Consider the following 45305-nt stretch of genomic DNA (forward strand, 5'->3'; position numbering starts at 1 on the left):
CCAGCGAACGCCCTCCCCCACCCAGAGCCGCACCTCGTCGCGGGACGCCGCCACGCGCTGGGCGGCCACCGCCTCCAGCACCGCGCGCGCCGACTCCCGGTCCTCCGGGTGCACCACGTCCAGGAACGTCCGCCCGTGCCACGCCGCCCCCAGCGTCCCCGTCAGCCGCTCCCAGCCCGGCCCGAGGTAGCAGATGGCGCCACCCCCATCGAGTTGGAACACCACCTCGCTGAGCAGCCCCTCCAGCGCGTCCAGACGGCGCGCCATCGAAGGCCCACCGTCCACGGCGGCAGCGAATGGCAGCGGGCCGGGGATGCCCAGCCCCCCGGCGCTCGCCTCGGGAATCGATGCGGGGACCACCTCGCGCCCCATCTCCCGCCGCTCGTCTGCCACTTCGGCCTCCTGCGCCCTCGGAAAGAGGGGGCGGTGTCCCGACAGCGCACACGGCCGCCAGGAGCCTGACCCACACCTGTTCCCCTCCCAGAGGCGACGTCGCCTCCAGCATAGAACCGGCGAATGTCGGGAAGTCAATGAAGGCGGAGTAGGGTCACTTCGGTTCTTCGGGCTCCCACCCTCCCGGGGCACCCGAGCGCCTGCGCTGGCGACGGTCCCCCAGCACCCGCGCCGGGACGCCGCCGACGATGGCCCACGGCGGCACGTCCCGGGTGACGATGGCGCCCATGCCGACGACGGCGTGGTCCCCCACCGTGACCCCGTCCGTCACCCCGGCGTTGGCACCTATCCACACATCCGCGCCCACGGTGATGCCCCGGGACGTGACGGGCTGTTCGCTCACGGGACGGTCGGGCGACAGGCCATGGTCGAACGCGTAGAGGGTGGCCCCGGTGGCGATGCGGGACCCCTCGCCGATGCGGATGCCCGCCGCGCCGCCGTCCAGGCTGACGCGCGCGTTGAGGCTCACCCCCGCCGCCAGCACCACCGGCCCGTGGACGAAGGCGTCCGCGGCGATGCTGCACCCGGGGCCGATGACGACGGTGCGCCCGGGCTCGGCGAAGATGCGGGCCTCCGGGGCGATGAAGCAGCCCTCGGCAAGCTGGACGGTCTCCAGGTCCCTGAGCCGCTGCTGCACCTCGCGCTGCCAGGCCTCCGCCCACTCGCGGTGGCGGGGCTTGAGCGAGAAGTAGAGCCACGGCATCCAGGAGAGCCGGAGCTTGTGCTGCTCCCGGCGAAGCGCGTCCAGGTCCACGCCTCCTGCCTACCACGCCCCGGCGGCGCGCGAGGCGCCCTTCACGCCCCCAGGCCCCGCGACGCCTCCTCCACCGTGAAGTGGCAGCGCTCCCGCTCCCGGGCGACGGCCTCCACGTCCACGGCCGGGGGGTCCAGCCACAGCACCAGGTCGTCCGGCTCCCAGCGGTAGGGCTCCCCGTCGAGGAGGATGCGCCCGTCGGCCACCAGCCGCGTGGCCTCCACGAGGGGCAGCGCGGCGAGGTCGCGCATCATCGCCTCGAAGCGCCCCTGGCGCGCGGGGTCCACGAAGCGGAAGCGCTCCCGGGCCACCACGGCCAGGTGGTACCACATGGGCCGCGACGCCACGCCCGCCAGCCCCAGCCGGCGGGCCATGAGCACGAACATCTCCGTCGCCTCGCGCGACAGGCCCAGGCCCGGCACGTCCTGGCCGGGCAGGCGCGGGCGGTGCTCGCTGAAGCGCGCGCGCGGGTGGCGCAGGCTCAGCCAGTTGACGAAGAGGAAGGGCGCGCCGGCGAGGGTGCGCCGCTCCACCACGGCGTCGACCAGCAGGTGCTCCTCGCCGCCCGCGCGGCCCAGCACCTTGATGCGGTCCCCCACGCCGGTGGAGCCCACCTCCACGCGGGGCCGGTGGTAGCCCAGCCGCTCGATGTGGCCCAGGAGGCCGTAGCGGAACAGCGCGTACTCCAGCGACTGCGCCGTGTAGTAGCCCAGCACGCGGGGCTGGATGGCGCCGCCGAAGCCGAGCGAGCCCTCCAGGTCCTCCAGCGTCAGCGGCTCCTCGAGCGCCGCGCCCTCCTCCTGGGACAGGAGCCGGGAGACGCGGCGGAAGTGGGCGCTGAGCGGGTCGTACTTCGCCTTGATGGGGCGGCTGCCCATGCCCGCCAGCGCGAGCACCGTGCCCGCGTACACCTTCCACGCGTCCGCGTGGTAGCCGCCGCCCGGGAGCCACACGCTGGGCACGCCGCGCAGCGCCCGCGCGAGCATCAGGTCGCGGCGCCGCGCGCCCTCGAGCGTCAGCCCCACGCGGCCGAAGCGGTCGCCGCCCAGCACGTCGCCGCCCGCGATGACGAAGGCCAGGTCCGGCGTGGGCATGCGCGACAGCAGGCCGTCGAGCAGCGCCAGGTAGCGGGCGTCGTCGACGTCGTGGGGCACGAGCGTCTCGTCCACGCCCTCGGGCAGCACGCCCCAGTCGCTGCCGGACAGCGAGCCGATCCACACGTTGGCGTGGCCCGCGAGGCACGCGGCCGTCCCGTCCGGCGGGTGCGCGTCCAGGTCCAGCACCACGGCGCGGCCCTCGAAGCCGTCGGCGTTCAGGGTGGCGAGCGCCACGGCGATGTCGTTGACGGCGCAGAAGCCGCCGCCCCGGTCCGGGGCCGCGTGGTGGAAGCCGCCCGCCATGTTCACCACGGGGCCCCGGCGACCGAAGGCCAGCCGCGCGGCGCCCAGGGTGCCCCCGCAGACGAGGCGCACGTAGGACAGCAGCGTGTCCACCGGCACCTCGGACGGGTCCACCGCGTAGATGCGGGCCAGCGTCTCCGGACGGCCGAGCGACTCGAGGTACGTGGCGGTGTGGACGCGGGACAGCTCCGCGTAGCTCACCGGGAGCGGGCGGTAGACGTCCTCTGGCCGCACCACGCGCTTCTCCAGCAGATACCAGGTGGTGAAGTCCACGCCGCGCGGCTCGACGCCGACGGTGGACTCGATGCCGGTGAGCGGCAGCCGGTAGGCCTCGTCGTAGAAGATGGGGACCGACTCACTGCCCAGCGTCAGCAGCCACCGCTTCATCCCGCGCCACACGCTCATCCGTGGCCCCTCGCGCGCGCGGAGGAGGTCGGCGGTTTCGAGCGGGCTGGGCGGGGAAGACGACGCACGGGGCGGCGAGCTTCGCCCAGCGCGCGCCCGGTGGGGACACTTTTCGAGCGGGCGCGGGTACCAGGGATTCGCTTCCCTCCCGAACGCTGCCCGCCGGTACGCTGGACAGGGAGGCTTGCGGACACGGTCCTCATTCCACGGGACGCCGCGTCTCCTCCTGGAGCGCGGGGCTGCGACGCCGCAGCGCACGCGCCACGAGCGCGGTGACGAGCGCCCAGGCCAACCCCGCCACCCAGCCCCCCAGCACGTCCGTGGGGTAGTGGACGCCCAGGTACACGCGCGACAGGCCCACCAGGCACGACAGCAGCAGCGACACCGCGAGCAGGTACGCCTTGAGGCGGCGACGTTCGGTGAGCTGCGCCAGCAGCGCGCCCAGCGTCAGGTACACCGTGGCGGACAGCATGGCGTGGCCGCTGGGGAAGCTCGTCGTCATCACCTCCGTCAGGTGCGGCACCACCGACGGCCGGGGCCTCGCGAAGAACCGCTTGAGCAGGCCGTTGAGCAGCGTGCCGCCCACGGTCGCCGCCAGCACCAGCATCAGCGTCCGGTAGCGCCGCGCCAGGAGCAGGAAGCCGCAGACGCAGACCGTCATCAGGACCAGCACCGGCGCGCCCCCCAGCGCCGTCACGTCCTGGGCGGCGACGCGCAGCCAGCGGGGGCCTCGCGGCGTCGACGGGTCGTCGGGGCTGCGCAGCGCGCGCAGGACGCGCTCGTCGAAGTCCTGCGTCTCGCCCTCCGTCACCTCGTCCGACAGGGCGATGAAGCCCAGGCAGCACACGCCCAGGAGCAGCAACAGCCCATAGAGCCGCGTCACCGCCACGTTCTGTCGGGACATCCGCGCCCAGAGACCCCGCCACATAGGAGCGGCACCATGCCACGTCGCGAGGCGGGATGCGCCCGCCACGCCACGCCGTGTCCGCCGCGCTCCAGGGGCGAGTCGCTCAAGGGGCGGGGGTCGCCGCCCCCTGGGGCTTCACCACCGCGAGCGCCACGTGCTTCACGCCCGCCGCCTTCGCCAGCTTCATGACCTGGAGCACGTCCCGGGTGGACAGGGACTGGTCGCCCTTGAGGAGGAAGCGGCGCTCGGGATTCTCGAGGTGTTCCTCGGTCAACCGTCGCTGGAAGCTCACCGTGTCCGGGTAGCGGTCCTTCTCGACGTAGAACACCCGCTCCGGCGTCACCGAGAGGACCACGGGATCGGACTTGTCCCCTTCCTCGACCTGGGTCGCCTTGGGCAGCTCCACCGCCTCGCCGCGCATCAGCTTCGGGGTCACCACCATGAAGATGATGAGGAGGACCAGCACCACATCGACCAGGGGCGTGACGTTGATGTCGCTCTTCACGCCGCCTCGACCACCCGCGGACATCCCCATGAACGGCTGCTCCTTGCAGGAAGGGAACAGCTCCATGGGTACCTGGACGCGCGGGCTTCTTGGCCGACGCGCGTCCCGGGTCGGGTCATCGTTTCGTCATGGGCGGCGGGACACGCGGCGCTATCGCGCCAGGCGCACCCGGTCCTGTCCGCCGCTGCCGAACGCCGCGCCGAGCACGCAGAAGAAGTGCAGCGCCAGGCCCGGGAAGAAGAAGAACCAGTAGCCCACGCCGACGAAGCAGAACCAGAGGATGGCCCGGAAGAGCTGGCCCTTGTAGAGCTGCCCCAGCCCCGGGAAGAAGAACGAGAGGAGCCCCGCGACGATGGGGTTGAAGCGGCGCTCGCGGATGAGGTCGGTGGTCATGGCGTTCTCCCTGGCACGTCCCTCGCACCTAAACGCGGGCCGCGCGACACGATAATCGAGCCGCCCGCTCCTCAGCGGTCCGGCCGGGCAGGCGGTGCGGGCGTCAGCACGAGTCCATCCAGGACACCATACGCATAGGCCGCCGCGAACGCATACGCGCCGATGAGATAGGCCGTGTTGAACGACCGCGCGCGGTCCACGTCGCCCACGTCGTAGCGCCCGTCCGGCCCCCGCAGCGAGAGCGCCGATTGCAGCGAGATTCCCGCCACCGCGAGCCCCACGCCCTGGGTCACCGCCAGCGCCACCCCCTTCCCCGAGCGACCATGCTTGAGGTGCCCCACGCCGAGGGGCGCCAGGTACCACGCGCGGGACACGGTGGGGGCCAGCGGGACCGTCGCCGGGTTCTCCGTGAGGGACGTTGGCGGCGGCAGCAGGCGGGGACGCCGTTCGGCGGCGAGCTCCGCGATGCGCGTCTGGTGCGCGGCGCGCGTGCGGCCCACGAAGGCGATGAAGTCCGGGGGATACAGCAGCGGGTCCAGCGCGGAGTCCTCGCGAGCGGCCAGCGCGCGCACGACCTCGTCCTCCGCGCGGGGCAGCTCCTCCTGTGCGTGGTACGTGGCCGCGAGCAGCAGGTGGGCCTCGGCCTCGAGCGCGTCGCCCTCCAGCCGCAGCGGATAGAGGAGCGACTCCAGCTCGGTGCGGGCCCGGGGCAGCTCGCCGGACTGGTAGGACTCCCTCGCGGGGTCCAGCGGCGAGGCCGCGAGCATCAGCAGAAACCACGTGGCGCTCATCACGGCGTCACCTCCAGCGTCACGTTCATCCGACGACCCGCCACCACGTCCACCTCACGTTGAAGGACCGGCACGCCGGGCGCGCGCGCCGTGAGGGTGTGTCGGCCATGCTCGACGCTCAACGGAGCCGCGAGCGGCGCGACACCGACCTCCCGACCATCCAGGAAGAGTCGAGCCCCCGCCGGAGCGACGACGACCAGCTCCGCCCTCCGGGGCGTCAGCGTCACGTCGCGCGCCACCGTCTCGCCGGGCGCGAGCGTCACGTCCAGCTCGACCGCGTCGCAGAGGGGGTGCGCGAAGCGCAGCCGGTACGTCCCCGCTGGCAGCGACAGGTCGCGGACCCGGGGCGTGTAGCCTCGGCTCGCTCCGTCCACGAACACCTCGGCCCAGGGGCGCGCGGTGACACGCAGCACTCCGGGACGCGCGGGCTCGGAGACGCTGGCGGTGGGGGAAGCGCCGACCCCTGACGTGGCCAGGTTCGCCGCACCAGGTTGCGTTCCCTTCGGTGAATCCGTTCGTGATGGAGTGGCGGAACCGTCCGCGGCCGCGCCCGTCGTCTCCGGACGCGCGCCTCGAACCCGCTCCGTGCCTCGAGCCGCGTCACGAGGTGAAGGGGCCCCTCGAACGGTGCGGAGGTCCGACGTCCCGACGGGCGACACGACCGCACTTGAAGGCCCGACACGCGATGGGTCCTGACCGGCAGCCACACCGAGGTCCGACGTTCCGACGCGTGACGCGCTCGTCCCAGTGACTGCTCCCGAAGCGTCGACACGCGATGGGCTCGGCTCGACGAGTGCTCCAGCGAGCGGCGTACTCGCTGGCTCCTGCTCGGCGACCACACCGACCTCCGGCGTCCCGCCAGACGATGGGCTCGGACCCGTGCCAGTGCGTCCGCGAGCGTCATCGCCAGCGGCACCCTGCCTCGCAAGCCCCTCCGCTGGGCGCTCACCACCTGGAGCGGGCGAACTCCCCATCCCCATCGCGGCGCCCCTCGCTGCTCCGCCAAGCGCCTCTTGCGTCGGACGCCCATCCTCTCCCGACATCGCCGACATGGCGCCGGAACGCACGGGCGCAGTCTCACCGCGCGACGACGCCCCGACTCCAGGCGCCAGGGAATCCGCCTCGCCCCCGGACCGCACCGCCCACACGCCCCACCCCGCCGCGACACAAGCCGCGACTCCCGCCCCGACGGCGAGCCCCTTCCATCTCGGCTGCCTCGGCCGCTCGCGGAGCAGCGCCATCACCTCGGCGGACCCCGGCTCCAACACCAGGGCCGCGTTGAGCACCCGCGCCGCCCGCGCCCCCTCCCCGCGTGACAACAACGCCCGCCCCTCGGCCAGCAGCCGCTCGAAGCGCTCCCGCCGCCACCGCGCGGCGACGGTCGTCGGCTCGCCCAGGAACGCACGCGACACCTCGGCCGGGGGGCCGACGTGCCGCCCCAGCACCTCCGCGAGCGCCCCGTCCAGCGCCGCGCCGTCCTCCGGCCGGTCCCTCGGGTCCCTCGCCAGACAGCGCGCCACCAGGGCCACCAGCGGCTCGGGGAGCGCGGGCAAGAACTCGGACAGGCTCGGCGCGTCCTTCGACATCACCGACGCGGCCAGGTGCGCCGCGCCCCGGCCCTCGTGGGGCGTGCGCCCCACGCACAGCTCGAACAGGATGACCCCCACCGCGTACACATCCGACGCCGGCGAGAACGCCCCGGTGTCGATGCGCTCGGGGGCCATGTACGGCAGCGAGCCCGTCACCGCCCCGGTGCTCGTCAACCGCTCCTGGTCCTCCAGCGCCGCCAACCCGAAGTCCGCCAGCTTCAACGGCCCGCCCGAGGCGACCAGCACGTTCTCCGGCTTCACGTCCCGGTGGACGATGCCCCGCGCATGGGCCGCGGCCAGCGCGCGCGCCAGCTCCCACCCCAGCACCATCGCCGCCTCGGGGGGCACCGGCGCCAGCCGTCCAGCCAACGCGCGCAGGTCCTCGCCCTGGACCCACTCGCAGACGAGGAACGGCCCCTGCGCGCCGTCCTCTCCGAAGTCATGGACCTCCAGGACGTTGGGGTGGCGCAGCGACGCGGCCAGCTCGGCCTCCCGGCGGAAGCGCTCCGCGCGACCCGAGCCCCCTCCAGGGTGCATCCGCTTCAGCGCCACCGGGCGCGACAATCGCAGGTCCGTGGCCAGGAACACCGTGGCCATCCCCCCACGCCCCAACTCCCGCTCGAGTCGGTAGCGGCCTGCGAGCACTTCACCCGTCATCACCCGGGCATTCTCCGGGAGCCGCCGCCCGCGAGCAACCCGCCCCCCGGCTACAGCCGGCAGGCCCGGGCGCGTCCGACCACCTCGCAGGCCCCCGCCGCCCCTCCCGGACAGTCACTGTCCCGAGCGCAGAGCTGGCGGCAACGCAACCCCTGGTCCGACGGCAGACACTCGCCGCACCGGGCGCAATCCAGCGAATTCTCGCAAGTCCGTCCCACCGTCGTCGGCGCGTCCGAACAGGCCTCCACGCACACCGAATCCGACGCGCAGCGGTAGCCCTCCGACAGGCAGATTCCCCCTCCCGCCTGGGGATTGCACGACTCCTCGCATCGCCGACGCGTCGGATGGCAGTTCGCGACGGTCGTGCACTCCAGGGAGCTGGTGCACCCCTCTCCCAACCGGGGTCCCACCTCGCACTGGGACTGCCTGCAGCGCCGGCCCACCGGGCACTGGAAGTCCGTCGAGCACGTCAGCGTGCAGACCCTGCCGTCACAGCCCGCCCCGGGCGTCTTGCACTCACAGGCGCGCGAACAGGACCCGCCCAGCTCGACGGTCCCCCCACACACCTCCGTGCCGCCATCCTGGCAGCCCGTCCCCGAACAACCTCCGTCGGAGCCGCCCCCGTCGGAGCCTCCGTCCTGGCAGCCCGCCCCCGAGCACCCCCCGTCGGAGCCTCCGTCCTGGCAGGCCCCTCCGGTACAGCCACCGTCCACGCCCCCGTCACCGCAGGACGCCCCCGTGCAACCGCCGTCCGTACCGCCGTCCATTCCAGCGTCCGCACCGGCATCCGGACAGGCCGACCCCTCGCACTCCCAGGTCGGCATGCAGGCCCGGAGCGGCACGGACTCGCCGGGAATCTGCATGCACTCCTGGTTCAGGCGATCACAGCCCAGGTCGCAGGACTTGAAACACACCCCCAGGTTCACCGCGCAGACGCTGCCTCCCGGACACGGCACCGACTGGGAGCACTCCAGCGTGCAGTACCCGCCGAGCCAGGAGCGGTTGCACACGTAACCCGGCCCGCAGTCGTCGGCGAAGATGCACCCGGAGCCGACCCACATCCCGTCGATGGGGACACACGCCCCCTCGTCGCAGGCCTGCCCCTGGGCGCAGACGTTCACCTCGTCGCAGCGGGCGCGGATGTCGAGCGGACACCCCGACGTGAGCAACCACAGGAAGGCGCCCACGGCGGGCAACAGGAACGGACGGAGGCGGCGGTTCACCAAGGCCCGGGCGACTCTAGACGGAGAGCCCCCCTCGCCTCCAACCCGCGAGACGAGGGGGGCAGGTGAGTCGCCCAACCCACCACTACATGCAGGTGCCCATGAAGCCGGGCGCCGCGAAGCACTGACCGCTGACACAGTGCGCGTTCTCCGTGCAGGGGAAGCCGAAGGCGCCCGGGCTGCAGAAGCCGAGGACCGCGTTGGTGAAGGGCTTCACGCAGCTCCACGACGAGGGGCAGTTGCTGTTCTCGCGGCAGAGGCCCTGCATGCAGAAGCGGGCCTTGTTCGCCAGGTAGCCGTCGTTGCACACCGCGCCGCCCAGGCCCACCGGGCACATGCCGTCCACCGAGCAGGGCGCGAAGTTCGCGCAGTACGGCTGCTGGGCCTTCGACTCGTCGCCCTCGAGGCAGACGGAGTAGGCGTCACAGCCGTCCTTGCCGTCCGTCGCGTCCGCGTCGCACGAGGGCGGGTTGGAGGGCGGACGCAGGCTGCACAGGCCCTCCACGCACATCTGGTTGCTCAGGCACTGGCTGTCGCCGGTGCAGGTCGGCACCGTCCGGCTCTTGCAATAGGAGACCGCGGTCCCGGTGTCCTTGGTGTCGCAGTACTGGTCCTTGGAACAGTTGTCGTCGGACTGGCAGCCGATGGCACACAGGCCGTTGAAGCAGAACTGCCCGGAGGGGCAGGGCTTGTTCGCGCTGCACAGGAAGCTCTCGGCCTGGGGGCCGGGCTCGTCGTCGTCCTTCGTCTCGCCACAACCCACCACCGCCAGCGCCATCAAGAAGGCCATCGCCACGTGCTTCATGTTCGTCGTCTCCATCCGTCCGGTTCAGGTTCGGGAATCAGCGCGGCGGCCAGGCCACCGCGGCGTGTCCCTCCCCCTTCGCAACCGGCGTGCCCGGCCACGTCGGAGCCCTGAACCGCCGCGATTCCACGGGGTTGCGTGACACCAGGGCCCCCGGGGGGCGCGACGACGGAGGGAAACGTGCCAGGACTGGCACGCTCCCGGAGCCTCCAGAGGAGGCGGCCTGTCAGTCCCCCTCGCCCAGGTACCGGAACAAGGAGCGCAGCCCGATGCCGAGCGCCGCCGCCGCGTCCTTCTTGCTGCCGCCGCACCGGGCGATGGCCTCGCGCACGTAGCGCTGGACGAAGGCGTCGCGGGCCTCCTCCAGCGGCACCATGACGGCGGTGTCGCCGCCCAGCTCCAGGTCGTCGCCCCCCAGCAGCTCGCCCTTGGCGAGGATGGCCGCGCGGCGCACGCGGGAGACGAGTTCGCGCACGTTGCCCGGGAAGGGGTGGCCGCGCAGGGCCTCGGCGGCCTTCTGGGTGAAGCCGTGCGCGCGGCGGCCCTCCTGCGCCAGCACGTGGTGGGCGATGAGCAGCACGTCGTCCTCGCGCTCGCGCAGGGCGGGCACGTCCACGCGCACCTCCTCCAACCGGAAGCGCAGGTCGGCGCGGAAGGCGCCCCGCTCCACCGCGTCCACCAGCGAGACGTGCGTCGCGGACACCACGCGCACGTCCACCTTGCGCGGCACGTGCTCCCCCAGCCGCGTCACCTCGCGCTCCTGCACCACGCGCAGCAGCCGCGTCTGGAGCGACAGCGGCATGTCGCCAATCTCGTCCAGGAAGAGCGTGCCGCCGTCCGCCGCCTCCACCAGCCCCGCCCGCTCCGCGCCCGCGCCGGTGAAGGCGCCGCGCGCGTGGCCGAACAGCTCGCGCTCGATGAGGCTCTCCGGCAGCGCCGCGCAGTGGACGGTGACCAGCCGCCCGCGCCGGCCGCTGCGCCGGTGGAGCGCCCGCGCCACCAGCTCCTTGCCCGTGCCCGTCTCGCCCTGGATGAGCACGTTGAGCGGCGTGGGCCCCAGCCGCTCCACCTGCCGGTACAGGGCGCGCATGGGCGGCGATTCTCCGATGAGCCCCTCGAAGGTCGCCGCCTCGATGCGCCGGGTGAAGCCCTCCAGCTGCGCGCGCAGCTCCGTCAGCTCCCGCCGCGTGGACAGCAGCAGCGCCGCCAGCGAGGAGAGCGCCATGGCCTCCTCGAGCGCCTGCGCGCAGAAGGGCCGCGCTCCCAGCCGCCGCCCCAGGTACACCACGGACAGGGGCACCTGCTCCACGCGCAGCGGCACCACGAGCGCGGAGGACAGCCGCAGCGCCTCCACGCTGGGCGCCCGCGCCAGCACCGCGTCCGCCAGCACGTCCTCCACGCGCACCGGCGCGCCGGACGTCAGCACCCGCTCCACCAGGCTGTCCGCCACCGCCGCGTCCGGCACCGGCCCCGTGGCGCACAGCACGCGCCGCGGCCCCTCCCGCGAGTCCGCCGTGACGAGGAACCCCACGTCCGCGCCCACGGCGTCCGCCATGCCCCGCATCACCAGCTCCAGCAGCTCCAGCGGCGGGCGCTGCACGAGCAGCCGCGACGCCAGCTCCGACAGCACCGAGCCCAGGCGCCCCCCACCCGGGGGGACCTCCGGGGCGAGGGGCGCGGACGGGAGGGACTCCACCAGCTCCAGCTCCACGGGGCCCACGCGGAAGCGCTCGCCCGGCTCCAGCGGCGCGGACTCCACGCGCCGGCCGCGCACCTTCACGTCGCAGCCCTTGCCGGAGGCGGACACGCTCCACCCGCGCCCATCGCGGAACAGCAGGGCGTGGCTCGGGCGGATGCCCGGGACGGCGAGGACCGCGTCGCAGGTGGCGTCCGCGCCGATGGAGACCACCGGCTTGTCCAGGGGGAGACGTCTGCCGTCGGGGAGCACGAGGAAGAGGGGCATGGCGGCGACGCGGGAGGCGCGGGTGTCCCGCGTCGCATATCAGGAATGCGCCGGCGGCGACCCGGGACGTACGGGGCCGGACGCTCGCGAAAGGCGGGGATTGTCTCCACGCGGGCGGCTGCTATCACCAGGGCCCTCTCGAGGAGCCGGAGCCGCCATGGCCATCGCCACCATCGACCCGACGACGGGCAAGACGCTGCGCACCTTCACCGCCCTCACGCCGGTGGAGCTGGACCTGAAGCTCCAGCTGGCGGCGGACACGTTCCGCGCGTACCGCCAGACGTCCTTCGCCGAACGGGCCCGGTGGATGCGGCGCGCGGCGGAGCTGCTGGACGCGGAGGCGGACCGCTACGGCCGCGTCATGACGGAGGAGATGGGCAAGCCCTTGGAGGCCGCCAAGGCGGAGGCGCGCAAGTGCGCCACGGCCTGCCGCTACTACGTGCAGAAGGCGGAGGGGCTGCTCAAGGACCGGCCGGTGGAGGTGGGCGGGGACACGGCCTTCGTGCGCTACCAGCCGCTGGGCCCGGTGCTGGCCGTCATGCCGTGGAACTTCCCCTTCTGGCAGGTGGTGCGCTTCGCCGCGCCCGCGCTGATGGCCGGCAACGTGGGCCTGCTCAAGCACGCGCACAACGTGCCCCAGTGCGCGCTGGCGCTGGAGGAGCTGTTCCTCCAGGCGGGCTTCCCGGCCGGCGCCTTCCAGGCGCTGCTCATCGAGACGGCGGACGTGGACCGCGTCATCGAGGACCCGCGCGTGCGCGCGGTGACGCTCACCGGCAGCGAGGCCGCGGGCCGCGCCGTGGGCGCCGCGGCGGGCAAGGCCATCAAGAAGGTGGTGCTGGAGCTGGGCGGCAGCGACCCGTTCGTCGTCATGCCCAGCGCGGACCTGGACAAGGCGGTGGAGACGGCGGTGGCCGCGCGCCTCATCAACAACGGCCAGTCCTGCATCGCCGCCAAGCGCTTCATCGTCGCCGAGCCCATCGCCGCGGAGTTCGAGCGGCGCTTCGTGGAGCGCATGAAGCGCGTCACCGTGGGCGACCCCGCGGACCCGAAGACGGACGTGGGCCCGCTGGCCACCGAGGGCATCCTGAAGGGCCTGCACGCGCAGGTGGAGGCGAGCGTGAAGGCCGGCGCGCGGCTGCTGCTCGGCGGCAAGCCGCTGGAGCGCCCCGGGAACTTCTACCCGCCCACCGTGCTCGCGGACCCGCCGCCCCAGGCGCCCGCGTTCCACGACGAGCTGTTCGGCCCGGTGGCCACGCTGCTGCGCGCGCGGGACGTGGAGCACGCGGTGGAGCTGGCCAACGCGACGCCCTTCGGCCTGGGCGCCAGCGTCTGGACGCGCGACGCGGCCGAGCAGCGCCGCTTCATCGACGGCATCGACGCGGGCATGGTGTTCGTCAACGAGATGGTGGTGTCCGACGCGCGGCTGCCCTTCGGCGGCGTGAAGCACTCGGGCCACGGCCGCGAGCTGGCGGACCTGGGCCTCTTCGAGTTCCTCAACGCGAAGACGGTGCGCGTCGCCACCGGGACGGGCGCCGCGCCCAAGGGGCCCCTCAGCGAGTAGCCCCCCCGCCCCCAGTGGCCGTCAGCGGGTGCGCTGGCGGCCCTCCACCGGCGGGCGGTGGACCTCCTCCAGCGCCTCGGCCACCGCGTCCACCTCCGCGCCCAGCTGCGCCACGCTCTGGCGCAGGCCCAGGCCCGCCACGTCCTCGCCGGACGCCTCCGCCGAGCGCACCCGCAGCACCTGCGCGTGCAGCCCCTCCAGCGTGTAGTACAGGCGCGTGAACTCGGCCTCCAGCCGGTCCGCCGCCGTCGCCAGCTCCGCGCGCTGGCGCCGCTGCTCGTCGAGCGCCACCAGCGCCGCCTCCAGCCGCTCGCGCACCACCGCGTCCCGCTCCGCCTCCACGCGCCGGGCCAGCGTGTCGCGCTCGGCGTCCAGCTCGCGCCCCTCCTCCAGCTTCGCCAGGCTCCGCAGCTCGCGCTCCCGCCGCGACAGCTCGTGGCAGCCCTTGCGCAGGGCCTCCACCGTCCGCTCGGGGGCGTGCACCACGTCGCGCAGCACGGAGGGGCCCTGGCCCAGCTCCGCCAGCAGCCGGGCGCACACCGCGTCCACCTTCGCCGTCCTCGGGTCCTCGGAGGCCGGGGGGACCTGGGGGGCGGGGGTCGCCACCGGCGGGGCCGTGTCACGATCCCGTGACGACGCCTTCTCCCCCGCGCCCTCGGGGCGCCTGGCGTGCTTCACCCCGGACAGGAAGAAGGCCAGGGCGACGAAGGCGAGCCACCACATCCGGCGGTTCTGCATGGCCATGACCAGGAAGGTGGTCGCCATGACGAAGTAGACGGCGGCGCGCGCCGGGTCCCTCGAGCGCCGCGAGCGCCGACGGGCGCGCGCCGCGGCCCGCCGGGCGTCGCGCTTCGCCTCGTGGTCCCACTCCCGCTCCCACTTGCGCCGCACCTTCCTGGGGGGCAGGCGGCCGGTACGGCGCACCCAGGCCTCCACGGCGGCGGCCTCGCGGGCCTTGCCCTCGGCGAGCGCCTCCTCCAGACGGCGCAGCCGCTCGTCCTGGAGCGAGGCGGAGGGGAGAGACGAAGGCGGTTCGGTCGGTCCTCGGGTCACGCGGTACGATAACGACATCCCTCCGTCCGGAGGGAGTGCATGATTCCGCTGCGGAGTCCGGTGCGGGGAAGCAGCTTTCTCCCGCGTTATCCGGGGAAATGCCCATTCGTTTGCATTCTCCCTGGAAAAGGCCCATGAAATTGCGTCGTCGGGGGGGCCAAGGGGTGCGGTGTCGTGGAGAGCTTGGAGGAGAAGGGGGACCGTGGGGCCCTGGGTCCTGACGCCATCCGCGCCCTGCGCGGTGGGCAGAGCCGTGCCGCCTTCGCCCGCCTGCTGGGTGTCACGCCCCTGACCGTCTACCGGTGGGAGCTCCCGGAGGACGCCCCCCAGGCCCGCCGTCCCCGAGGCCGGGTGGCCCAGGCGCTGCGGCGGCTGGCGGAAGGCGGGCTGGTGGAGTCCCGTGCGCCGGCCACGCACCGCCAGGAGCTGCGCCCGGAGGAGACGTCCCGACTGAGGCCCTGCCTGGAGCGACTGAAGCGGGCGGAGTGGCGCGCGGCGGAGGAGGAGCTGCTGACGCTGCTGGCCTCGGGCGTGCTGCGCACCCCGGGGGCCCGGGCGATGGCCGCGCTGGGGCTCGCGCAGCTGCAGCGCTGGGGACGGGAGGACAGCCGGGGCGCGCTCGCGACGCTGCTGCCCCACCTGGGCGAGGCGGAGGCGGGGGTGCTGCCGGAGGACGTGGAGGTGCGCGTCCACGCGCTCGCGGCCAACCTCTACGCGTCGCCGGACGGGAAGCTCTTCGACGTGGAGAAGTCGGAGGCGCACATCGCCCAGGCGGAGGCGCTCCTGGGCGACCACGACGACGCGGAGACGCGCTGCCTCCTGCGCATGGCGGAGATGGCGAGCGCCTTCCACCTGGGGGAGACGGAGCGCATCGCGCGCCACGCCGGCCGGGTGGCGGAGCTGCTGCCCCAGGTACGCGACCCGGCGATGCGGCTGCTCGCGGAGGACGTGTGCGCGCACGAGTCCTCCATCCGGGGCGAGGCCACGCACGCCACGCGGCGCTTCCGCGACGTGGCGCAGGGCGCGGCGCGGCTGGGCTACGCCTTCCTGGAGGCGCGCAACCTGGCCTTCCTCGCGCAGCGCCGGCTGGAGGAGGCGTGCGAGCCGGAGGAGGCGCTGCGGCTGGTGCGGCGCGCGCGGGAGGCCGCGTACGGCGGGCGCATGGCGCGCGGCTTCTCCTTCATCTTCGCGGCGCGCGCGGAGGCGGAGGCCCTGCTGCGCCTGGCGCGCTTCACGGAGGCGGAGGCCGTGCTGGACGAGGCCGACGCGGTGGTGGAGGAGCTGAGCTGGACGCCGCTGTACCTGGCGGTGACGCGCGCGCGGCTGTGGCTGTCGCTGCGGCGGATGACGGAGCTGCGGCGGCTGGCGGCGAAGCTGGGCGCCTACACGGGCACCATCCAGCGCGGCCTCACCGGCGCCTACGGGATGCTCGTGGAGGCCATGGCGGACCTGGCCGACGGCGAGACGCTGCGCGCGGCCAACGGCTTCGCGGCCGCGTGCGCGCGGGGCATGGAGATGGGCGACTGGCCCTACCTGCGGCGCGAGTGCCTCCTGTACGAGACGGCCTCGCGCGCGTACGCGGGCAAGGCGGCCGAGGGGCGGGTGGCGCTGCGGCGCGCGCGGGCCTTCCTGGAGCAGATGCCGTCCGCGTGGCACGCGGCGATGCTCAACCGCTTCGAGGGCATGCTGCGCGTGCTGGAGGGCCGGCCTCGCGAGGCGCGGGAGCTGCTGGAGGCGTCGCTCGGCACGTTCAGCCTCTCCGGCGACGTGTGCATGGCGGCCTACACGCGCAACCTGCTGGCGTGGCTGGCGCGGCACGAGGGCGACCCGGCCGCCAACGAGCTGTTGTCCGCCAGCGAGACGGAGCTGCGGCGGCTGGGCATGGCGCCGCCCCCGGACTTCGTGCCGCCCGCGCTGCGGCCCCTGGGCGAGCGGGCGCAGGAGGTGGCGGCGGCGCGGCTGGGCGCGGAGGCGCTGGTGGTGCCCTTCGAGCGGCTGTCCGTGCGCGGCATGGGCGCGCCCCTCATCCAGCGCGAGCTCATCGACGTGGTGGAGGGACTCTTCCCGCGCAGCGCGCCGAGGCTGGAGGAGGTGGACTCGCAGGGCCGCGTCACGCTGCTGGTGGGCGCCAACGAGCTGCCGGCGACGACGGAGGTGGAGTTCGGCGACGGCTGCGGGCGGCGGCTGCGGCTGGGCGTCACCGGCCCCCTGCCCTCGGACGGGCGCGCGCTGCTCACCGCGCTGTCGCGGCTGGGCGGGTTCGCGCTGGAGGTGGCCACGCTGCGCGGCTTCGCCACCGTGGAGCTGGGCCTGCCCGGCGCGGCGGAGTCCGGCGAGGAGGCGCCTCGCGACGTGGAGCTGCCGGGCTTCATCGCCGCCTCGCCCGCGATGAAGCGCCTGCGCGCGGAGCTGGCGCGCCTGTCCGCCAGCCGCTCCACCGTCATCGTCACCGGCGAGTCCGGCGCGGGCAAGGAGGTGGTGGCGCGGGCGCTGCACACGCTGTCCACGCGCTCCCAGCGGCCCTACGTGGCGTTCAACTGCGCGGCCGTGCCGAAGGAGCTCTTCGAGGGACAGCTGTTCGGCTACCGCCGGGGCGCCTTCACCGGCGCGGCGACGGACCACCCGGGCGTGCTGCGCGCGGCCCACGGCGGCACGCTGTTCCTGGACGAGATCGGCGAGCTGCCGCTGGACGTGCAGCCCAAGCTGCTGCGCGTGCTGGAGAACGGCGAGGTCTTCCCCCTGGGCGAGACGCGGCCGGTGGCGGTGGACGTGCGCGTCGTCGCCGCCACGCACCGCGACCTGGGCCAGCTGGTGCGCGAGGGCCGCTTCCGCGAGGACCTGTACTACCGGCTCCAGGTGGTGCCCATCCGCGTGCCCCCGCTGCGCGAGCGGCGCGAGGACGTCGCCGCGCTGGCCCGGCACTTCGTGCGTCAGCTCACGCCCGAGGGCATGGAGCCGCCCCGGCTGGGACAGGACGCGCTCGGGACGCTGATGGCCCACGCCTGGCCCGGCAACGTGCGCGAGCTGCGCAACGTCATCGAACGGTCCATGGCGTACGGCCCGCTGCCGGCGGTGCTGGGGGCGGAGCAGATGCGCATCGCGGGCTGAGGGCAGAGGAGACGTCCCCAGCCCGCGATGCGCCCCGCCCTGTTTCCCCACACCCCTGTGGGAAATCCACGAGGCGACCAGAGGTCACGCTCCGGGCCGAGGAGGGGGGGAACCTCGGCCCGAAGCGCAGTACTGCTTCGACTGGTGCCTCTCAAAGAACACACCCGGGGGTCGAAGAGGGGGGGAGCTTCGACCCAGGGTGCCGGGGCCGCCGGAGCGGCCACCTGGTTCAAGTGGTGTGTCGCCAGCCTCCTCTCGGAGGTCCGTCGCTCACTGACCATTCGTTAAGCACTGGACGTGCCAACTCTCGCGGCATTGAAAAGCTTCATCGGAAATCATCCAGGCAGGTGGGTAGATGGAGCAGGTGTATCCAATGAGGCCGGGCCCATATCCGATCGACCCTCTCCGGAAATGCCGTGGTGGAGGGCGGGCAGGGAGGCGAGCAGGTCCGCTCATGGCCGGCGTGAAACTGGATGAGGGGGGCCGGGCAGCGATGGGGCTGGAAGTGGGTTAAGGGGGGCGCCATGAACCCTGCCCCCTCCTCCCGCCGGTTCCAGCTCTTCAGTATCGGAGTGCTCGTCTACTCGCTGGGGGTGATTCTGTGGGGCGCGTTCGTCCGGGCGACGGGGTCCGGGGCGGGCTGTGGGGACCACTGGCCCCACTGCAACGGCATGGTGGTGCCGCGCGAGCCCTCGGTGGCGACGCTCATCGAGTACACCCACCGGGTGACGAGCGGCCTGGCCATGGTGGCGGCGGTGGCCCTGTGCGTGTGGGGATTGCGCGCCCACGCCAAGGGCCACCCGGTGCGCAAGGCGGCGGTGTGGTCGCTGGTCTTCATGGTGACGGAGGCGCTGGTGGGCGCGGGCATCGTCCTGCTCCAGTACGTGGCGCAGAACACGTCCGTCGCCCGGGGCTGGTGGATGGGCATCCACCTGGTGAACACGTTCCTCCTGGTGGGGGCGCAGACGCTGGTCGTGTGGTTCTCCCGGGGGCGGGCGCCGCTGGCGTGGCGGGGCCAGGGCTGGGTGGCGGCGATGGTGGGGACGAGCATCGGCGGGCTGCTGCTGCTGGGCGTGAGCGGCGCCATCGCGGCGCTGGGCGACACGCTGTTCCCCGCGACGACGCTGGCGGAGGGCCTGCGCCAGGACGTCAGCGAGGCGGCGCACATCTTCCTCCAGCTGCGCGTGCTGCACCCGGTGCTGGCGGTGGGCGTGGGCGCGGTGGTGGTGGCGGTGGCCCGGGGCCTGGCGCGGCTGCGGCCCTCGCGGGACGTGCAGCGGGCGGCGACGGCCATCTCCCTCATCTATGCCCTGCAGTTGGGGGCGGGGCTGGTGAACCTGGTGTTGCTGGCGCCGGTGTGGATGCAGGTGGTCCACCTGCTCCTGGCGGACCTGGTGTGGATGTCGGTGGTGCGGCTCGGGGCGGCGGGGCTGTCGTCGGACGCGCCGCGCGCGGTGCCGGCGGGCGCGCCGGTGTCGAGCGCGTCGGCCGTCTAGCCCGTCCACCTCAACGCGACTCGCTCTCCGCGCGCAGCCGCAGCCCGGTGGGGACGAGGGCGCGGCCCGCGGCCTCGAACAGCCCGCTGACGAGCAGGGCCAGCGCGGCGGCGGGGAGCGCGCCCTCGAGGATGAGGCCCACGTCGTCGAGCCGGATGCCGGTGAGGATGGGCTGCCCGTAGCCTCCCGCGCCGACGAGCGCGCCCAGCGTGGCGGTGCCCACGTTGATGACGGCGGCCGTCTGGACGCCCGCGAGGATGGACGGCGAGGCCATGGGCAGGTCGATGCGCCACAGCCGCGCGTTGGGCGGCAGGCCGAGCGCGTCCGCGGACTCGCGCACCTCCAGGGGGATGCCCGTGAGGCCCGCGGCCGTGTTCCGGACGATGGGCAGCAGGCTGTAGAGGAACAGCGCGGCGATGGCCGGCTTCGAGCCGATGCCCAGCAGCGGAATCATCACCACCAGCAGCGCGAGCGAGGGGATGGTCTGGATGACGCCCGCGAGCCCCAGCACGCCCTGCCCCAGCCGGGGCCTGCGCGCGGCGAGCACACCCAGCGGCACGGCGAGCGCGAGCGCGGCCGAGAGCGAGACGCAGACGAGGAACAGGTGCTCGCGCGTCCGCAGCCACACGCGCGCGGCCAGCCCGTCTCCGCGCACGTCCGGGGGCGTGACGCCCAGCGTGCTGGAGAGGAAGTCCGCGGAGACGCGGGCCTCGGGGACGCGCTCCAGGCGCGCGCGGGCGTTGAGCTTCACCATCTCCGCCTCGGACAGCCGGCCCTCCAGCCGTCGCATGGCGGCGAGCGCCCCGGGGGCGCGCGACTCCAGGTCCGCGCGGTAGAGCAGCACCGCGTCGTAGGTGGGGAAGTGGTGCAGGTCGTCCTCGAGCACGCGCAGGTGGTACGCGGCGATCTCCGCGTCCGTGGAGTACAGGTCCGTCACCTGGATGGAGCCGGCCTCCAGGCCCCGGTAGGCCAGGTCGTGGTCGAGCCCTCGCACGTCGCGCTGCGGGAGCCGGTACGCATCGCGCAGGGCGGGCCAGCCGTCGCCCCGGTCCATGAACTCGTTGCTGAAGCCGAAGCGCAGCTCCGGATGGTCGCGCAGGTCGGAGATGCGACGGATGCCCAGGCGCTCCGCGTCCGCGGCCTTCATGCCCAGCGCATAGGTGTTGTTGAAGCCCAGGGGCTGGCTCATGCGCAGCCCCTCGCGCGCCAGGGCCTGCCTCAGCGCCGCGTCGTCGGGCAGCTTCAGCGACGACAGCAGCTCCTGGCGGAGCGTGCCGGTGTACTCGGGATAGACGTCCAGCTCCCCCCGGCGCAGCGCCTCCCAGAGCACCGTGGTGCCGCCCAGCTCGCGCCGGTGCTGGACCTGCGCGCCGGTGCTCCGCGCCAGCTCCGCGGCCATGTCCCCGAGGATGACCGACTCCGTGAACTTCTTGGAGCCCACGCGCACGGTGGGCTCGCCGCCGCCCGCGTCCCGGTTGCGACAGGCACCGAGCGCCAGCATCACCAGGACGAGCACGAAGAGGGCCGGCACGGACCGACGGTCTCGCCCGCGCGACCATGCACGAACGGACCGCCACCGCTCCGCGCGGAGGGAGGCGCTGGGAGCGGGCACGCCGTCGGGCCTCATGCCGCCGCGCCTCCACCCGGTGGCGGGCGTTGGGCCTGGATGAAGTGGGTGACGAACGGGTCGGCGGGGCGCGCCTCCAGTTCGGAGAGCGGGCCCTGCTGCACGACGCGGCCGTCGCGCATGAGCAGGATGGAGTCCCCCAGGAACCCGGCCTCCGCCAGGTCGTGTGTCACCAGCACCACCGTCTTGCGCAGCCGCGCGAAGATGGCGCGCAGGTCCGCTTGCAGCTCGTGCCGCACGAGCGGGTCCAACGCGCCCAGCGGCTCGTCGAGCAGCAACACGTCCGGGTCCAACATCAACGCGCGCATCAGGGCCACGCGCTGTCGCTGCCCTCCCGACAACTGCGCCGGGTAGCGGGACAGCGCCTCGACGGGGAAGCGCGTCAGCTCCACCAGCGTGTCCCGCCGCTGCCTCGTGCGCTCCGCGGACCAGCGCAGGTGGTGGGCCATGAGGGTGACGTTCTCCTCGCCCGTCAGGTGCGGGAAGAGGCCACCGCCCTGGAGCGCGTAGCCCACGCGATGCCGCAGCGCCAGCAAGGCCTTGCCCTCCGGAGGCAGCGGCTGTCCGTCGAAGAGGACGCGCCCCGTGTCCGGTCGGAGCAGCCCATTCAACAGGCGCACCAGCGTGGACTTCCCGCAGCCGCTCGGCCCCAGCAGGACGGTGGTGCGTCCGGTGGGCAGGCGCAGGGACAGCGGATGCAGCGCCAGGGTCTCGCCGAAGCGCTTGGACACCTCCTGGAGTTCGTACACGCGACGTGTCCTCCGTGAGCCGGGCCCTCTTCAGGGCCGGGAGAAGGCTCCGTTGCAGACGGAGGGGAACGCGGGCTCCAGCGCGGGAGGGAAGGCGCACGCGGCGAACAGGGCCCGGTCCACCCACTCCACGGCGCCCGCCCACACCACCAGGGGGCCCTTCTCCGACGGCACCGTGAAGCGCGCGCAGCGCGTGAAGAGCTGCTCCAGCCGGCAGGACACCTCCTCCACCGGCCCGGCGCCGGGCAACGACTCGCGCAGCTCCGCGAGGCTCTGCGCCAACCAGCGCTCCGTCACGGCGGTCCGCGCGGGGCGATACACGCTCCAGGTCAGCGACGCGTCCGCGCACTCGATGCGGCCCAGGCGGCTGGTGGACGCCGTGGGGTGACACCCGGGCGGCACCGCGAGCGCGCGCCACGGGAGCCTCGGCGGCAGCAGCAGCGTGGCCGCGTCCAGCGGCTCCCCCTCCGGGTCCCCATGCGTCGCGAGATACTCGAACAACTCCAGACACCGCGCGAGCAGCGGGCGCGCGTTCTCCCGCGCCACGCACCCCAGCTCCCGCTGCCGGCCGAGCCGCCCCGCCACCGACGTGACGTACCCACCCGCGCGACAAGGGCCCGCGGACGCCATGTCGCCCGGCGCCTGGCATTGGGCGAAGCGCGCCGAGGGCCACGGGCGCCCCGCCAGGGGCAGCTCCCCCTCCACGAAGGCGACGCCCTCCCCCAGCCGCCGCTCGACGCGGGCGCGCGCGCGCGCGAGCACCGGCCCGACGGGCGCCTCCGCGTGCTCGGATATCCAGAGCGTCAGGTCGCCGCAGCGATAGGTGCGCGAGGCCACGCCGTCCGGGAAGGGCGTGCACCCCTCGAAGAGCGCGCGGGCCTGGGGCACCAGCGGCCCCGCGGGCGTCGAGCCCTCCGGCGCGACGGGCGGGACCTGGGGCGCGGGTGCCGCGCACGCGCCCAGCACGGCGAGCCACCACGCGGCCACCAGCCTGGACGGGGTCCCCATGCGACGGGGATAGGCACCCGCCACCTGCTCCGTCAACCCACGCGTCCGCGACACGACCAGCGCCGTACACACGCCAGACGCGGCGCGGGAGCACGACCCGCCCGGGCCGCGCTCCCGCCTCCGGCGCCAGGCCCACGAGGGGCTCAGCGGAGGCTCTTCTCGAGCGCCTTGGCCGCCCCCTCGTTCGCGGTGAGCGACTGGCGCGTCTTGCTCAGCAGCGCGCTGAAGGTGGCGTCGTTCTTGTACTTGTCCATGCCGTCCTTCACGATCTCCCGCCCCTGCTTGTCGCTCTCGACGACCTGCGACATGAAGGCCTTGTCGAACGCGGCGCCGTTCTTGGTGCGCAGCTTGTCCAGGTCCTTGCGCGCCTCCTTGATGGCCTTGTCGAGGTGCTTGTCCGTGCCCTTCATCTCCTGGTCGTAGCCCTCCTGCATGCCGCCGGAGCCGCCCGTGCCCTGCGTCGACGGGCTGGCGAGGTCCACCGAGGACACCTCGATGGACTTGCTGTCCGCCCACGAGCGCAGGTCGCTCAGGTGCTGCTTGCGGTCATCCACCAACTGCTGCGCGAACTGGCGGACCTCCGGGTTCTGGGTGCGCTCGAGCGCGATGTTGCCCATCTCGATCTGCTTGGCGTCGAAGAGGGCGAGCTTGCCCACGTACTTCTGGCGCTCGGCCGCCGCCGCGCCGATGCGCTTGCCCTCCTCGTGTGTCTCCTTGTCGTTGGCGAGCGCATCGCCCCCCATCATCGGACCGAACATCAGCGCCGCCGCCAGGGCAGCGATACCCCCACCGCGATTCATTCGAGCCATGCCTTGCCTCCCAGGCCAGTGAATGCCCGAAGGTGGGACACACCCCGTCACGCGACAACCGACGCACGCTCGACCGCCCCTCCTCCGAGGGCCACGCCCGCCCGCGCCCACCATCCGACACCCACCACCCCCTTCCGGCCCGGCTCGTCCCTCCGGGGTCCGAATGCCACACATCGTAAATCATTTTTACGCACACACCGGACGAATGGACCACTCATGTCTCACATTTCTCGGTCGAGCCAGGGGGTGTCGACAAAATATATCGACACACACGGTCATCCATTGACTCTCTCTGATTCGGTCGGGTATCCATTGAATCTCCACCTTCCGAGGAGTTGACAATGATTGGCAACGTCGCGCGCAGGACGGGTCGTCTCGCTGTGTTTGCGGGTGCACTGATGGCGTTCGCTGGCTGTCAGGGTCCGGCGTCCGAGGCTCCCGCGGAGCCCGTGGCCGAGCAGCCCGAGGCGTCCGAGCAGGTCAGCGCGCACCGTGGCTGCGCGGCCGTCGAGCCGTCCGCGCAGGAGCGGGCCGACATCGATGCCCTCCTGGCCAACAACAAGCGCGCCTTCCGCGCGGTGGGCTCGGTGACGGTGCCGACCTACTTCCACGTCATCAACAAGGGCACGGGCATCGCGAACGGCGACATCCCCGACTCGCAGATCACCGCCCAGATGAACGTGCTGAACGCCGCCTACGCGAACACGCCGTTCAAGTTCGTGCTCCAGGGCACCGACCGCACCACCAACTCCAAGTGGTACGCCCTCTCGGACGGCAGCGCGAACGAGAAGGCCATGAAGAAGGCCCTGCGCAAGGGCGGCAAGGAGTCGCTCAACATCTACTCCGCGAACCTGAGCGGCGGCCTCCTGGGCTGGGCGACCTTCCCCTCCAGCTACGCCAGCAACCCCACCTACGACGGCGTGGTCATCCTCTTCAGCAGCGTGCCGGGCGGCACCGCGTCCCCGTACAACCTGGGCGACACGGGCACGCACGAGGTCGGCCACTGGCTGGGCCTGTACCACACGTTCCAGGGCGGCTGCTCCGGCTCGGGTGACTCCGTCAGCGACACCCCGGCCGAGGCCTCGCCCGCGTACGGCTGCCCCACGGGCCGCGACACCTGCTCCAGCACGGGCGCCGACCCCATCACCAACTTCATGGACTACACGGACGACTCCTGCATGAACTCGTTCACCGCCGGCCAGTCCACGCGCATGGACTCGCTGACGGCGCAGTACCGCTAGTCCGCACCTCGACATCCCGAAGATGTCGGCCCGGCGCCGGAGTCTCCCCACGGAGGCTCCGGCGTCGTCGTTTGATGCCTCCTCCCACGCACGTTCCCCCACGCATTGCCCCCTCCCCGCCGCGCCCCTAGTCTCCAGGTCTTCACCGCTTTAAAAGGAAAAGCCGTGCGACCTATCCCTGGAGCCTTCGTCGCGGCAGTCCTCGTGTTCGGAGCGGCGGCGCCCGCGCTGGCCGTCGAGCCTCCCCCGGAGTTCGGCACCGACTGGGACGACCCGCGCACCGCCGTCCCCGCGGTGACGCGCCCCGCGACGGCGTCCTGCACCGTGCGCATCGTCGACGAGGAGTTCGACGACTTCACGCCCTTCACCGGCACCTTCACGCCCCCCGCCGAGTGCCCGGGCCCCTGGAACAAGGTGGTGCTGCGCCTGGAGGGCAAGGTGCAGGGCGTGCAGTACGACCGGCTCGGGCACCTGGAGGTGGGCGGCGTCACCGTCTTCAAGACGTCCACGCCGGAGCCCTCGCGTGACGGCATCACCTGGTCGGTGGAGAAGGACGTCACCGCGTACGCGCCGCTCTTGAGCAAGCCCCAGCCGGTGTGGATGCTCATCGGCAACGTGGTGAACGAGACATACACCGGCGTGCTCGACGTGCAGGTGTACCTGACGTTCTACCCGGCCGGGGGCCCCCACGCGCCCGCGGCCCGGACGGCGAGCGACGTGCTCCCGCTCACGAACCCGCGTCGGGAGGGCAGCGCCCAGGTGGGCGAGGTGACGGTGCCGGCGAACACCACGCGGCTCGTCGCGGAGGTGTACGCGACGGGCTCGGGTGGAGGGTGCGAGGAGTTCTGGTACATCACCGCGCCCACCGTGGTGCCGTACTCGTGCCCGGCCGATGACGGCCCTTACCGCGAGGTGCTCATCGAGGTGGACGGCCGCGCGGCGGGCATCGCCATGCCCTTCCCCCACGTCTACACGGGAGGGTGGTCCAATCCCTTCCTCTGGTACGTGCTCCCGGCGCCGCGTGCGTTCAACGTCCGCCCCATCCTCTTCGACCTCACGCCCTTCGTCGGGCTGCTCACGGACGGGCAGCCGCACCACCTCAAGGTGAACGTGCTCGGGGTCCCCGAGGGCCGGCCCGGCTGGGACCTGCCCACCAACCTCCTGGTGTGGCGCGACGCGAGGGCCACACGCGTGACGGGCGGGCTGCTCCAACACGCGCTGGGGACGCTGACGAACGACTCGACACACGCGGAGGTGGAGGGCTGGCACCAGGTGGACACGCGGGGCGGTCACCACCTGAAGGTGTCCGGCTACGCGCGCACCTCGCGCGGCTGGGAGCTGACGACCGTCGAGCAGACGGTGTCCAACGACAGCCTGCACCGCTGGGTGGGCGACATGGAGAACCCGGACGAGCTGACCGCGACGTGGGACGACACCAGCACCGTCACCGTGGTGGGGCGCGACGTGTTCCCCACCGTGAGCCGCTCCGAGAAGCGCTTCGTGCTCGACGGGCTCATCCGCGTGACGCCGGAGAACCGCCTCACCACCACCATCACCGTGAGCGACGCGGAGAAGGCGCTCGAGCTGCGCGGACTCCAGCCGCTGACGCACCAGACGTTCAGCGACGTCTACACGGGCGAGGCCTCGTGGACGCTCGGTGTCCCGCGCGCCCAGCGCAACGCGGTGGGGACGTCCACGCACCGCTACCAGCGCGACGGCGTCCCGGGCGGCTGCTACGACCGGAGCCTCTCCACGCGCAACGGCACCGTCGTCTCGGACGTCCAGGGCTGCGAGTAGGGGACCGACGCGGCGAGGGCCCCCGGGGTCGAGGCGTCCCTCCTCCCGGGGGACGTCACTCCACGCCCGTGGGCGTCTGGACGCGTGTCCGCCGGGCCCAGGCCCTGGCCATCTCCAGGTTCTGCTCGAACCACCAGTCGGCGTTGGCCTCCTCCACCTCCTCTTCCGTGAAGCCGGCCTCCAGGGAGGGGAGCGGCGGGCGCCGGCGGGCCCAGCGCGAGGCCACGGCCCTCGCCCACTCGGACTGGCTGCGCGCCAGCGCGAGCTGGAGGAACTTCTGGCCCTCGAGGTCCTCGCAGGCCGGGTCCCCCAACGCGGAGATCAACTCCCGCTGACACCACGGCGCGTCGAGGACACTCAACGCGGCCGCCATCTGCTGGCGCGCGAGGGGCGTCGAGGAACGCAACGCTCCGCGCACCAGCCCCAGTGAATGGTCCGGCATCTGTTCGAGGGCCAGGAGCGCGAACTCGGCGTCGAAGGGGTTGCCGTTGAAGCCCGGCACCACCTCCGCCCGCGCGAAGTCGAGCGTCGTCGCGACCACGCGCTCCCGCTCCACGCCCCGCCGCAGCAGGTATCGCGCGGCGACAATCAACGGATACGGGTGGTGCTCGAGCGGAGACATGCGCCCGGTCAGCCGGAGCACGGCGTCGGCGCCGTCCGCCCCGGGCTGCTGCTCGAGCTGCTCGATGGCCGCCGTGGTCGCCGCGGAGAGGGGCCCCTCGATGGCACGCACGCAGGTGTCGAGGAACACCTCGGGGGAGAGCAGCGGGCGGAGCGCATCGAAGGCCTCGGAGGAGGCCCTCGAGCCCAACGCCCGTTCGAGCAGCCACTCCTGTCGTGCCTCCCGATTCGCCCACGCGCGGTCCGCGAACCGATGCCCCTCGAGGAGTTCGTAGTCTCCCAACAGGAGCGCCACCCGCTCGCGCGCCGCGCCCTCGTCGACCGTCAGCGCATCCGCCGCGTCCGCGAGGGCCTCCAGCTCCGGAGGGAGCCTGAAGACGTGGTCACTCTCCGGGTGGGTCAGGAGGCCATCGACCTGGAGCTCGCGGATGACCTGGACGACCAGCTCCCTGCCGGGGAGCAGCGCCTCGAGGCGCGCCTCGGGAAACCCGGGGGAGGCGAGCGAGAAGAGCCGCGCCGTGAAGAAGTAGGGGTCGATGGTGGCGCCCGCATCGCCGTAGGCGTCCACGTCAACCAGCTCCCCCGGGCCCTTCAGGCAACACCCACGCCCGTGGAAGTTGAACCGCCACCCCGCGAGCCCCGGAACGTCTCCGGAGTCCTCGTCGTCCTCCAGCCCGTCGACGAGGTCCCGCCCCTCACCGAAGCGGCACCGGAGGACCCGCTCCTCGAGGACCCGGACGAGCCAGCGCTGGCGCACGAGCTGACGCATGAGACAGACGAGGAGCCAGGCGGCCTCGGGGCGCAGCGACGCACCGTCCTCCCCGTGCGCCGGGACGGCCTGACCGGACAGCAGGGCTCGAATCCCCCGCAGGCGCTCCAATCCCGGCGACGCCACCGCCACCTCCACGGGGACCACCGCGCCCGCGCGCTCGTCGACCGACACCAGCCGGAGCCCCTCATGTGTGGGTTTCATTCCGCTCCATCCACGTCGCGAGGCACCGGGCGCTCCCGCCCGTACGCGCGCTCGAGAATCAGCTCACTGCCCTGCCCGCTCGCCTTCGCGGCCTCGACGTCCAACCCCTCGCCGTGCCCGCGCCCGCGCCCCTCGAAGACCAGCACGCCCCCGTCGAACGACGCCACGCGCGGACACGCCGGCAGCTTCAAGCCGGAGCGCAGCACCTCGCACGGCAGCGAGCGCCCGTCCTGGAACGTCGCCTCACCCTCTCGCGTCGTGAGCAGGTAGTTCACCCTTCCCGACTCGAACCGCAGCGACACCAGCCCCTTCCCCAGCAGGCGCTCGACCTCGCCCCGAGGACGGGTTTCCTTCCACGGCTCCTGACCGCCCTGCGAGAACAACAACCACTCGCGCCACTTCAGCGCCGGCAGCCCCAGGGCCCTCGCCTCCTCGCGCTGCACCCGCACGGTGCCCTGGAAGGCCTGGCAATGCGTCGTGTCACAGACGGCGCGCCCCGGGTGTCGGCTGTGTTGCTCGTTGTGCGCCACCACGCGCGCCAGCGCCACGCGCGCCTCGCCCTTCAACGTCACGTCCTCCGCGGCCACGACGCCCGCCGTGTATTGCAGCCGCGTGGTGCGGAACACGAAGTCGGAGCCACGCCGCGCCTTCATCGCGCTCGGGGACGTGGGCACTCCGGGCGGGGGGCGATACGCGGGCGGCGGCGACCACGTGAAGACGCCCGCGTAGTCCCGGCCGCCCTCCGGCCCCTTCGGGAAGCGCACGCGCCAGGGCGCGCCCAGGCACACCGCCGCGCCGCGCGCCGTCGTCGACTCCAGCCGGGCCCAGTCCGGGGGGACCACGTGGGGCACCCCCTCCTCCACGGAGAACCCCGCGCCCGCGCACCGCGCCTCCACGTCCTTCGGGGCCAACAGCCCGAGCACCTGCACCCGCGCCGCCTCCAGCCCCGCCTGCTTGCGCGCGCGCGCCAGGGCCTTCGGGACCTCCTCCGCGAACGAGCGGGGCATCAGCCCCGGACGCACCGCCACCACCACCAGGTCCGCGTCCACCGCGGCGATCCACCCGAACTGCGGCCGGCTCGCCGCGTCGCGCACCGTGCCCGTCTTCGTCGCCACGCCCACCAGCGCCTTCGACGCCGGCAGCTCCGCCAGCGTCCCGCGCGCCGCGTTGTCGGAGAGCAGCGCCACCACGTCCGGCCGCGCCTCCGCCAGCAACCGGTAGGCCTGTGCCATGCCCCACGGCGACAACGACAGCGTGGAGCGCAGGCCAATCGCATCCGCCATGCCCTCGGGCGTCCCCGTCAGCCCCACCGCCGACAGCACCGGGCCCCACGTCCCGAAGGCCCTCGGCGCCGAGCCGCGCGCCTCCCAGTCCAGGAAGTACCCGTTGCACGAGCGCAGCAGCGCCGTGCGCGCGTCCACCTTCTCCGGGAGCCTGGGCCCACACGCCCACTCCTGCGTCTCCGCGCGCGGCGAGAGCACCGGGTGCGCCACGCCCGCCGCGTACACGAAGGGCTTGAGCGCCGACCCGTACGGCAGCGCCCGCCGCACGTCTCCCTCCGCCAGCAGCACCTCGCCCGAGTGCCGGCTCACCACCACCGTCGCCGGCCCCGCCTCGCGCACCTGCACGTCCGCCAGCTCGTCGATGGACAGCGGCACCACCCAGCGCGCCCCGTCCTGGCACTGGCGCAGCCGCCGCGCCAGCGCGCGCGGAAAGCCCACCGTCTCGCTCAAGAGCCGCGCGAGCGCCCGCCGCGCCCGGGGCGAGTCCACCGCCGGCGACGACGCCACGTCCGCCGCCGCGCGCGACAGCGACTGGTAGGGCGCGTCCCGCCACTCGGGCAGCTCGCCGCTCACCGCCAGCGCGAACGCCTCGTGGAACAGCCGGTCCTCGCTGGACTGGGGACAGGCCCACCACAGCAGCTGGTGCGCCAGCTCGTGCCGCAGCGCCAGCCGCAGCCGCGCGTCCAGCACCCCGGGCGTGTTCTGCCGCAGCTCCACCAGCCCCGGCCGGCCCTGCGCGTTGCGCGTGGGCGACAGGGCCAGGCTCCGCTGGAGGACGATGGCCCCGGGGGCCTTCGCGGGGGCGCCGCCCGCCTCCGCGACATACACCGCCTCCAGGGCCGCCCACCCGGCCTCCGCCTCTCGGCGGAGCTCCGGCTCGGGCGTGACGTCCCCCCGGGTGACGAAGGTGGGGGTGGCCGCCAACAACGCGGCCACCATGGCGGCCCACCCCATCGACTACAGGTCTCCCGTGCCCTTCTTCGACGGCACCACCTTCAACGAGGCACCCGTCGTCCGCCCGTTGATGCGGGCGGCGTACATGTCCTCGATGCGCGCGGGGGGCGCGGAGAAGGTGCCGGGGAACTGCGCGCGCAGCACGTAGCCCACCGTGCGCGGGCTGTCGCTCCACCACGCGGGCTCCTCGAAGAAGAACGTCGCGCGCTCCGGGTCGAGCACCCGACGCTTGAGCGCCTCGGGCACCAGCGGCAGCGAGTGCGGCGGTCCACGGAACACCTTGTCCTCCTGGAGCGGCACGAAGCCCGCGGGCACCGCGTCCTCCACCACGTAGTACGCCGAGCGGACCGCGTTGTTGCCACGCGCGTCCATCGTCAGCTCCACGTAGACCTCCTCGCCCTGCGTCACCGTGTCCCCGTCCTCGAGCTTCACCTTCCCGCCCTCGCGCAGCACGTAGTAGGCGCGCTGCAGGGACATGCCCTCGCTCCGGGCCTGCACGGCCGGCAGCGGCGTGAGCGCCGTGGCCTGCAGCGTGGCCACGCCGTCGAAGCCGCCCACGTCCACGGAGCGCGTCCCCGGGGCCAGCGTGGCCACGAGGCCCATGCCGCGCGGCACGAACTTCAGGCCCGCCTGCGCGCCCTTCACCTCCGGCGGCGCCATGCCCTTGAACGCCTTCGCGTCCCGCTCCAGCAGCCACAGCGAGTGCAACAGCGCCGTGCTCCGGTCGAACGTGGACAGGTCCGGCTCGGACAGCATCTCCAGGATGCGCTTGCGCGCGCGCGTCACGTCCAGCGTGCCGAACGACGCGGCGTGCGCGGCGATGGCCGTCATGCCCACCCGGCGCAGCGGGAAGCGGAAGAACGCCTCCGACAGCTCCATCTCCTGGCCCGGCTTGTACGCGGCCAGCGTGGCGAAGCCCTCGGAGCTGCGCTTCACCAGGCCGTTGATGCGCGCCTGGAGCGCCGGCTCCTTGATGACGCCCGCCTTCTCCGCCGCGAGCACCGTCAGCGCCAGCGAGTACAGGTCCGCGCCGTCGGAGCTCTCCACCAGCGCGCGCACCCGCGCCGCCTGCTTGGCGCCGTCCAGCCGCGCCAGCACGTAGGCCCGCGTGGCCTCGTACTCGGGCGGCAGGCCCGACTGGCCCTCCAGCCAGCGCAGGCTCTCCGCGATGCGCGCGTCGTTGCGGTCCACCAGCCCCGCCTCCACCGCGTACGCCAGGCCGTCCAGCGCGATGAGCGTCAGGGGCAGGCTGGGCGTGTCGTAGCCGCCGAACCAGGTGAAGCCGCCGCCCTTCACGGACAGGTTGAGGATGCGCGCGGTGCCCTGCACGGAGCGGCTGCGCGCCTCCGACAGCAGCGCCTGCGTGTCCGTGTCCAGCTTCGCCAGCGCGCCCGCCTGCTGCAGCACCTGGTACACCGCCACGTTGGGCACGGTGGTGGACACCAGCTGCTCCAGGCAGCCGTACGGGTACGTGAGCAGCTCGCGCACGTTGGACAGCGCCGCGTCGACGATGGACGGCTGGAGCACCAGCTCCACGCGCGTCAACCTCGCCTCCTTCGCCGCCGGCACCTCCAGCGCGCCTCCGCCCCACGCGCTCACCTTCACCACGTCCTCCACCGCGGCCGGCTCCACCTGGAACAGCTTGCGGTCCCTGAGCGGGTCCTTGCCGCCCGTCACGTCCACCGCCAGCTGCGCGTCGCCCGTCGCCGTGGCCTTCAGCGTCAGGGGCAGCACCTTCTCGCCGCCCTTGGCCAGCTCCACCTTGTGCTGCGCCTGGTCCGCCTTCAGCGAGCCCGTCGACGCCAGCTTCACGTCCAGCACCTGGCTCGCCGGCGACTTCTCGCCCGCGGACAGGCGCACCGACGCGAGCGCCTCGTCACCCTCGCGCAGGAACTGGGGCAGCGACGCGTAGAGGTTCAGCCCGCCGCGCGTGGCGAACTCGGAGGTGCCCTCGCCGAAGCGGCCGGACGTGTCCGCCGCCACCGCCGTCACCACCCACAGCGTCTGGTTGGACGGCAGCGTGAAGCGCACCGTCGCGCGGCCGTCGCGGTCCGTCACCACCGTCGGGTCCCAGTGCGCCGTGTCCTTCTCCAGGTCCTTCGCCTGCCGCGTGGGCGGCTTGATGGACGCGAAGGCGTGGTCCGGCAGCCCCGCCATCTTCCGCGCCAGCGCCTCGCCGTAGCCGTAGCCCTGGAACTCCGCCGAGTAGAAGTTGGACACGTTGTTGCGCGCCGGCGGGTAGAAGAAGTCGAGCACCTTGGGGCGGAACTCGCCCTGGATGGCGTAGACGGCCTTGTCCACCACGCCCACGGAGAGCTGCGCGGACACGCCCTTGCCGTCCGAGTCCGTCACGCGCACGTCGAGCACCTGCTCCGTCAGCGGCGTGGCCTCCGCGCGGCGGGGCTGGACCTCCACGGTGAGGGTGCGCTCCTTCGGAATCACCCGGAACGCCACCGTGCGCTCCTCCCAGCGGCCCAGGGCCGTGGGGTACGCCACGGACGCGTACACCGCGCCGCCGAAGCGCTTCTCCACGTTGAAGGAGTGCACCAGCGTGCGGCCCTTCAGCTCCACCACCTGCGTGTCGTACAGCGTGGCGCCCGTCAGCGTCACCCACACCGGGCCGGCGTCACGGCCACCCGTGCCCCAGCCGTCCGGCATCAGCGCGACCAGCCGCGCCGTGTCCCCCGGCTCCAGCGTCCCGGACAGCGACGCCAGCGTCAGGTTGGGCACCTGCGCCACCGGCTCGTCCTCCGCGCCGATGACGAGCAGCGACTCCTCGCCGTGCCACGCCTCGCCCTTCTTGTCCTTCACCGTCACCCGCGACACCACCGCGCCCACGTCCGACGTGGGGACCTTCTCCCGGTGCACGCCGTCCGCCGACGTGGTGAAGGAGCGCTTGCCCAGGCTCTTCTCCTCGCCGTTCGCCTTGCGCAGCACGAACTCCACCTCGCCCTGGGTGACGCCGTACGCCTTGCCCGACAGCGTGGTGGCGCGCACCGACAGCGTCGCCTCGCCGCCCTTGGACACCACCGCGTCCGAGTAGCGCGCCAGGCCCAGCACCTCCACCTTCGACAGGAAGAACGACGTGGAGGCGTTGGCGAACGTCTCCTGGTCGTCCCGCGCGCGCACGGTGAGCGAGTAGCGGTACGGCAGCCGCTCCTCCCCCGCCTTCAGCTCCGGCACCGCGACCTCGATCTGCGCCTCGCCGTTGGCGTCGAAGCCGGACGCGCTGGACCACGGGTCCTCCGTCACGCCGCGCGCCTCCACGGAGGAGTAGAGCCGCTCCGGCACGCTCAGCTTGCCCTCGCTGGAGGAAGGCGTGCCGTACGTCACGTCGCTGCCCTGCCCGCCCTTGCCGGCGTCATCCACCCACGCGGGCGCGTCCAGCAGGGTGCGGTAGAGGAACACCTCGTACTTCGCGCCGTCCGGCACGCCGCCCGCGTAGCGCCGGGCGCGCACCTTCACGCGCAGCGACTGGCCGGGCACCACCGTCTCCGACTCCGGCTCCGTCTCCAGGTAGAACGTCGGCTTCACGTAGTCCTGCACGCGCGCCTCGCCCTGGTGGGGCTGGCCGTCCACGTCCGCCTCCACGCGCAGCACGCCCGTGCCCAGGTCGCCCGGAATCTTCAGCGAGCCGTGGAAGGCGCCGAACTCGTCCACCGCCACGCGCGTGGTGAGGGGCCGGCCCTCCTGCGAGACGAGCTTCACCGTCACCTCGCGCTTCTTCGGCGTGAACAGGCGGGCGAGGAACGTGTCCGGCTGGCGCAGCACGCCGCGGAACTTCACCTCGTGCCCCGGCTTGTAGATGGGCCGGTCGCTGTAGATGAACACGTCCGGCGCCACCGCCAGCGTGGAGTAGAAGTCCGTGTCGACGATGGCCGTGTCGCCGCCCGCCGTCGCGGTCGCGATGACGCGCGGCTCGTCCACCTCCAGCCGCACCTCGCCCTTCGCGTCCGTCGTGCCCGCCGGGCCCTTGCCCCTGGGCAGGTACACCTGCACCTTCGCGCCCACCGCCGGCTTCTGGTCCCGGCCCGCCACGCGCACCAGCACCTCGCCGTCCGTCTGCTTCAGCTGCACCGTCAGGTCGCTGACGACGAGCACCACCTGCCCCTCCACCAGGCCCTGCACCAGCTGGAGCACGTAGGTGCCCGCGGGCAGCGGCGCCAGCACCACGCGGCGCTCCTGGAAGCCGTAGCCCCCGCTGGTGTCGAAGCCGGGGACGTTGAAGTCGCGCTCGGCGCCGCCCAGGTCCAGGTTGAGCCACTGGCTGCGCGCCACCGTGAAGCCCTTGGGCACGCCCACCAGCTTCTTGGGCCCCTCCGACACCTTGGCCAGCGGCTCGCTCGAGCCCGGCACGTCCGGCGCCGCGGGCAGCACGTCGCCCACGGTGTCGCGGAAGGTCGGGTTGAGCGCGTGCAGGAGCCAGCCGCCCGGCCCGTGCGCCGCGTTGAGGCCGCGGCTGAGCGCGCGGCCCGGGTTGTTCATCGTCGGCGGCGTCTCGTACGCGCGCCGCAGGTCACCCTGCGCGCGGATGAAGGCGTCCACGTCGTCCGGCTTGAGGACGCGCAGCTCCACCGGCCCCTTGTCCTCGAAGGCCACGTCCACCGCCACCGGCTCCTGCGTGCCGTAGGCGCGCGGCACGGTGATGTAGATCGGCTTGGCCAGGGCCACGCCGGACACCACCAACGCCGTCAATACCGCGAGTCGTCCCACCGTCCTCATGACCCGAAACCTCCAGGAACCAGCGATTCGTCCTGCACGGTGCCGCGCAGGCCCAGGTACGGCAGCGACTCCAGCTCGCGCCGCGCCGCTTCGATTTCAGGGGGCGCCGCCTTCGGCATCGGCGCGTTGCGCCCCACGCGGGACTCGGACAGGAAGCCGTCCATGGTGAGGCCGCTGAGCAGCCGTCCCGTGTTCACCCCGAACGTCACGCTGCCCGGCGCGCGCCAGCCCGCCACCACCGGCCCCGCCGCGTTGAGCAGGTTGGGCACCTTGCCCGCGCAGGCCCCGCGCATCCGCTCCAGCTCCGCGGCGCTCGACGCCAGCACCACGTGGTTGCACGCCGTGTCCTGCGTCACCGTGTGGGAGCCCCCGGAGAACAGCTCCTGGAGCGCCGGCGCGTCCTCCACGCGGCCCCACAGCACCGCCAGCTCCGGCGCCAGCGCCGGGTCCCCGCGCGGCGTCCACGCCACGGCGATCTGCCGCGTGCGCGTGGCGGCCTTCTCCCCGCCCGGCTGCCAGTACGCCTTCAGCGTCTCCGTGTTCAACGTCTCCGGCAGCTTCAACTGGAGCGCCAGCACCACCGGCGTGTCCTCCGGCACCAGCTTGAGCAGGTCGTCGGACAGGGGCGCCGTGTCCAGCCGCGCCACGCCCTCCTGCAGCTGACCGGCGATGCCGCGGCCCACCAGCTTGTCGCCCTCCACGCCGAACTGCAGGCGCGCGCCGGGCTCCAGGCCCAGCACGTACGAGAACAGCTGCGCCTCGCGGCCGTTGGCGTCGGGCTGGAACGTCAGCTCCACGTCCACCGTGTCGCTCTGGGGCTTCAGCCCGGTCAGCTCCGTGCACAGGCCCTGGAGCACCGCCAGCGGGTGGCGCGCCAGCACCAGCCGGTCCGCCGTCCGCCCCGCCCACAGCGTCTGCTCCGCCACCAGCCAGCGCTTGAGCGCGAAGCCATCCTCGGGCGGCGTCGCGCCGGCCGTGCCGGTGGACGGGCAGCTCTTGGCCTTCAGCGTGCTGCGGCTGGCCACCGCGTCCAGCGCGTCGTACGCGGAGGTGGCGGCGCCCGGGGGCGCGGGGACGATGACGGCGGGCGTGCTCGCGCGCGCGTCACCCGCGAACCACACCACGCGGAACGGCGTGTCGAGCAGCTGGCCCGCCACCAGGTCCAGCACCGCGCCCTTGAAGTTGCCCTTGAGGTCCTCGCCGGTGGAGCCGAGGAAGGCGGCCCAGCCCCCCACGAAGCCCTTGCCCAGCGGCTGGTCGAGCTGCGCCTTCAGCCACGCGTTGCTGGCCAGCGCGCCGCGCACCTTGCGCGGACGCAGCACGTCCACCCAGAAGGCCGGCGGCGCGCTGCTGCCCGGCACCTCCATCTCCGACTCCGTGGGCTCCGGCAGGCCCTCGACGGAGGCGCCCGCCTCCGAGGCGCCCTTGCCGGAGGACAGGGGGCCGGTGGGGCCGCTGTCGCCCACGGTCGACGTGGAGCGGCGGCCCAGGAAGAAGCCGCCCGCGACGAGGGCACCCACGAGCACGGTGCCCAGGCCGATGAAGAGCGCCTTCGGAGGCCCCTTGCGGGGCGGTGGCGCCGCGGGAGGCGGCGTGCCCGCGGACGGGCTCGACGGTGTGGTCATGGCATCCACTCCTTGAAGCGGAAGAAGCCGAGGAAGGCCGTGTTGGACGGCACCGGACGCCACTCGCGTGGCGCCTCGTCGGCGAGGTTGAGGAGGAGCCCGGTGCGCACGGCGGCGCCCTTCTCCCCCGGGTGGTAGACGATTCGCGCCGGCGCGTGGGCCCGGTCCTCCGGGCGCACCACCAACATGAGGTGGAAGATGGGGCCCGCGTCCTGCTCCTGGCGGAAGGCGAGCACGTCCCCGGTGCGCACCGCGGCGCGCGCGGACTCGTCGCGGCCGAGCGGCACCAGGCTGTGATGCAACAGCGTCTCCGCGTCCGCGAAGTCCGTGGGCCGGCCGCGCGCGTCCGTCCACAGCGGCGTGGCCAGCCGCTCCGGCGCCACGCGCTTGTACGCGGCGCGGAACACGTAGCGGATGAGCCCCGCGCAGTCGCGCTGGTCCGGGTGCCACGCGGCGTCCTGCCGCTTCACCTGCGACAGCGCGAGCTGCGCCACCTCGCGCCGCAACAGCACGTCGCGCGACTCGGGCGCGGGCGCGGCGGGCGCGGTGGCCTCCAGCACGAGCAGCAGGGAGAGGGCGAGCATGGCCATGGGACCTGGGCGCGCGGGTGGACGCGCGTCAGTACTCGCCCTCGCCGCCGCTCGTCTGCAGCTCCTTCAGGGCCGCGTCCAGGTTGGTGGGCCAGCCGGCGGCCTTGGGCTTGGGGTCCTGCGACGGGACGTACACCTCCGCCTGGCCGTCCCCGAGCATGTTCACCCACGCCAGCACGCGCGTGGTGCCGGGCGTGGCCAGGGGGATGCGCACCATGCGGCGCACCTCGTTGGGCGTGCCCTCGAAGAGGGAGAGGTTGAGCGTGGCCACCGTGTGCGCCTTGTCGCCGCTGGGCCAGTAGTTGGTGGCCACCAGGTACACGCCCTTGGGCGGCGCGCGGTGGATGTAGAGGTACGGGCCGTACGCGGGCTGGTCGAAGTCACCGCCCTGCGAGTTGAGGAAGAAGGTGCCGCCGGACGGGCTGGACGTGTCCGCCCAGTACACGTGGGCCATGTCCTGGATCTTCAGCTCCGTGCCCGCCTCGCTCGTGTCCGTGGGCTCGTAGACGTGCAGGTCGGTGTACACGCCGTCCGTGTCGCTGGTGAGGATGACCTTGAAGGGCACGGGCGGAATCTGCGCGTAGCTGGTGGCCTGCGTGCGCGCGGTGCCCGCCTGGTTCGTCGCCATCACCGTGACGACGTTCTTCCCGCTGGCCGCGGGGAACTTGCGGCTGAAGCGCCCGTTGAACGTGCGCATCAGGTAGCGGTCGCCGTTGAGCGACACGACGATGGGGTCGATGGAGTTGTCGCTGACGCTGCCCTCGATGAGCAGCATGCGGTCCACCGTCCAGCCGCCCGAGGGCGCCGTGAGCTTCACGGTGGGGAGCGTCTTGCCCTTGCCGATGGGAACCCCCTGCTGGCGCGGATTCGCGGCGGGGGACTGCGACAGGAGCAGGGCGAGGATGACGGGAAGCATCGCGCGTCCTTGAAGGGAAATGCCCGACGGCAATGTCGGAAGGTGCGGCCAGACTGCGCCGGCACGTCCCTCCTTTTCAAGTCGCCTGCCAATCGTCAATAGGGGTGGAACCCCTCGGAACATGTCTGCCCGCGTCACCTCCCGTGGACGTGGGACCACACTCGCGTGACGCCCGCGAGGCCTTCCTGCCGCACCTGAAGTCCAGGCAGACTCGCTCACCCGGACAGGGGGAGCGGCGGACCATGATTCAGGGGATTGATCACATCCAGCTCGCCATGCCTCGCGGCGAGGAGCCCCGGGCCCGCGCCTTCTACGCCGACCTGCTCGGCCTGCGAGAGATTCCCAAACCACCAGAACTCGCGAAACGCGGGGGCCTGTGGTTCGAGCTGCCGGACGGCCGGGGGCTCCACCTGGGCGTGGAGGAGCCCTTCCATCCCGCGAGGAAGGCGCACCCCGCCTTCCGGGTGTCGACGCTCGACGCGCTCGGGATGCGGCTGGAGGTCGCGGGCCACGCGCCGCGCTGGTCCAACGAGGTGCCCGACGTGCGCCGGTTCCACGCGGACGACCCGTTCGGCAACCGGCTGGAGTTCCAGGAGCAGCCGGGCGGGCAGCGGCTGACGGAGGACGAGGTGCTGGCGGTGCTCGAGGCGCTGGAGCGCGGCGACGTCACCATCCCGGACGCGCAGCGGCGGGCCGTCGAGGAGGCGCCGCGCGTGCTCATGCCGTACCTCTGCTCGAACGGCTGGTGCTTCCTCATCTTCAACGACGACTTCGAGTGGGACTACATCGAGCGCGTGACGGCGCCGGATGGACGCTGGCTCGTGTTCGAGGACATGGTCGGCCCGCCCGGCGGCCCCAGCCCCATGCCCCGGCTGTACGAGTACCGGCCCCCGCCCCAGGTCGCGCTCGACGTGTGGGGGCTGTCGACGTGAAGGGCCCCAGCCGGCGGGCGCGTTGCGGTAACGTCCCGGGCGGAGAAACGACCCCGCAGTCCGTCGAGGGCCTCCGATGCCAACCCTGATTCCCGCTCCCATGCGCGTCACGGCCGTGGGCAACAAGCCGAAGCTCATCCACGAGTTCGTGGGCCGCGCCACGACGAAGACGTCCGACGTCAGCGTCGCGCACATGAACAGCCCGGGGGGCTGGGAGGAGCCGGGCCAGACGCCCGAGTTCAAGGAGCTGACCCTGGTGCTCGCCGGCGTCCTGCGCGTGGAGCACAAGGGCGGGTTCATCGACGTGCGCGGCGGCCAGGCCGTCATCTGCGAGCCCGGCGAGTGGGTGCGCTACAGCACCCCCGAGCCCGACGGCGCCGAGTACGTCGCCATCTGCCTGCCCGCCTTCTCCCCGGGCACCGTCCACCGCGACGCCTGACGCGCCCGCCTCAGCGCGCGTTCACCATCGTCACGAAGAACTCGCGCAGCGCGCGGAAGAGCTGCTGCGTCACGCGCTCGTACCAGGCCTGGTCGTCGTCGGTCTCGAAGAACTCGTCGTTCCACGAGCCCATCCCGCCGAAGACGTCCGCCACCGAGCACGCCAGCAGCCCCCGCAGCCGCTCCTCCGACGAGGGGAACACCTGGAACAGCGTGACGAGCGACGCGCGACGCTCGAACACCTCCCACGCCCGCTCGCTGAAGCCCTCGCTCCGCAGCGCCTCGCGCACCGCGCCCACCCGCGAGGGCCCGTAGTCCTGGAGCCGGAACCCCGTGTTCTCCAGGCAGAAGCGCGCCAGCCGGAACGCCTCCGCGAAGGGGGAGCCCTTGCGCTCGGCGAAGTCCGCCACGTCCCCCAGGCTCGCGAGGAACTCCACGCGCGCGTCCGTGGTGGGGCGCGGCAGCGCGGGGGAGCGCGCCATCGTCAGGGCGCTGAACAGGTAGAGCTGGTAGCGCGCGTCGTTGGGCACCAGCCGCATCCACTCGCGCTCCGGGAGGAGCCCCGGGTCCTTCTCCCGCGCCTCCCGGGTGGGCCCCAGCGCGCGCACGCGCTCGCGCAGCGCCGCCGGGATGACGGGCTCCACGCCATGCGCCTTGCAGCACATCTGGAGCTCCTCCATCAGGTTGCCGCTCGGCACCGCGTGCATCGCCTCCGCGCCGGCGGTCGACAGCAGCGCCTTCAGGGACTCGGGGGTGTGCGGCGCGCCGCCGTCCGGGATGAAGCGGTTGAGGTTCTCCACCGCGCGGCGCCAGATGTCGTCGGCGAAGGGCTGCGCCTCCACCAGCGCCACGAAGTCCCGCCCGAAGTCGTCGCCGGACAGGTACAGCCGCTCGTCGGAGGGCACGAACTCCGCCAGCCGGTCCGGCGGCAGCAGGCTCCGCTCGAAGTCGTCCGGGTCCAGCGTCCGGAAGAAGGCGCGGTGGTCCTCGGGGACGAGCACCTGCGCGCCCTGGCGCAGCACGGTGACCTGCAGCTCCCGCAGGAGGTCCCCGCCCAGGAGGTCGAAGAGGCCCGCGCCCTCGCGCGAGCGCAGGTAGTCCGCCACCTGCGAGGGCGCCACGGCGGGGCGCTGGTTGAGCTGGTTGGACTCGGTGATGGCGCGGGCGAGCGCCTCCATCACCTTGGGCGCGTGGGGCTGCAGGCGCGCGAACTCGGCGAACTGGCGCGGCGACATCAGCGACGCGCTGCTGAGCACCGTCTCCAGCTGGTAGAGCGAGGAGCCGTTCCGGGTGCGCACGTCCAGCACCAGCGCCTCCGAGTTGATGAACGCCGCGGCCACGTGCTCCGGCATCTCCGCCGGCCCCAGGCTGCCCAGGTCGATGGCGCGCACCCCCTGCAGCCCCTCCGCGTCCAGCAGCTCCCGCCACGCCTCCAGCGACAGCTCCTGTCCCTTGGGCGTGCGCGCGCCCACCGAATAGGTCCCGGGGATCTCCAGCAGCCGCAGCGTCCAGCCGGAGCCCAGCTCCACCTCCACCTGGGACAGGACCTCCAGCCACCGCTCGCGCTCCACCCTCAGCAGCGAGACGGTCAACGCCAGCACCAGGTCATCCAGCTTCATGCACGTCCTCTCACGTGGCCCGCGAACCCCGACCCGGCCGGCGCCCTTCCCGGCGCGCGGCCCCGCCCCAGCCTTATCCCAAACACGGGCCCGGAGGGGCCCCGTCTCGCCAGGACCGTCCGCGCCCCCACCTTGACACGCGCGCGCGGGCTAGCCTTCGCGGCGGCGCGACAGCCGCGTGTGCACGGCCGGGTCCTCGCGACCCTCCGGCCAGATGTTGAAGGACTCCACCACCAGCGTGTCCGCGTCCGGCTGGTGGATCACCGTGCGCCAGCCCCAGCGCTGCTTCTGGGTGACGCCCTGGTCGTCGCACATGCTGGCCGCGTAGCTCCCCAGGACGCAGACGCGGCCGTCCTCGCGGGGCGCGCCGGTGGAGTGCATCATCGACGCGCTCATGTGGAAGCTGTCCACCCACGCGGCGGTGTACTGCCCCTCGCCCGTGTCGAAGCCGACGAGGAGCTGCCCCGCGTGGGGCTTGCCCATGGCGGTGGACTGGTAGTCGATGCGCACGAAGCGCCCGCCGAGCAGCGCCTCGACGCGCGCGTGCGTGTGCGACTCCTCCGGGGCTCCGGCCGGGTCGAACCACGTGCGCGTGGGTCCCTCCCAGCGTCCCACCCATTGCTTCAGCGCGCGGTGCTCGTCCCCCGCGTCGAAGGTCGTCGTCGGCGCGGTCGTCGCGTCCAGCTCGTTGCTCATCTCGGGGGCTCCTCGGAAAAACGCGCCCGCATCGTCGCTCATCCAGGCGGACGCCGCACGCCGCATGTCATCATCGCGCCGAACCGAAGGACCTCCGCGCATGAGCACCCCCGCCACCACCCTCGCCGCCCTGACGGCCGGCCTCGTCGACCAGCTCGCCGCCGCGGGCCACGTCGTCCCCGAGCCCCCCGCCGCGCCCACCACCCCGGACGAGGCCGCGAAAGCGCTCGTCTCCCTCGCCGGCCAGACGCGCGTGTCCCTCTTCTCCGTCTGGTGCGCGGAGGACGAGGAGGGCGTCAACGCGGGCGTCTCGTTCTTCTTCCTCCGCCCGGACGCCCCGGGAGACACCTCCCTGCTGGGGCAGGACCGCGCCGCCGTGCGGGTGGCCTACGCCCCGGACCTCCACGCGCCGCTGGGCGAGGCCCTGGCGCGCCTGGGCGGACGGGGCCACGACGAGGACCGGCCCCAGCGCGGCACGGTGGCCTTCCCCTTCGGCGCTGGAGACGACGCGGAGCGCCTCTTCTGGATGACGTTCCAGGACGGCCCGCTCGGCCCCTGGGTGACGGCGGTGGCGCGCGACCGCCGGCTTCGCGCGGACCAGCCTCCCTTCTCCTCGCTGCCGCTGTCGCCGGACGACGCCGCGTTCCTCGAGGCGCGCTTCCGCACGCTCGACGCGCTGTTCCACGGACAGCCCGTGCTCTTCACCGGCGCGCGCGGGACGGGCCGGAGCACCACGCTCCACGCGGCGATGGGCACGCTCCCGGACGGCGTGAACGCGCTGGCCGCGCTGGAGCAGCCGCGGAGCGTGGACGTGCGCGTCGGCACCGTGCGCGTCGGTCCCTCCGCCCCGCTGTCCCAGCTGCTGCGCGCCTTCCTCCGCCAGGACCCGGACGTGGTGTTCGCGGACGAGGCCCGCACGCCCGAGGACCTCCGAATGCTCATCCAGAGCGCGTTCACCGGCCACGCGGTGGCGTTCGCGCTCGAGGCCGCCACCCCGGAGGAGGTGCTCGCGCGGCTGGGCGAGGCCTTCCCCGGCGTGCCCCTCACCCCGCTCATCGTCCACCACGCCGTGGACGCGACGACCGGGGCCCGCGCGCTCACCGTGCACACCGTCACGCGGGACGGCGCCGGACACGCCCGGCTCACGCGCGCGGCGGGCGACACGCCGAGTGAGTAGCGGCTTCACGTCCAGCCACGTCAGCGTCCCCGCCTGACGCCAACGCGTCTCGACGGAACGCACGCCCCCCGCCCCGGGCCCCGCCGTCGTCGCGGGTGGGCTGGTATGGCCCTTGCTCGACGGGCGGCCATGCAAATCACGTTCGACGGCAACACCTACGAGACCGACATCCCCCTCCAGAAGGATGCGCTCGCCCTGGCCATCGACGGATGCAAGGACGCGTGGAAGCTGGAGCACGCCATCTCCGCGCTGCGCTTCAAGGTCTTCGGCAGTGACGGCATCGCGTCCCAGGTCCTGCAGTACATGGAGAAGCGGCACAAGGTGCTGACGGCGCCGCAGGTCCAGTTCCAGCAGGGCTTCGTCTTCCGCGACGACCGGAAGAAGTGTGGCCTGTGCGCCCGGCCGTTGGACCTGGACAAGTACGGGACGGGACACGACTGGTTCAGCGACTCCACGTTCAGCCAGTTCATCTGTGGCCAGTGCGCCATGGGCCAGCAGCCCCACATCAAGTCCTGCTCGGAGACGGGCTGCTCGCGGCTGTACTGGGCCTGTACGTCCTACACGCGCTGCGCGGACTGTCACCTCACGAAGCGCTACCAGGGGCTCGCCACCAACACGGCCTACACGCTGGAGCAGGTGCCGCTGAACGTGCCCAGCTTCCACGCGGGCGTGCAGGCGGAGGTGCTCTTCCGCAACTTCATCAAGGCCCAGACGAACCTCGACTCCATCTGCGTGAGCAGCAACACCGGCATCGACATCGTCTTCATCACCTACGGCGACGACGACTACAACGCCCTGATGACGCTGCTGGTGGGGCCCCCCTCCTCGTCCGCCCCCCCGACCACCACGCGCTTCCCGAGCCGCGCCCGCAAGCAGGTCCAACAGGCCGAGCGCGGCGCCGTCATCCACTACGCGGAAGTGAAGGTGAACGAAGCCCAGTGCTCGCCGGCCCAGCGCAACGCGCAGTCCTTCGTGGACAGCCGCATCAAGAAGGCGCTCGAGGGGGGCTACGGCGAAGAGGCCTTGAAGGGCGCCAAGACGGTCGAGTCCGCCATGAACCGGGGCGCGGACTACGAGCTGCACCTCATCCGCGTGAACATGCCCCGCTATGGCACGCACGAGTACACCCAGGGGGCTCCCATCACCGCGGTGCGCCGCCCCTGGGGCGAGTCCGGTGGCGGCTCGGGCCCCTCGATGACGCTGCTGGCCCAGTGCAATTCCATCACGTACATGGACAGCAGTTGGATTGGCGACACGGGTGAGCGCATCGCGACGCAGTTCATCCGGGAGCTCGGCTTCGCCGTGCGCGGCGCGGTGCAGAACAACACGGGCAACGGCGTGGACCTGGCGGCGAAGCTCGACCACACGCCCTCCAGTCCCCGCTGGGCCTTCTTCGAGGTGAAGGCCAGCACCGCGAAGTTCCAGACGTCGCTGGAGCACGCGGAGGAGGAGCAGTGGATGTTCGTCATGGACCGCTGCACCAAGGCCCTGCTGTGCATCGACAAGTACACGGGGCTGACCCAGGGCACGTCCGTCCACCCCACCACGTGGACCGTGAGCGAGCTGGCCTGGGACTTCCAGAGCCCGGAGCACTGGGCGCAGCGCGCGCTGTACTTCCAGGTGGCGGTGCGGCTGCCGAACCCCGGCTCGAACGACAAGGTGCAGGTGAAGCTCCTCGCCTGGCCGGGTCCTCGCAGTCAGGGCGCGAAGCCGCTGAAGAAGGACCCCATCCCCCAGCCCCTCTTCGTGGGCTACGGCGGCTCGTCCATGCCTCCGCCCACCAGCAACGTGTCGAAGGTCTCCATGCAGACGCTCTCGCCCCACCCCTTCGGCGGGCGCTACGACAACCTGCACTCCTGCTTCTACATGGGCTGCGACTGCAGCCTGTTCAGCCCCTCCCTGCTCAACCCGAAGATGTGCTCCTCCTGCCAGCACCCCCACGGCTGACCCCGCCCCGGGAGAACCACCCTCCCAGGCCGACGCGACTGCGCCCCCCGCGACACTCCGCCCCCGCCCGGGCCGGGCCACGCACACACCCCGCGCCATGCCCCTTCACGGGCGTGGGGGGCATCACTAACAGGGGTGTCAGGTGGACGGGGCCTCCCGCTAGACTGGTGGTCGAGCAGGAGGGAAGGGGGCGTGCACATGCCGGACGGGAGTCCGAAGGCCGGTGAGAGTGGAGCGGGGCTCTTCGCCTCCATCACCCAGGCCCGCGTCCGGCGGGCCGGGGACACCTGGCGCACGCTCTGGGTGACGCCGCTCGCCCTGGCGCTCCACGGCCTGGTGCTCGGTGGGTTGGTGACGCTGTGGCAGGGCGCGGCGCGGCCCATCCGCGCCAGCGCGGCGGACGACACGGCCCTGGTCCTGCGGCTGATGGCCTCGCCTCCGCCGCCCGCGCCGGCGCGCGCCGCCGAACCCGCGCGGTCCACGACGGCGCGCCGGCCGCGCCCCTTCACCCCGGCCGT

General features: G+C 73.1%; 33 protein-coding genes and 1 pseudogene (1 of these 34 only partly in view). 10 read left to right on the forward strand and 24 right to left on the reverse strand.

Going from position 1 to position 45305, the window contains the following annotated elements:
- From LZ198_RS19310 to LZ198_RS19360, 11 genes are all read right to left on the reverse strand, one after another.
- Positions 1-267, reverse strand: the 5' end (the start) of a protein-coding gene (locus LZ198_RS19310) for an ATP-binding protein (protein ID WP_456094075.1). Its footprint begins 1770 nt before the window's first position; the window shows 267 of its 2037 coding nt (coding positions 1-267); it begins with the start codon at positions 265-267; its stop codon lies off the left edge, out of view.
- A 280-nt stretch (positions 268-547) separates the two neighbouring features.
- Positions 548-1207, reverse strand: coding sequence for an acyltransferase (locus LZ198_RS19315; protein WP_253973479.1), 660 nt, complete (start codon positions 1205-1207; stop codon positions 548-550).
- Positions 1208-1248: 41 nt separating this feature from the next.
- Complete coding sequence (locus tag LZ198_RS19320; protein WP_253973480.1) at positions 1249-3012, reverse strand: histone deacetylase family protein; 1764 nt, start codon at positions 3010-3012, stop codon at positions 1249-1251.
- Positions 3013-3211: 199 nt separating this feature from the next.
- Entirely contained in the window at positions 3212-3916 is a 705-nt protein-coding gene (locus tag LZ198_RS19325) for a phosphatase PAP2 family protein (RefSeq protein ID WP_253973481.1), read from the reverse strand.
- Between the two features lie 106 nt (positions 3917-4022).
- Positions 4023-4454 (reverse strand): ExbD/TolR family protein, encoded by a 432-nt coding sequence (locus LZ198_RS19330; RefSeq protein WP_253973510.1) that lies wholly within the window; start codon positions 4452-4454, stop codon positions 4023-4025.
- Between the two features lie 120 nt (positions 4455-4574).
- Positions 4575-4817 (reverse strand): hypothetical protein, encoded by a 243-nt coding sequence (locus tag LZ198_RS19335; protein WP_253973482.1) that lies wholly within the window; start codon positions 4815-4817, stop codon positions 4575-4577.
- A 71-nt stretch (positions 4818-4888) separates the two neighbouring features.
- Positions 4889-5608 carry a hypothetical protein gene (locus LZ198_RS19340; protein WP_253973483.1) on the reverse strand — a complete coding sequence of 240 codons (720 nt, stop codon included), beginning with the start codon at positions 5606-5608 and terminating at the stop codon, positions 4889-4891.
- Positions 5608-7854, reverse strand: coding sequence for a serine/threonine-protein kinase (locus LZ198_RS19345; RefSeq protein WP_253973511.1), 2247 nt, complete (start codon positions 7852-7854; stop codon positions 5608-5610). Before LZ198_RS19345 ends, LZ198_RS19340 begins: the two co-directional genes overlap by 1 nt.
- A 50-nt stretch (positions 7855-7904) precedes the next feature.
- A complete protein-coding gene (locus LZ198_RS19350; protein WP_253973513.1) occupies positions 7905-9077 on the reverse strand; it encodes a hypothetical protein in 1173 nt (390 codons plus the stop codon).
- An 85-nt stretch (positions 9078-9162) separates the two neighbouring features.
- A complete protein-coding gene (locus LZ198_RS19355; protein WP_253973484.1) occupies positions 9163-9882 on the reverse strand; it encodes a Dickkopf N-terminal cysteine-rich domain-containing protein in 720 nt (239 codons plus the stop codon).
- A 226-nt stretch (positions 9883-10108) separates the two neighbouring features.
- Entirely contained in the window at positions 10109-11845 is a 1737-nt protein-coding gene (locus LZ198_RS19360; protein WP_253973485.1) for a sigma 54-interacting transcriptional regulator, read from the reverse strand.
- Positions 11846-12002: 157 nt separating this feature from the next.
- On the opposite strand from LZ198_RS19360, the gene LZ198_RS19365 reads away from it, so the two are divergent.
- Positions 12003-13406 (forward strand): NAD-dependent succinate-semialdehyde dehydrogenase, encoded by a 1404-nt coding sequence (locus LZ198_RS19365; RefSeq protein WP_253973486.1) that lies wholly within the window; start codon positions 12003-12005, stop codon positions 13404-13406.
- A gap of 21 nt (positions 13407-13427) precedes the next feature.
- Here the strand turns inward: LZ198_RS19365 and LZ198_RS19370 are convergent, their stop codons facing one another.
- Entirely contained in the window at positions 13428-14477 is a 1050-nt protein-coding gene (locus tag LZ198_RS19370) for a hypothetical protein (RefSeq protein ID WP_253973487.1), read from the reverse strand.
- Positions 14478-14633: 156 nt separating this feature from the next.
- Here LZ198_RS19370 and LZ198_RS19375 point away from each other — a divergent pair, with 156 nt between their 5' ends.
- Positions 14634-17567, forward strand: a complete 2934-nt coding sequence (locus LZ198_RS19375; protein ID WP_253973488.1) for a sigma 54-interacting transcriptional regulator — start codon at positions 14634-14636, stop codon at positions 17565-17567.
- Positions 17568-18091: 524 nt separating this feature from the next.
- Complete coding sequence (locus LZ198_RS19380; protein ID WP_253973489.1) at positions 18092-19063, forward strand: COX15/CtaA family protein; 972 nt, start codon at positions 18092-18094, stop codon at positions 19061-19063.
- 10 nt (positions 19064-19073) lie between these two features.
- Here the strand turns inward: LZ198_RS19380 and LZ198_RS19385 are convergent, their stop codons facing one another.
- From LZ198_RS19385 to LZ198_RS19400, 4 genes are all read right to left on the reverse strand, one after another.
- Positions 19074-20564 (reverse strand): ABC transporter permease/substrate-binding protein, encoded by a 1491-nt coding sequence (locus LZ198_RS19385; RefSeq protein ID WP_253973512.1) that lies wholly within the window; start codon positions 20562-20564, stop codon positions 19074-19076.
- Positions 20565-20686: 122 nt separating this feature from the next.
- Positions 20687-21439, reverse strand: a complete 753-nt coding sequence (locus LZ198_RS19390; protein WP_253973490.1) for an ATP-binding cassette domain-containing protein — start codon at positions 21437-21439, stop codon at positions 20687-20689.
- Positions 21440-21469: 30 nt separating this feature from the next.
- Positions 21470-22501, reverse strand: coding sequence for a hypothetical protein (locus LZ198_RS19395; RefSeq protein ID WP_253973491.1), 1032 nt, complete (start codon positions 22499-22501; stop codon positions 21470-21472).
- 89 nt (positions 22502-22590) lie between these two features.
- Positions 22591-23256 (reverse strand): DUF4142 domain-containing protein, encoded by a 666-nt coding sequence (locus LZ198_RS19400; protein ID WP_253973492.1) that lies wholly within the window; start codon positions 23254-23256, stop codon positions 22591-22593.
- Between the two features lie 449 nt (positions 23257-23705).
- Between LZ198_RS19400 and LZ198_RS19405 the strand changes: the two genes are divergently transcribed.
- The gene (locus tag LZ198_RS19405; protein ID WP_323382835.1) at positions 23706-24497 is read left to right on the forward strand and encodes a zinc metalloprotease; all 792 of its coding nucleotides are present in this window, start codon (positions 23706-23708) and stop codon (positions 24495-24497) included.
- Between the two features lie 165 nt (positions 24498-24662).
- Positions 24663-26294: a peptide-N4-asparagine amidase gene (locus LZ198_RS19410; RefSeq protein ID WP_253973494.1), complete on the forward strand. Its 1632-nt coding sequence runs from the start codon at positions 24663-24665 to the stop codon at positions 26292-26294.
- A 55-nt stretch (positions 26295-26349) separates the two neighbouring features.
- Here the strand turns inward: LZ198_RS19410 and LZ198_RS19415 are convergent, their stop codons facing one another.
- Genes LZ198_RS19415 through LZ198_RS19440 form a run of 6 tightly spaced genes read right to left on the reverse strand, consistent with a single transcriptional unit; the run spans position 26350 to position 37978 of the window.
- A complete protein-coding gene (locus LZ198_RS19415) occupies positions 26350-27888 on the reverse strand; it encodes a DUF6896 domain-containing protein (protein ID WP_253973495.1) in 1539 nt (512 codons plus the stop codon).
- A complete protein-coding gene (locus LZ198_RS19420) occupies positions 27885-30125 on the reverse strand; it encodes a SpoIID/LytB domain-containing protein (protein ID WP_253973496.1) in 2241 nt (746 codons plus the stop codon). Before LZ198_RS19420 ends, LZ198_RS19415 begins: the two co-directional genes overlap by 4 nt.
- 3 nt (positions 30126-30128) lie before the next feature.
- Positions 30129-34847, reverse strand: coding sequence for an alpha-2-macroglobulin family protein (locus LZ198_RS19425; protein WP_253973497.1), 4719 nt, complete (start codon positions 34845-34847; stop codon positions 30129-30131).
- Positions 34844-36472 carry a hypothetical protein gene (locus LZ198_RS19430; RefSeq protein ID WP_253973498.1) on the reverse strand — a complete coding sequence of 543 codons (1629 nt, stop codon included), beginning with the start codon at positions 36470-36472 and terminating at the stop codon, positions 34844-34846. The genes LZ198_RS19425 and LZ198_RS19430 overlap by 4 nt, the downstream gene beginning before the upstream one ends.
- Positions 36469-37056 (reverse strand): DUF1175 family protein, encoded by a 588-nt coding sequence (locus LZ198_RS19435; RefSeq protein ID WP_253973499.1) that lies wholly within the window; start codon positions 37054-37056, stop codon positions 36469-36471. The genes LZ198_RS19430 and LZ198_RS19435 overlap by 4 nt, the downstream gene beginning before the upstream one ends.
- Positions 37057-37090: 34 nt before the next feature.
- Entirely contained in the window at positions 37091-37978 is an 888-nt protein-coding gene (locus tag LZ198_RS19440) for a DUF2135 domain-containing protein (RefSeq protein ID WP_253973500.1), read from the reverse strand.
- 242 nt (positions 37979-38220) lie between these two features.
- Between LZ198_RS19440 and LZ198_RS19445 the strand changes: the two genes are divergently transcribed.
- Entirely contained in the window at positions 38221-38910 is a 690-nt protein-coding gene (locus tag LZ198_RS19445; protein ID WP_253973501.1) for a VOC family protein, read from the forward strand.
- 76 nt (positions 38911-38986) lie between these two features.
- The gene (locus LZ198_RS19450) at positions 38987-39349 is read left to right on the forward strand and encodes a cupin domain-containing protein (RefSeq protein ID WP_253973502.1); all 363 of its coding nucleotides are present in this window, start codon (positions 38987-38989) and stop codon (positions 39347-39349) included.
- A 10-nt stretch (positions 39350-39359) separates the two neighbouring features.
- Here LZ198_RS19450 and LZ198_RS19455 read toward each other — a convergent pair whose 3' ends face one another.
- On the reverse strand, positions 39360-40967 hold the full coding sequence (locus LZ198_RS19455; RefSeq protein WP_253973503.1) for a hypothetical protein: 1608 nt from the start codon (positions 40965-40967) through the stop codon (positions 39360-39362).
- A 150-nt stretch (positions 40968-41117) separates the two neighbouring features.
- Positions 41118-41663, reverse strand: a complete 546-nt coding sequence (locus LZ198_RS19460) for a DUF1579 domain-containing protein (RefSeq protein WP_253973504.1) — start codon at positions 41661-41663, stop codon at positions 41118-41120.
- A gap of 100 nt (positions 41664-41763) precedes the next feature.
- Here LZ198_RS19460 and LZ198_RS19465 point away from each other — a divergent pair, with 100 nt between their 5' ends.
- The 3 genes and pseudogenes from LZ198_RS19465 to LZ198_RS19475 form a co-directional block, all read left to right on the forward strand.
- Positions 41764-42840 (forward strand): ATPase, T2SS/T4P/T4SS family, encoded by a 1077-nt coding sequence (locus LZ198_RS19465; RefSeq protein WP_253973505.1) that lies wholly within the window; start codon positions 41764-41766, stop codon positions 42838-42840.
- Positions 42841-42969: 129 nt separating this feature from the next.
- Positions 42970-44787, forward strand: coding sequence for a hypothetical protein (locus LZ198_RS19470; protein ID WP_253973506.1), 1818 nt, complete (start codon positions 42970-42972; stop codon positions 44785-44787).
- A 192-nt stretch (positions 44788-44979) separates the two neighbouring features.
- Positions 44980-45305, forward strand: a pseudogene (locus LZ198_RS19475) (hypothetical protein); the annotation flags it as partial.

The sequence above is a fragment of the Myxococcus dinghuensis genome (assembly GCF_024198235.1).
GTDB lineage: Bacteria > Myxococcota > Myxococcia > Myxococcales > Myxococcaceae > Myxococcus > Myxococcus dinghuensis.

Excerpts from the sequence above, each read along its gene's own strand:
- LZ198_RS19380 (WP_253973489.1), top strand. The coding sequence starts at position 18,092 with ATGAACCCTGCCCCCTCCTCCCGCCGGTTCCAGCTCTTCAGTATCGGA.
- LZ198_RS19340 (WP_253973483.1), bottom strand. The coding sequence starts at position 5,608 with ATGAGCGCCACGTGGTTTCTGCTGATGCTCGCGGCCTCGCCGCTGGAC.
- LZ198_RS19455 (WP_253973503.1), bottom strand. The coding sequence starts at position 40,967 with ATGAAGCTGGATGACCTGGTGCTGGCGTTGACCGTCTCGCTGCTGAGG.
- LZ198_RS19450 (WP_253973502.1), top strand. The coding sequence starts at position 38,987 with ATGCCAACCCTGATTCCCGCTCCCATGCGCGTCACGGCCGTGGGCAAC.
- LZ198_RS19370 (WP_253973487.1), bottom strand. The coding sequence starts at position 14,477 with ATGTCGTTATCGTACCGCGTGACCCGAGGACCGACCGAACCGCCTTCG.
- LZ198_RS19385 (WP_253973512.1), bottom strand. The coding sequence starts at position 20,564 with ATGCTGGCGCTCGGTGCCTGTCGCAACCGGGACGCGGGCGGCGGCGAG.
- LZ198_RS19420 (WP_253973496.1), bottom strand. The coding sequence starts at position 30,125 with ATGGGGTGGGCCGCCATGGTGGCCGCGTTGTTGGCGGCCACCCCCACC.
- LZ198_RS19335 (WP_253973482.1), bottom strand. The coding sequence starts at position 4,817 with ATGACCACCGACCTCATCCGCGAGCGCCGCTTCAACCCCATCGTCGCG.
- LZ198_RS19430 (WP_253973498.1), bottom strand. The coding sequence starts at position 36,472 with ATGACCACACCGTCGAGCCCGTCCGCGGGCACGCCGCCTCCCGCGGCG.
- LZ198_RS19360 (WP_253973485.1), bottom strand. The coding sequence starts at position 11,845 with ATGCCCCTCTTCCTCGTGCTCCCCGACGGCAGACGTCTCCCCCTGGAC.
- LZ198_RS19400 (WP_253973492.1), bottom strand. The coding sequence starts at position 23,256 with ATGGCTCGAATGAATCGCGGTGGGGGTATCGCTGCCCTGGCGGCGGCG.
- LZ198_RS19415 (WP_253973495.1), bottom strand. The coding sequence starts at position 27,888 with ATGAAACCCACACATGAGGGGCTCCGGCTGGTGTCGGTCGACGAGCGC.
- LZ198_RS19365 (WP_253973486.1), top strand. The coding sequence starts at position 12,003 with ATGGCCATCGCCACCATCGACCCGACGACGGGCAAGACGCTGCGCACC.
- LZ198_RS19435 (WP_253973499.1), bottom strand. The coding sequence starts at position 37,056 with ATGCTCGCCCTCTCCCTGCTGCTCGTGCTGGAGGCCACCGCGCCCGCC.
- LZ198_RS19425 (WP_253973497.1), bottom strand. The coding sequence starts at position 34,847 with ATGAGGACGGTGGGACGACTCGCGGTATTGACGGCGTTGGTGGTGTCC.
- LZ198_RS19470 (WP_253973506.1), top strand. The coding sequence starts at position 42,970 with ATGCAAATCACGTTCGACGGCAACACCTACGAGACCGACATCCCCCTC.
- LZ198_RS19445 (WP_253973501.1), top strand. The coding sequence starts at position 38,221 with ATGATTCAGGGGATTGATCACATCCAGCTCGCCATGCCTCGCGGCGAG.
- LZ198_RS19345 (WP_253973511.1), bottom strand. The coding sequence starts at position 7,854 with ATGACGGGTGAAGTGCTCGCAGGCCGCTACCGACTCGAGCGGGAGTTG.
- LZ198_RS19320 (WP_253973480.1), bottom strand. The coding sequence starts at position 3,012 with ATGAGCGTGTGGCGCGGGATGAAGCGGTGGCTGCTGACGCTGGGCAGT.
- LZ198_RS19465 (WP_253973505.1), top strand. The coding sequence starts at position 41,764 with ATGAGCACCCCCGCCACCACCCTCGCCGCCCTGACGGCCGGCCTCGTC.
- LZ198_RS19355 (WP_253973484.1), bottom strand. The coding sequence starts at position 9,882 with ATGAAGCACGTGGCGATGGCCTTCTTGATGGCGCTGGCGGTGGTGGGT.
- LZ198_RS19460 (WP_253973504.1), bottom strand. The coding sequence starts at position 41,663 with ATGAGCAACGAGCTGGACGCGACGACCGCGCCGACGACGACCTTCGAC.
- LZ198_RS19325 (WP_253973481.1), bottom strand. The coding sequence starts at position 3,916 with ATGTCCCGACAGAACGTGGCGGTGACGCGGCTCTATGGGCTGTTGCTG.
- LZ198_RS19440 (WP_253973500.1), bottom strand. The coding sequence starts at position 37,978 with ATGCTTCCCGTCATCCTCGCCCTGCTCCTGTCGCAGTCCCCCGCCGCG.
- LZ198_RS19330 (WP_253973510.1), bottom strand. The coding sequence starts at position 4,454 with ATGGGGATGTCCGCGGGTGGTCGAGGCGGCGTGAAGAGCGACATCAAC.